The following is a 55,515-nucleotide window of genomic DNA, read 5'->3' on the forward strand; positions in this document are numbered from 1 at the left end:
ATGAGCCCGCAAGCGCAGCAACTCAACACGCGTCCTCGTCATCAAATCAATCTACGACTTGATCAGACGTTCCCTAGCTGCCCATCAGGCGATCGTTCTCCGCGAATATCCGGCATGACTGCCCCGTCTTCTGGCGACAGTAGGAAAGGGCGGAGTTTCGTGCCTTGTCCGGGGAGTGGGCGTCCTGAGCCCAGTAGACACGCCCGCCTTCTGCCGACATCGCCATGGCCTTTTCATTGGGGACACCGTGGAAATAGAGCATCGCCTGTTGGCGCGATTCCGGCGGCAAGCCATCGAGAAACGCCGTCAGGTCCACGCGATCTCCCGCGGGGAGACGGTTGCTTCGAAGAAACCTGTCTATTTCCGGCCGCGTCAGCGCGCTGGCTTGCCAGCGAAAGAGCGTGTGTCCGTCCTTCTCAAACGGCGGGAGCAGAACAGAGTCGGCAATGCCGCCGCCTGAGCGATAGGCGACAAGCATGCGTTCCATAAGCTTCGGGCCGAAGAACGGATCGTTTTCCGCGTATAGCCACAGCGTTGGTACCCGCGACGTTTTCCCGAACCCGTTCATGGTGCGGACGAGGTCCGCATCGAAGAGATCGCAGCCCGAGGCGCGCACACCGGGAGTGGCGTTGTGGTGGTAGACGCCGCCCGATATGTTCACCACGGCCGTCAACGGATGATCCGCGCGGGCCGCCAGGTCCAGCATGGAGGCGCCGCCGATCGAAAAGCCGACACCCAGCGTCGTCGCCGGGTCGACGTCCGGTCGGCTGTGCAGTGCATTCAGCACCTGGCCCAGGTCGTCGGCATGCGCATCGAAGTAATGCGCAACGTCAGGCGCCTTGCAAGTGCCGGCCTCGTCCTGAACGGCGCCGGTCGAGTTGCCATAGCCGCGCCAGACGACCGACGCTGCCAACCAGCCGCGGTGCGCAAAATCATGGGCAAGATGGGACAGCCAATCGGCATGCATGTCCGAAGGTTCGAGTTTTCCGTTGGAGCCGTTCACGATGAGCGCAACCGGAAATTTTCCGTCGCCGACAGGTCGAACCACGAACGCCTCGAGCAGCTCGACCTTGTCGGGCGCAACACGGACAGGCAGCATGAGCCGCTCTTCACGCACTTCGGTTTCAGCAAGGCATTGGGAAGCGAAGAGGGCGATCCCGCAGCCGATCGTCAGCAGACGCGCAGTTCTGTGCAGCAATTCAAGTAGTTTCATGAGAAGCGCGTGGCTTTTATTAAATCGAAGACATGGTCGTGCGGCCGCCAACCTTTGCAGGCCTGCAGTTCCCGCACGATGCCGCGTTTATGGCAGCGCTCCATGACCTTCGCCTGACCACACGTGCCTGCCAGCACATACGCGTGCGGAGGATGCGCAAGCGAAGTCTCGGGGCGCTATCTGAACCTTCTGCCCACTGCCTTGAAGAACATGCGGCGTTCCGCAGGCTGCGCAGGCTGATTCGATGGTTTCATGGAGGATGCTTTCGTCTTCTTCTCTTGCTTGACCCGTTACCGAAGGACGTGTTCTGGCACAGGCGGAGCACCCTCGACGATGTACACGCGCGACTTCGCCGATTTGAAGCGAATGGGCCGGATCGCCCGATACGCTGGCGAGTCGTACCAGGCCTGTGCCTGCTCGAGGCTGGGGAAGGCAATCATGACGATGCGTTTGCCAGGCTCGCCTTCGAGTGAGTTGACCTGCCCGCCCCGCACGAAGTAGTAGCCGCCGAAGGGCTTGAAGGTCGAGTCCACTTGCGCGCTGTAGGGCTTGATGCCCTCCGGATCCGTGACCTCGAATTCCGAGACGTAGTAGGCCGGTGCCTTGGTGGCAGAAGCCTGCGTGTGCACGGCATCCGCTGCGCAGCCGCTCAGGACGACGGCGGCAAGAGCGGCAATCTGCAGGCTCTTGATATGGGTGAACGAGATCATGGATGCAAGCGTGGTGTGGTGAATTCAGCGTGAGGGAAGGCCGAGGGCGATGGGCTGCGCCTCCATGAGCTTGCGCGAAACGATCATGGACTTGGTGGTCTCGACGTACTTCTTGAAGTGCGGCGAGTCGATATGCAATCGATACGCCGCGTCATCCGCGTAGATCTCGAAGAAGCGCAATTGAGCGGGCTGCGCCTTCAGTGCAACGGCATAGAGTGCCAGCACGCCCGGCTCGATGCGGATCGACGTGTCGATTTCTTCCGTCACGGCATCCTTGTAGGCCTGGAGCTGGGCTGGATCGATCGTGAGTTCCGCCACGCGCACGAGCGGCTGGCCGCTCAGGCTTGCCTTGGCTCCAAGACGCACGGGTACGACTTCATGCAGTTCACGGCGCAGCATCATGGCGTCGGTCACCGCGCGAAATTTCTGGAAGTGGGGCGTCTGCACGTGAGCCCTGTAGGCCTGCGCGTCGACGTACATCTCAAACACACGGACGCGACCGGGGTTGTCTTTCTCCGCCGCGGCGTGGAAGGCGAGGACTCCCGGCTCCAGCATGCTGGCCTCGGCGTTTTCGCGCGCGGCCTTGCGAAAGTCGTCGAGTCGGGTCTTGTCGACATCGAGTTCTGCAAATCGCACGAGCGGTGTCGAGGCCGGTTGGGCGAGCGCTGTCTCGCTCAGCGCCAGCGGCAACAGCGACGTGCCGAAGAGTGCGAGCTTCCAGAAATGCCTGGGCGCGCGAATGGTCGGAAATGGCATGCCTCATTCTTGGCGCAAACACGACAGCCTCGATAGACAGATCCGCGCGAGTTCTTGCCTGATCCGAGCGTCGCCGCAGGTAATGGACAAGCGACCGGCAAGTACGCCCTACCATGCGCCATTTCAGCCTTGGAGAAAGAGAAGTGAAGCAAGAGCGGCCCAGTTCCGGCGTACAGCCGGATACGTTCGAGGCCCTGCGAGCCGCGCTGGCACAGCGCATCGCCCGCTGGACGGACGGCACCGAGCAATTCGACACCGCCGTTCCGGGATTGACGCTCTATCGTCACGACGAGCCGACAGAGCCGATGAACTGCATGGTGGGCCCCAGCATTGCGCTGACCGTGCAGGGCGCCAAGCGCGCGTTGCTGGGCGAGCATGCCTACAGCTATCACAGTGGCCGCTTCCTCCTCGCCGCGCTCAACTTGCCGGTGGTGTTGCAGGCAGTGGAGGCGCACCCAGACCGGCCATACCTGAGCCTGGTGCTGACGCTGGATGCACGCAGCATCGCGGAGCTCGTCCTGCAGGCCGAACCGCCGGCGCTGGAGGGACAGGCGAGCTTGATGCCGGGCCTGGTTCTGGGCGAAACGACGGAGAAATTCCTCGAACTCTTCTTGCGGCTCGTCGACCTGCTGGACGATCCGGCGGCCCTTCCGGTGCTTGCGCCAATGGTGTGCAAGGAGATCTTCTATCGCTTGTTGATGAGCGAGCAGGGCGCGCGGTTGTGGCAGATGGCGTCGGCAGGAAGCCACAACCAGCGCATCGCGCGTGCCATCGAATGGTTGAAGCTGAATTTCGCGCAGCCGCTGCGCGTAGAGACGCTTGCGGCCGACGTGCAGATGAGTCCATCGCGTTTCCGTCGGCATTTCCGTGCCCTGACGGCCATGAGCCCGCTGCAGTTCCAGAAGTGGCTGCGCCTGAACGAAGCGCGCAGGCTGATGCTGTCCGAAGGCATCGATGCTTCGAGCGCATCGTTCCAGGTGGGGTATCAGAGCCCGTCGCAGTTCAGCCGCGAATACGGTCGTCTGTTCGGCGCGCCGCCGCGGCGCGATGTCCAGGATCTGCGGCAGAAAACCAGTGCCGACGCGGCTCGCTAGCTGCGCCCGGCCTGCTAGCCCCGTATCTTGGGCAGTCGTTCTGCCACTGCGTCGACCACATCGTCGAAGCATTCACTCCAGAAACGCGGTTTGAATCAGCGCATCAGCGGAAGTACTCGCAGAGGAAATTGACGAAGGCACTCACTTTGGGGCTCACCAGTCGCCGCGATGCGTGCAGCACCCAGCCTTCGATCGGAGGCGCCTGCGCCGCGCCCCACTCGACGAGGCGTCCGGCGGCGATGTCTTCGGCGATCACCGAGCGCGGCACCATGGCGGCGCCGGCGCCGGCAAGCACGGCGCTTCGTATCAGCAAGGGGGTCGAGAAGCACAGCACGGGTTGCGGGCGAAAGATATGCACGTGGCCCGCCGCGTCGACCACCGTCCACGGGCCCACCTCGGCGCGGCCGGTGCGCACGATTGCCCGGATTTCGGTATCGCCCGATGGCCCGGGCTGCGGCCGGTGCACATCGGGCGACGCCACGAGCACCAACTGGTCGCTTAGGAAGCGGCGGCCGACCAGCGCATCATCTGGCCGCGGGTTGAAGCGCAGCACGACGTCGTATCCGTCGCCCACGAGATCGACGAGGCGGTCGTCCGCGGTCAATTCCAGCCGCACCTCGGGATAGGCGTCGAGGAACGCCGCGCCGAACCGTCCCATTGCGGTATGCGCGAACATGAGTGGCGCACTGACGCGCAGCACGCCGCGCGGCCGGCCGATGCCGGCCTTCAGTTCGTCGATCACCTGCGCGATCTCGCCGAAGGGATCAGCGGTTCGCGCATGCAGGATGGCGCCCTCGGGCGTCAGCTTCAGCTTGCGCGCACCGCGCTCGACGAGGCGCACGCCCAGGCTTTCCTCCAGCGCCCGTACGCGGCGAGACAGCGTGGCCTTCGGCTGGCCGCTGGCACGGCTTGCGAGCCCAAACCCGCCGTGGGTGGCGACGAGGTTGAAGTCGGCGACTGTGGTGATATCCAAAGAGTGTTCCATGCGTGAGACATCGTGTCCAAGTTTTCTGGACTATGCACCATGCATGGGCCGTCAAACAATGGCGGCGTGGACAGGAACTGGCGGTTGGGCCGCACGCGTGCGGCGGCCATTGGCTCCTTCGATGCCCACTCCATTCACCAACGTCAAACAAGGAAACACCCAATGAGAGCAGTACGGTTTCACAGCTACGGCGGCCCGGAGGTTTTGAAGATCGAAGAAGTCGATATGCCCGAGCCAGGCCCAGGCCAGGTGCGGATCGCGGTCAAAGCGGCGGGGATCAACCCGATCGACTGGAAACTGCGGGCCGGATACATGCACGAGATGATGCCCCTCGCGCTGCCGGCGGGCAGCGGTTTCGATGCATCGGGCGTCATCGACGCGATCGGTGAAGGCGTCTCCAGCGCGTTGGTCGGCGATGCCGTGTTCGGCAAAGGGCACAACACGATGGCCGAGTACGCGATCCTGCACGAGTGGGCACCCAAGCCCGTTGGGCTTTCCTATGAAGAAGCCGCGGGCTTTGCCGTCGCGATCGAGACGGCCGCACGGATCATCGACCAGGTGGGTGTGAAGCCAGGGCAGACGCTGTTGGTCAGCGGTGCTGCCGGCGGGGTGGGGTCCGCGGTGATCCAGCTTGCCAAGGCCGCGGGCATCCGCACGATCGGCACCGCCAGCGAGCCGAAGCACACGTATCTGCGTTCTTTGGGCGCGCTCCCGACGACCTACGGTCCCGGCCTGTCCGAGCGGGTGGCGGCCCTTGCGCCGGAGGGTGTGCAGGCGGCACTCGACATTGCCGGTTCTGGCGTCATTCCGGAACTGGTGGCGATCACCGGCGACCCCTCGCAGGTTCTGTCGATCGCAGACCTGTCTGCCCCTCAATACGGCGCAAAGTCATCGTTCGAGCCGACGGAATCGACAAAGGCCCTGGCAGGCGCCGCAGCACTGTTCACCGCTGGATCGTTCACCTTGCCAGTAGAGAAGGCCTTTCCGTTGGACAGCATTGCCGCCGCGCATGAACTGAGCGCGCAAGGTCGTGTCACCGGGCGGCTCATCGTCACGATGGGTTGATTGCGAAGCAAGCAGGGCTGCGGGAAGTGGTCCTGCTTGCCTCACGGTGCCGCAGCGAGATTGCAGGAGCATCCTTCCATGCTCAAAGCCGATTGCGGTCGTAAAGCACACAAGGGTTTTCGTGCATGACACGTCTCAGCAGTTCAGGCCCGTCCAGCCAGTGCGGGATGGTCAGACCGATCTCAGAAGGGTCAGGCGGCGGAAACGGATGCTTTGAACTCGGCGGATGAGGCCAGTCACTTCCCCACACCAACCGCCGGGAGTTGGCGGCGACCATCGCATCGACCACCGGACGCAGCGAGCGCCACGGTCCCTCGGTCCGCTGCACCCTGTACGGACCCGACAGCTTGACCCAGGCCTGCCCCTCACGCATGAGCGCCAGCAGGTCCGCGAAGGCGGCGCTACGCAGCAGTTCATCGACCGGGTGGTGGCCGAAATGGTCGACCACGACAGGCATGCCGCTGGCAGCAATCTGCTTGACCAGGCCAAGGTCCTCCTCCAGATCGACCAGCACCTGGATATGCCATCCGAAGGGCTTTACCCGATCGATGACGCTTTCGATGTCGTCCGGTGCACCGGGAAAGAGCCGGTTGATGCGAGTCCCGCAGGCGCCGAGCTTGTGCCAGCGGGCAATCTGCGCATCGGAGGTGACGGCCGCGTCGGGGTACACGACGGCAACGCCCCGCAGCCAGTCGCCGTTCGTGGCCAGCGCATCCTCGAAGCTTGAATGGTCCGCGCCGTAAACGCTGGGGTGAACCAGGACGGCGCGCTGGATGCCTCTTGACTTGCACACCTGTCGAAACGCTTCGAGCGGTGCGTCCTCGGGAACGTAGGCCCCGCCAGGCGCAAGCGGGTAGCGGGCGTTGTCGAACACATGGAAATGGCAGTCCCACCATGGCTCTGCTGCCGCCTGACTGTCGTTACTCATTGACCAATCTTCCTTGTTTGACGAGCGAGACCGCCAAGGCCTCGTCCGCTTTGAGAATCTCGGCGAAGCGCTTCGGGTCCTCATAGTGGGCGCCGCTGCCGATCGCTTTCAATCCGAGGTCGAACGCCGGGTCGCTGGCGACCTTTTGTGCCGCGGCGGTGAGGGCCGCGACAACGGAGGCCGAGACACCCTTGGGCGCAAGAAGGCCAATGTACGTGCTGGCGTCGAATTCCGGGAGACCTGCTTCCTTCAGGATGCGTGTGTCGGGCACTGCCACGTCGCGCGTGAGGCCGAGCACCACCAGCGTGGTCAGGGTGCCTGCTTTCAGATGAGGAAGGGAGCTGCTGATCTGATCGAACATGACATCGATGGTGCCCCCGCGCAGATCGATCAACGCGGGACCGGAGCCCTTGTAGGCGACCGGTGTGAAGCGGCAGTTCGCAGCGTTCTCGAACTGCAGCATGGCCAGGTGGTTGGGCGATCCGGGACCGGCGTGGCCCACGTTCAGCTTTCCGGGGTTGGCGCGAGCGTAGGCGATGAACTCCTCGAGCGTCTTGAAACGCGGATCGCCGTTTCGAACCACGACGGCAATGGAGGTCTTGCTCAGAACGCCGATGGGAACGAAGTCTTCCGACTTGTACGAAGTCTTGAACATGTGAGGCAATGTGCCGAGCTGGCCGGGCGTGGCCGCCAGCAGCGTTGCCCCATCGGCAGGCGCCTTCGACACGAGGGCGGTCCCGATGGCGCCGCCGCCACCGCCCCTGTTGTCGACGATGACGCTCTGTCCCAACAGCTTGGCATACGGCACCGCAATCCAGCGCGCCACGATGTCGGCGTTGCCTCCGGGAGCGAAGGGAACGACCAGGGTGATGGGTTTGTTGGGCAGCGCTTGGCCCCAGGACGCGCCTGCCACGAGCGAGGCGCCGGCCACGAGGGCCGAACGACGGGTGATATTCATGTTGTGTCTCCGAGTTGATGCTTGCCAGTCCCCTGGAACAAGCGATGCAGGAGCGCTGGTGCCCTGCGCTTTTTCTTTTGACCTGACGTGATGTGACGTCACCTGACGAGGGCGCGCTTCAGGCGTCGACCTTGATACCGCGCGCCTGGATGAGCCTGGCCCACTTGGCGCGCTCGTCACGCATGAAGGCGTCGAAGCGTTGCGGCGTCCCGCCGCCATCTTCGGCGCCGAACTCTTCCAGCCTGCTCACGACATCCGGCATCCTCAGCACCTGGTTGACGTCGTTGTTGATGCGCGCCACCACATCCGCCGGCATCCTGGCGGGCCCGACGAGGCCGAACCAGATGCTGGCGTTGAACCCCGGATAGCCTTGCTCAGCGACCGTGGGGATATCGGCGAAGGCCTTCGCCCGCTTCAAGCCGGTCTGCGCTATGGCCTTGATTTTTCCGCCTTTGATGAACGGTGATGCGGTGGTCATGCCTTCGAACGCGTAGTCGATCTGGCTTCCGACCAGGTCCGTCATCACGTTGGCGGCCCCTCTGTAAGGAACGTGCAGCGCAGAGACATTCGCCGACTGCTCGAACAAGGCCAATGCCAGGTGCTGCGCCGAGCCCGTGCCCGACGAGCCGAAGCTCACCTCCCCGGGCTTCTTCTTGAGCTGCTCGAGCAAGGCAGGAAGGGTTGCGGCCGACTTGGGACTCGCGACCAACACCTGCGGCGTCTGCCCCACCAGCGCGATCGCCGCGAAGTCCTTGTCCGGCGAGAAACCGAGCTTGGGGTAGAGCGCAGGCGCAATTCCCAGAGCGTTGATGTGGCCCATCATGAGCGTGTTCCCGTCGGGAGCCGCCTTTGCCGCCTCGGCCGCTGCGATAAGACCCGCGGCGCCCGCCTTGTTCTCGACGATGACCGGGATGCCCCACAAGACGTTGAGCTTGTTCGCGATGATGCGCGCCAGGATGTCCGTGCCGCCTCCTGCGGAGAAGCCCACGAGAATTCGCACCGGCCCGGAAGGCAGCTTGCCTTGTGCGAATGCCGGATTCGCGCAAAGCGCGCCCGCGGCGGCGACCGTTGAAAGGAAGTGTCTTCGGTGCATTGGGTGTCTCCTTGTTGTGTTCGTCCCTTCCGAGGGCTCAGGTGCCGACCTTGGTCCAATGGCCGAATTTCGAGACTTGTGCCTCGTCGAAGTTGAAGCCCAGGCCGGGCGTCTGGTGCAGAACGACGCGACCCTTGGTCTGTTCCAGCTGGCGGTCCAACAGGCGGCGGAAATTGAGCACCTGGTCGTCCCAGAAGAACTCGACGTAGCGCGCGTTGGGTGTGGACGCCACCAAGGGTGCATGCACGTCGTGGAACCAATGGGGGCACATCTGGATGCCGTAGCCAGCAGCCATGGCAGCGATGCGCTTCCACTCCGTGATGCCCCCGCACACGGCGGCATCGGTTTGCAGAATTGCGGCGGCACCCATGTCCAAGAGGTGCTTGTGGTACCAGCGGCCGTAGCCGATTTCTGCGGTCGCCACGGGAATGCGGGTCAGCTTGGCGAGACGCGCGTGGCTTTCGACGTCGTCCGGACCGAACGGCTCCTCGATGAAGTACGGGTCGTATTGCTCGATGCGGCGCAGGTACTGCATTGCCTGCACCGTATCGATCCAGCCGTTGTTGCAGTCGAGCATTAGCTCGACATCCGGTCCAATGGCTTCGCGGGCAGCCTTGACGCGTGACTCTTCACCTTGAGGGCTCCAGCGGCCGGTCTTCATCTTGACCGCCTTGAAGCCCAGCTCGACGTAGCCGGCCATTTCTTCACCGACGTGCTCGGCCGTCTTGCCGTCCACGTAGTAGCCGCCGCTCGCGTAGGCCGCGACGGTCTCCAGCTCCACGGCTCCGAGATACTTGTGAAGCGGCAGCTTGGCAGTCCGCGCATTGAGGTCCCACAGCGCAATGTCCAGTGCGCTCAGCGCGCGCATGACGGTGCCCATGCGGCCCTGCAGGAGCGCCTCCTGGTACATGTCTTTCCACAGCCCTTCAACGGCCAGCGAATCGCGCCCGATCAGCACAGGCGCCAGCAATTGCTCGACCGCAACGCGAAAGATCTCGCCGGCAGCGTTGCCCACATAGCAGAAGCCGATGCCTTCGACGCCGTCGGTGCTGCGGATCTTGACCAAGCCGTAGTGGCGGTCGACCACCGTGCGGTTCGAGAGGTAAGTGACTTTCTCCAGCGGTACTCGCGCAACACAGACTTCAATAGATTGGATGATGGGCATTTGGGCTCCTTGGGAGGGCATCAGGATTTGATCGGCACAACTTTGCCAAGCAACGACTGCTCAAAAAAGCTGCTTTCCAATGGTTTAGATGACGCAAAATCCGTCGAATGGATACACGCTTTCTGCAGAGCTTCGTGACCGTGGTCGACTGCGGCTCCGTGGCCGATGCCTCTCGCCGACTGGATTTGCCGGCAACCACGGTGACGCAGCAGATGCGCTCGCTAGAGGCGGATATCGGCTGCCAGCTCTTGACCCGCGTAGGGCGAACGGTCAAACCCACGGTGGTCGGCGCGCGCCTCGTCGACCAGGCACGAGAAGTCTTGAGGGGCGTGCGAGAACTGCGTTCAGCCGCATCCGACACCGGGCTGCCGGCAGGTCCATTGCGATTGGGTGCGACGCCAACGGCGTTGATGGGCATGGTCCCTGCGCTGCTGCGGCGCTGGATGAGCGCGCACCCGACCGTGCAGATCTACATCGAGCCCGGGACGTCATCGAAATTGCTCGAGCGTGTCGTGGACGGCAATCTGGATGTGGCCATCTTGGTTCACCCCATCTTCGCCATGCCCAAGACCTGCGAGTGGCGCATGCTGAGGAGCGAGGCACTGATTCTTCTTGCGCCGCAAGAGATGATTGTTCGGGACCCATTGCTCACCGCGGCGCGCGAGCCGTTCATCCTCTACGACCGCAAGGTGGTTGCGGGCAAGATGGCCGACGAATACCTGCGAAGCCGCGGCATCAAACCCAAGGTGCGGTTCGAACTCGATGGCATCGAGCACATCGCGCAGTTGGTGGCCGAGGGCTTCGGCGTTTCGATCCTCCCGGACTGGCCGGCCGTTGGAAAGCCCGATGGCCGAACCAAGCGATGCCCGTTGCCCCCGCCGTGTCCGTCACGAGAAGTAGGCATGGTGTGGTTGCGCTCTTCTGTTCGGTCACCGCTCGCCAATGCGCTTTACGACCTCGTTGAGCGGAAGTAGCGAGCCGATCGTGCGAGGAGATCCTCCATGTCGGCCCGAACCGACGCGCCTCGCTAACCGCCTTCGGCCGGCACACCCAATGCCTTGGGCAGCTGTTCCACCAGCGCATCCACCGCCAGCCGCAGGCGCAGCGGCATGTGCGGCGCAGCGGGCCAGAGGGCATAGCAATCCATCGCGGCGCCGGGCTGGTCGTCCAGCACGCTGACCAGCGCCCCTGTGCGCAGGCGTTCCCTCACCAGCCATTCGGGCAACCACGCGAGACCGAGGCCGGCCGTCGCTGCGTCTGCGATGGCCTCCAGGTCATCGAGCTGCAGGCGTGAGCTGAGCGGCATCTCCGTGATGCGTCCCGTCGCATCGGGCAACTGCCACGTGTTGATGCGATCGGCACGCCGGTAAATGAGGATGCTGTGCGAGGCCAGTTCGCCCGTGTTCTGCGGTCGTCCGTGCGCAGCCAGGTAGTCGGGTGAGGCGCACACGCGCTTGCGCTGCACCACCAGCTTGCGTGCACGCAGGCCTTCGCTTTCGTGGCCGAGGAAGCCGCTGCGAACGGCGAGATCGAAGCCTTCGGCCAGCACATCGACAGGCCGGTCGCTGAAGCTCAGGAGCAATTCGAGCGATGGATGCTCGCGTGCGAGTTCGAGCAGGATCGGCGCGATGCAATGGCGGCCGAACAAGACCGGCATGGAGACGCGCAAACGGCCCGCCACCTGGTGCCGGCCGGACTCCATCTGCGCCTCGGCAGCCTGCAGCTCCGCGAGCGCGCGCAGGCAGTGTTCGTAATAGATCTGGCCGTCCTCGGTGAGGCTTTGCACGCGCGTCGTGCGATGAAACAAGCGCACGTCCAGGCGCGCCTCCAGGCGCGCGATCGCCTTGCCCACGGCCGAGCGGGTGAGGCTCAGATGCTCGGCTGCGCGGGTGAAGCCGCCGAGGCGCACGACGTCCACGAACAAGGTCACGCCGTCGAGCCGCTCCTGGCGTTCCGGCGGTGCCTTTGCCAAATACATTGGTGAATTCAGATCATCGGGCATGGGAATTCGTTTCTACATTGGATAGTATTTTTCTACTTAGTATGCCTGCCGAAAGCTCCTGTGGGAATGCAGGGCAACAAGGATCGGTTTGAGAGCGCGCGCCACGAAAAGACTGGTGCCAAAACCTGGCACCAGCGCTGCCTAGACTGAAATTTCTCAGGCAACACAAGGAAATATCGTGACTCAAGCCAATGGCGCCGCAGCGGAAATTGCGCGCGCGGTGATCCCGGACTGCACTGAATCGTTCGCGAGGAGCAGCCGGCCATGAAACGCATTCAGTACGGCATGTACGGTGGTCCGGAGTTGATGCGGCTCGACGAGTTCGAGTTGGCGACGCCCGGCCAGGGACAGGTGGCCGTGAAGGTCAAGTTTGCAGCCATCAACCCCATCGACTGGAAGCTGCGCAACGGCCAGATGAAGATCGTGACGGGCAGGGCGTTTCCCCGTGCCATGGGGTTCGACTTCTCCGGCACGGTCATCTCCGTCGGACCTGGCGTGACGCGCTTTGTGCCTGGCGATGCCGTCTTCGGGCTTGCGCGCTTCAAGGAAAGCGGCGCGTTGGGAGAAGCCGTGATCGCGAACGAGACCGCCTTGGCCGTAAAGCCCGGCAACGTCTCCTTCGAAGATGCAGCTTGCCTTGGAACCCCCGGCGTCACGGCGTGGAACGGGCTGGTCGACAAGGCGAAGCTGACAGCCGGCCAGCATGTATTCATCAACGGCTGCACCGGGGCGGTTGGCGAAGCGGCTGTCCAGATTGCGCGAATGCACGGGGCCATTGTCTCGGGCAGCTGCAGCGCCGGAGCAATGGAACGGGCGCGGGCCCTCGGTCTGCAGAACATCTTCGACTATCGGACCACCGACCTGTCCAAGCTGCACGAGCGTTTCGACGTCGTCTACGACACGGCCGCCACGATGACGACCGCCCAAGGCTTGGGCCTGCTGCGCGAGGACGGCGTGTTCCTGGACCTCGATCCCACGCCGGGCAAGTTCATCCGTTCGGTCTTCAACCGGCGGCTGAAACCGATCGTCTGCACGCCGCGGCCCGACATTCTCGACAGCCTCGCCCGTGCCGCGGGGGAGGGCAGGTTCCGGATGCCGATCGCCGAGATCGTTCCCCTGAACGAGGCGATCGGCCTCGTCACCGCGCTCGAAGCGGGCCGCAAGCTCGGCGGCAAGGGCCTCGTGGCGATGGCCTGACATGTCGCGAAGCCACCGCCTGTTCGACCTCATGCAGGTGCTTCGCCGGCATCGCGGCACCGTGTCCGGCGAGGTGCTGGCGCGCGAGACAGGCGTGTCGCTGCGGACCATCCGCCGCGACATCGCCACGCTGCAATCGATCGGGGCGCACATCGAGGGCGAGGCCGGCGTCGGCTACATCCTTCGGCCCGATTTCTTGCTGCCGCCGCTGTCTTTCACGGAAGAAGAGGTCCAGGCGCTCGTGGTCGGTGCGCAGTGGGTCAGCCGCCACGCCGACGAAGCGCTGGCGCTTGCCGTGCAGAACGCGCTCGCAAAAATCAATGGTGTGCTCCCGGCCGAGATGAGGGCGGAGTTGGACGACAACGCGCTCTACATCTTTCGCAAAAGGAAGGAAGCATCGGTCTTCGATCTGGCGCAGGTACGGCGGGCCATGCGCGAGCAGCGAAAGATGCACATCGGGTACGCGGACGACAGCGGGGCTATTTCGCAGCGGACCATCTGGCCGATCATGCTCGGCTTCGTCGAATCGCAGCGGCTGATTGCCGCGTGGTGCGAGTCGAGCGGCGACTTCTGCCGTATTCGCACAGACCGCATCGTGACGGTCGATTTTCTGGACGAACGCTACCCGCGTGCGCGCCGGCAGCTTGTCAAGGAATGGCGAGACGGGCTTCCTTGCAACCAGCCCGACAGCGCCTAGCGCGGTCCACGGCCGCGTTCGACGGGTCCATTGGTGAATTCGAACTTTCTCGCAGGGGAATGCTTTTCTACATTGGATAGTATTTTTCTACCTTAGCATCACATTTTCTCTAAAACAGAGAATTCTGGGCGACAAAGCGAGCTTTGCAACTCGATCGCCCTGGACCTTCCTCTCACCCTACAGCGTAGGAAATCTTGAAATGGAAAAGACCCCAATGCTGATTTCGATCGTCCATGACAGCGGCTGGGGCCACACAGCCAGGCAGGCCCAGAGCGTCGCCGAAGGCGCGCGAGAGGTGGCCGGCGCGCAGGTGCAGCTGATCGCCGTTTCCGAAGGCGCCATCCCCTGGGACGTGCTCGAGGCGAGCGACGCCATCGTCTTTGGTTCGCCCACCTACAACGGCTCGCCGAGCGCGCGCTTCAAGCAGTTTTGCGAGGCCTCGACCAAGCCCGTCTGGAACGACATGAAGTGGCGCAACAAGGTGGCCGCCGGCTTCACGAATTCGGGTGCGCAGAACGGCGACAAGCTGCACTCGCTGATCTCGATGGCGCTGTTTGCGGCGCAGCACGGCATGTTGTGGGTAGGCCTGGACTTGAAGCCGGGCAACGACAGCAGCCGCGGCAGCGTGCATGACCTCAATCGCCTGGGCAGTTGGCTCGGCGCCATGGCGCAGTCCAACGGCGACCAGGGACCGGACGACGCCCCCATCACGAGCGACCTGGAAACCGCCGCCCACCTGGGCAGGCGCGTGGCCGAGACCGTTCGCCGACTTCAACCCGCTTGATGCGTTTTCACCAAGGAGCCTCTTCATGAAATTTCTTTGCCTCGACATCCCCGCGCCCGGCGCCACCCTGGAAAAGTACCAGCCGCACATGCAGGACGAAGCCCGCCACGCCTGGCAGCTCTACAAGGGCGGCGTCGTGCGCGACATCTACTTCCGCCAGGACCGCCCCGGCGTGGCCATCATTGCCGAGTGCGAATCGGCCGATGCCGCGCTGAAAGCGCTGCGCGAATTTCCGCTCGCCAAGGCCGGTCTTCTCGATTGGGACGTCATCCCGCTGGGCCCCTTCCTGAACTGGGAATCGCTTTTTGCACCCGGCAACGCCTGAGGCGCGCCGAACACAGGAACCTACGACCATGACCAAGCAAGCTTCCGAACTCAAACCCATCCTCTTCGTCGTCAGCAGCAACGCCGTGAAGGGCGCAACGGGCATTCCCACCGGTTACAACCTGGCCGAAGTCACCCATCCGCTGGAAAAGCTGCAGGCAGCCGGCATCCAGGTGGAGTTCGCCTCCATCCTGGGTGGCGACGCGCCGCTGGATGGACTGGAGGACATGAAAGACCCGGTCATTGCCCGCTACTGGGCCGATGCTGATTTCCGCCATGCCATCTCCCACACGCTGTGCATCGACGACGTGGACCCCTCGCGTTACTCGGCCATCTTCTTTGCGGGCGGCCACGGCACGATGTGGGACTTCCCCGACAACGCGGCCGCGCAGAAGGCCATCCGCGAGATCGATGCCGCCGGCGGCATCGTGTCGGCCGTGTGCCACGGCCCGGCGGCCCTGATCAACGCGCGCCGTGCCGATGGCAGCCTGCTGGTGGCGGGCAAGCGGGTGGCGGCCTTTACCAACGGCGAGGAAGAGGAGGTGGAGTCCACGCACGTCGTGCCCTTCCTGCTCGCGTCCACGCTCAACGAACGCGGCGCGCAGCATCAGAACGCAGCCAACTGGGCCGACAACGTGGTCGTCGACGGACGGCTCATCACCGGCCAGAACCCGCAGTCCGCGGCGAGCCTGGGCATCGCGCTGCGCGACGCCCTGTTGGCATAAGCCCGCTGAAGCTTTCAAGGGGATAGCGTGAAACTGATCTGCGTCGAAGAGCACGTGCTCGACCGTGCCATCGGCGGGGCCACCCAGGCGCTGGTGCGCGCCGAGGCGCCTTACTTTGCCGACTGGGGCAGCCGCGTGGTGGATGGCCAGAACGTGGCCGATCCGAGCCGCCCGCATGTCATTGCGCCCAGCGAGTCCGCTCGCAAAGCGCTGGAGATGGGCGCTGCGCGCCTGGCCGACATGGATGCCGCCGGCATCGACATGCAGGTGCTCTCCTATGGCGGGTTCCCGCAATTGCTGCCCGCCGCAGAGGCCATCGAGCTGAACCGCGCGGCCAATGACAAGCTGGCCGAAACGGCGCAGGCGCATCCCGCGCGCTTCGCGGGTTTTGCCACGCTGCCCTGGCAAGCGCCCGAGGCGGCTGCGCGCGAACTGGAGCGGGCGGTGAAAGAGCTCGGACTCAAGGGCGCGCTCATCAACGGCCGCCCCGGAGACACGTTCCTGGATGATGTGCGTTACGAGCCGATCCTTGCGGCCTTCAGCGAATTGAGGGTGCCGCTGTACGTGCACCCCGGCCTGCCTCTGCCCGCCGTGCAGGCGCCGTACTACGGCGGCCTCGAGCGCGAGCTCAGCGCGCGCCTGGCCATGTTCGCCTGGGGCTGGCACAACGAATCGGGCATCCAGGTCGTGCGCATGCTGCTCGCGGGCGCCTTCGACCGGCACCCCGGGCTGCAGGTCATCAGCGGCCACTGGGGCGAGATGGTCCCGTTCTTCCTTCAACGGCTGGAAGACTCCATCCCGCAGGAAGCCTCGGGCCTCAGGCGTCCCATCGTGCAGACCTACCGCGAGCATGTGTACGTCTCGCCCAGCGGCATGCTCACGCTGCCGCACTTCCAGTTCATCCATGCGCTGATGGGCGCCGAGCGCATTCTTTATTCCATTGACTACCCGTATCAAAGCCTGGACGGCGCGCGAGCCTTCATCGAGCGCCTGCCCGTGAGCGACGCGGACAAGGCCCTCATTGCCCACGGCAATGCCGAGCGTCTCCTGGGCCTGTGACCCAACTTCAAGTGAGAAATACATGACCCAAGGAATCGAAAACAAGGTGGTCGTCATCACCGGCGGCAGCAGCGGCCTGGGCGCGGAAACGGCACGCCATCTCGTATGGGCCGGCGCCAAGGTTGTCTTGGGCGCACGGCGGCTCGATCGCCTGCAGGCCCTGGCAGAAGAACTCGGCCTCGGTGCCGAGAGCGTCGTGCAGACTGACGTCGCGCACCTCGATCAGGTCCAGGCGCTGGTCGCCCGTGCCATCGAATCCCACGGCCGGATCGACGTGATGCTCAACAACGCCGGGGTCATGCCGCTCTCGCCGCTGGAGATGCTGCGCGTGGACGAGTGGAGCCAGACCATCGACGTGAACATCAAGGGCGTGCTTCATGGCATCGCTGCAGCGCTGCCTCCCATGAAGGCGCAAAAGAGCGGGCAGATCATCAACGTCTCGTCGGTGGCTGGCCACATCGTGAGTGCGGGGGGCGTGGTCTACAGCGCGAGCAAGTTCGCCGTGCGCGCGATTTCCGAAGGGTTGCGCAAGGAGGTGAAGCCCTACAACATCCGCTCCACCATCCTCTCGCCGGGCGCGGTGGACACGGAACTGCCCGCCTCCACCAAGGAAGAAGGCATGACGCAGGCCATGCAGGCGTTCTACGAGCGCAATGCGATTCCCGCGAGCAGCTTTGCGCGCTGCGTGCTCTTCGCCATGAGCCAGCCTGAAGACGTCGACATCAACGAAATCCTGTTCCGACCGACACGGCAGGAGTTCTGAACTGGTGCCAGAAACTGGCACGAGCGCATGTCCAAATCAAGCTTCCTCATCGACACCAGGAGTTGGTGCCGAAGGGAAACATGTCGCCCCGCCGACCCGGCTGTCCGACAGAACTCTGATTTTTTCCAAGGAACTGAAAACATGCCCGATATCGAGCCGCTCGACCCGTCATTCCCGGTAAGTCGCCAGATGGACATCGATGCGGCCCCCATCGTGCTGGTCAATCTCTGCACCATGGCGCCTGAAGACGAAGCGGCGTTCCTTGAGGCATGGGCCGCCGATGCCGCCTTCATGAAGAGCCAGCCCGGCTTTATCTCGACACAGCTTCACCGCGCGTTGGGAGACAGCCCAACTTATCTCAACTATGCCGTCTTCGAATCTGCGGCGGCATGGCGCACGGCCTTCAAGCACCCCGGCTTCCGGGAGAAGGCCAAGGCACATCCGGCGTCGATGGTCGCCCGGCCTCATCTCTTTCAGAAGGTCGCTGTGCCGAACCTGTGCACCGCGTAACTGAAAAACGATGCCGTTCAAGCCGAGGCGTCCTCCACTTCAAAGAGAAATAAATGATCAATAAAAGATATGCGTTGTTGCTGTCGTTCCCGCTTGTCCTGCTCGGGACGGGTTGCTCGAACATCCCTAAAAGCGGCATGCCGGAATCGCAGTTTTCCTCGCTCGATTGCCGGGCCATCGCAGACCAGCTGGCGCAAGAGCAGGTGACGCAGGAGCGTGCGGCGCAAGCCAAGAGCAACTCCTGGAAGGTCGTCATACCTTTTGCCATTGCCGCTCGCTACATCGATGCATCGAGCCACATGAACGAATCGGAGCGCAGAGCCACCTTGCTGGCGCAAGAGCGGCAATCAAAGAGCTGCAACCAGGTTTCGGGCTGACGCTGTCGCGCTGAGCGATACAACGCACGTTAAGCGCCGCACCGCGGCAGCCATGGCCGCCGCTATGGCCTCGGGGCTGACGGCTTCCGTCGGCCATGCATCGCAAAACCAGGAGTCGACCCGCATGACAAATACATCCCCCTCCGAAACCTTGTCGGCCGCACAGCAGGCCATCGTGCCGATCGCGGCTTTCGCAGCCTCCGGCGACATTGCCAAATTGAACGCAGCACTGAACGAGGGGCTGGACGCCGGCCTCGCGGTCAGCGATGCCAGGGAAGTGCTGGTGCAGCTCTATGCCTATGCCGGCTTTCCGCGCAGCCTCAATGCGCTCACGGAACTGATGAAGGTCGTGGAGGCGCGCAAGCAGCGCGGCGTGAAGGATGCGCCGGGCCACGCGCCTGGCCGCCCGATTCCGAAGGGCGATGCCCTGCTGGCCGCGGGAACCGCGAACCAGACCAAGCTGTCGGGTGCGCCGGTGCAGGGGCCGCTGTTCGACTTCGCGCCCGTGGCGAACGAATACCTCCGCACCCATCTGTTCGGCGACATCTTCGAGCGCGACAACCTCGACTGGCAAAGCCGCGAGGTCGCCACGGTCAGCATGCTGGCCGCGCTCGCGGGCGTCGAGTCGCAGTTGCAGGCACACATCCGCATCAGCATGAACGTCGGCCTGTCGGCGCAGCAACTGCAGCAACTCGGGCAGCTGCTGGCCGATCGCGTGGATGCCGACAGCGCCCGGCGTGCGCGCGAGGCGCTGGCGCGGCACCTGGCGACGCAACCCGCGGGTTGAAGTGATTGGAAGGAGTCCACACATGGCCGAACCCCGCGATGTCCCGATCAATCCGCTGACCACAGTCAGCTTGGCTCGTCCTCCTCCGTGTCTTGCTCCAGCTTCTGTCGCAGCGACGCCATGATCGTTTGCATCGTCTTGAGGTCGCCCACGGCAATCCCGTCCGAGAGGCTGTTGATCCATGGAGCCTGCAATGCCATTGCGTCAGCGTAGACCTGCCTTCCCTTGTCGGTCAGGACCACGAGCTGCGCCCGCCGGTGGTGAGGATTGGCCTCGAATGCGACCAGCGCTTCCTTTTCGAGGTCGTTGACGATCCGCTGCACGTTTTGCCGATTGGCACCCAGGTTGCGGGCGAGCCATGCCACCGGCTGCGGGTGTTCGCCCTTGAAGATGGTGCCGAGGATCTGCCAGCGGGCGCTTGTCAGTCCGAGCGGCGCGACCAGCCGGTCGCCAGCTGTCAGCAGGCGGCTGTTGAGCCTGAACAGCTCGAGCATCAAGCTGCTCATCGCTTCGCCGGAGGGGGTTCGCTTTGCTTTTGCCATAGGTCTCTATAAATCCATATTGACAATATGATGTCATATTGGCATCATTTGATCGTATCAGAACGACAGTCAGGGAGCCATCGAGGGCGATGGACCCCGCGTTCTCGCTTCAAAGGACCAGAGCATGACATTGCGCGACAGCACGATCCTCGTTACCGGAGGCTCAAGCGGCATCGGATTGGCGCTTGCGCAACAACTTCTTCAGCGTGGCAATCGAGTCATCGTCTGCGGCCGGGGCGCAGAGGCGCTGGCTCGCGCGCAAGCGATCGAGCCAGCGTTGATCACGCGAATCTGTGACATCACGAACGCCGAAAGCCGAAGGGCGCTGGTCGATTGGATTGCTGCCGAGCACCCGGACCTCAGCGTCGTCTTCAACAATGCCGGCGTTCAATCGCGCCGCAGCTTCACCGGAGATCACGCGCTGGACGACCTGGAGCAGGAGGTTGCGATCAACTTCACCGCGCCGGTGCAACTCATCGGCGAGCTCCTGCCGCTGCTGCGCGGGCAAGAGCGGGCTGTCATCGTCAACGTCACGTCCGGACTGGCCTTTGCGCCGATGGCCGATGTTCCCGTGTACTGCGCCACCAAGGCTGCGCTTCACTCGTTCACTCTCAGTCTGCGGCATCAACTTCGCCACACCGCGGTCAAGGTGGTGGAGTTGGCGCCTCCCATCGTCGACACCGCGCTGGGTGGCGATACCCGCAGCGACGGCACGAAGAGCGCCGGAATGATGAGCCCGGAAGCGTTCGCATCCGAAGCGTTGATGCTCCTCGACGAGGGCCGCGACGAAGTACTGATCGGGCAGGCGATCGGTACGCGCCAGCACGGCGAGGCGCTGTTCCAGCGCATGAATGGCAGTTGAGCCTATCCGGCCGCTTTCTGACGCCGCGCCATCCCTTGCTCGTCGATGCGACATGAACGTTGACGAGCGCTCCCGAGCTTTCCGCATCGCTGCCGATGAATCGAATTCTCCTGGTCGAGGACCATGAACGGCTGGCCCGGCTCACATGCAGCGGGCTTGAAGCGGCAGGCATTGCGGTCGACGTCGTTCATCGCGGCGACGCCGCATGGGCGGCCCTCCAGCAAGTGCCCTACGGCGCGCTGGTGCTCGACCGGGGACTGCCCGATGGAGACGGGCTGGCCTTGCTGCAACGCCTGCGTGCGCGCGGATTCGGTGTGCCGTGCCTTGTCTTGACGGCGCGCGATGCCTTGCGCGATCGGGTGGAAGGGCTCGAGTCCGGCGCCGACGATTACCTTGCCAAGCCGTTCGCGATGGACGAGATGGTGGCCCGCGTGCGGGCACTGCTGCGCCGCCCAACGGCGTGCCGGCCGCTCGATCCCGCGCACGGCGATCTCCAGTTGAAGCCCGCCGATGGAAGCGTGTGTTGCGGCGATGAGCGCGCGGCATTGGCGCCTGCGGAGATGCAGATACTGCTCCTCCTGATGCACAACGGCGGCGAGACGGTGCGCCGAGCCGCGCTGGAGGCGGCAGCGTGGGGATTGGGGGAAGCCGTCACGCCGAACGCGTTGGATGTGGCGCTGCACCGGCTTCGCCGAAAACTGCTCGCCATCGGCTCGCGGCAGCGAGTCGTCAACGTGAGAGGGCTGGGCTATGCGCTTCGCGAAGCCGGCGTGGCTGCATAGCCTCAGCCTGAAAATCCTGCTGGCGTTCGTGGTCGGCGTAGTGCTGAGCATCGTGTTGATCGCGTCGATCGCCATCACCGTGCTGACGGTGCGCAGCGATCTCCTGTTCGTTGCCGATCTGGTGGGACGCGCCGAAGAACTCGCGGGCGCATTGCAGTTCGACGACTCGGGAACGCCCGTCGGGTTCGATGCGCGTGAACGCGGTGCGGACTGGATGTACGAGAGCCTCAGGCAAGAGGTGGCTTACCGCGTCCTCGATGCCTCCGGCAAGACCGTGATGTCGTCCGCGTCGGGCGAAGCGTTCTGGGCGGGGGCAGCCCCGCAGGGGGAACGCGGATATTTCAAGTTCGAACACAGCGGGATGCCGATACACGGCGCCACCGTGCCGGTGGAGCACGCCGGCCGGAAGTGGTTCCTGCAGTTCGCCGCGAGCACACGGTTTGGAGATCTCGTGCATCGGCATTTCGTGCTGCCGTTCGTGGCCGCCGGGATCGCCGTGTTCAGCCTCGTCCTGCTCATCGTGTTCGGTGCATGCGCGTACCTGGTCCTGGGCTACACGCTCAAGCCACTGCGAAATGTGGCGGCTTCCGCAGCGGCGATTGCCCCGAGGTCCATCCATGCCCGGCTACAGGTCGATGGCGTTCCATCCGAGATCGTGCCGCTCGTGGAAAGCTTCAATCGCGTGCTCGAACGGCTGGAGCACGGGTTTCGCATCCAGCAGGAATTTCTTGCGACGGCAGCGCATGAGCTGAAGACGCCGCTCGCGTTGATCCGCGCACAAATCGAATTGAGCGAATCAGGTGTGGGCCGCGAGTCATTGCTCAAAGACGTTGAACACATGGCGCGCCAGGTGCAACAGCTGCTGCACTTGGCCGAGGCCAGCGAGGTTCAGAACTACAGCTTCAAGGAAGTTGATGTGCAGGAGGTCGTGAAAGAGGGCGTCGCCTACCTGGAGCGCATGGCCAAGGCAGCAGGCGTACATCTTTTGGTGCAACTCCATGGCGAGGCGGTTCACTGGACCGCCGATCGGGGCGCACTTTTCACGGTGCTGAAGAACCTCATGGAGAACGCGATCCAGCACGCACCGCGAGGCACCAAGGTAGCCGTCGAGGTGGGCGCCGAGGCAATGGCGGTTCGGGATTGGGGACCGGGCGCAGATCCGGCGCAGCTTTCGATGATGTTCACGCGTTTCTGGCGTGGCCCACATCGGCGTGACCATGGCGCCGGCCTTGGCTTGGCCATTTGCCAGGAAATCGCGCAGGCGCATGGATGGAAGCTGTCCGCAGAAGACGCCGAACCGGGCATGAGATTTCTGCTGGCCCGTTCAGGTGCGCAAGGGCGGCCGTAGCTGCGCGAGGGGCGGGGCAGGGCCGGTAAGTCGCCGGAAAGTCTTCCAGGCAGAGGATGCGGAAATCCTGTTGTCCTGGTGCGATTTCAATGCTTCACTCTGTCGGCTCAAGTTCCCCTTATCGCGCGCGCTCCGATCGGTTCTATTCGCCTGGCCGCACTGTCGGTGGGCCGCCAACAAACGCCGTGTGGGGCCGGCCGGGGAGGGCGACTCCGCGTCCGGCTGCCGCCGTAACGCTCAGTGTTGTGGTTCCGGTTTTCAACGAAGAGGCGGTGCTGGTCAAATTCCAGCGTCGCCTGACCGCTGTGCTGGCAGACCTTGGCGTGGCGTACGAAATCATCTACATCGACGACGGAAGTACCGACCAGACCATTCATCTGCTGAAGCGCCTGCAGCGCAGCCACCCCGGAACCTCCTATGCACGTCTGACCCGGAACTTCGGCAAGGAAGCGGCGATGAGCGCAGGGCTGAAACTCGCAACCGGTGAGGCGGTGGTGGTCATCGACGCCGACTTGCAGGATCCTCCCGAGCTCCTTCCCGCGATGGTCGCGGCCTGGCGCGGCGGTGCCGACGTGGTGAACATGAGGCGGCGAGTGCGCCTGGGCGAATCCTGGTGGAAGCGGACCACCGCCAGCGCGTTCTATCACCTCATCGAGCGCGTGAGCGATGTGCCGATCGCGCGAGACGTGGGTGACTTCCGCTTGTTCAGCCGCCGGGCGGTCGACGCCCTCAACCAGTTGCCCGAACGCGGGCGCTTCATGAAGGGGCTGTTCGCCTGGGTTGGCTTTCCGCAGGCAACCATCGACTACGAGCGTTACGCTCGCGCGGCCGGCGAGACCAAATGGCCTTTCCTCAAGCTCATCGGTCTCGCCTTCGACGGCATCACCGCGTTCTCGGCCGCGCCGCTGAAGGTGGCCACGCTTCTCGGCCTCGCGAGCGCCGGCAGCGCCTTCGCATATGCAATCTTCTTTTTCCTCAAGGCGCTGATTCTTGGCGATGCGGTGCAGGGCTTCCCGACCTTGATTGTGAGCATGCTGTTCCTTGGCGGGCTGCAATTGCTGTGCATGGGAATGCTCGGCGAATACGTGGCGCGCATCTTCACCGAGACCAAAGGTCGCCCGATCTACCTGATCGACGTCTACGAGCCGGCGACGGTGCCGTCCAAGTCGAAATCGAACGCTGCTCGCTGATGTCGCGCCTTCTTACCGACACCCGGCAGGCGCTGGGCACGGCGACCACCTGCATCCTCGTTTTTCTCGTTGCACTGCGCCTGGTTTCTCTGGCGGGCTATCCGCTGATGGACACCACCGAGGGACGCTATGGCGAGATCGCGCGAAAAATGGCGGAGCGCGGGGACTGGATCACGCCTTGGTTCACCGATGGCACGCCGTTCTGGGGCAAGCCGCCGCTGGCCTTCTGGCTCTCCGCAGGGAGCATGCAGATCTTCGGAGCCAACGAGTTCGCCGCGCGTTTGCCTCACTTTCTGATGGCCGTTGCGATTGCCGTGCTCACGTACGACTGGGCGCGGTGCGCCGGGATGCGGCGGCCCGCCTATGTGCTGCCCTTGCTCGCCACCACGGTCCTGTTCTGGACGGTCTCCGGCGCCGTGACGACCGACATGGCGCTGTGCCTGGGCACGGTGCTGTCGATGCGCAGCTTCTGGTTGGCGCTGCAAGGGCCGGCCGAGCACCGCGAGCGCGAGGCGTGGCTGTTCATCGCCGGGCTCTGGATCGCTCTCCTGGCGAAGGGCCCTGTGGGATGCGCGCTGATCCTGTTGCCTGCCGGAGCCTGGTCCTTGTGGACGCGTCAGGCGCGAAGGGTGTGGCAGGCCGCGCCGTGGATGCGAAACGGTGTACTGCTCCTGGCCCTTGCTGCCCCCTGGTATGTGCTCGCCGAAACACGCACGCCCGGTTTCCTCGACTACTTTTTCATCGGGGAGCACTGGAACCGATTCGTCGTTTCGGGTTGGCAGGGTGACCGCTACGGTTCGGCGCATGCCTTTCCCCGCGGCACCATCTGGCTCTTCCTGGCAGGTGCATTTCTTCCGTGGAGCATCGTGGTGCCGCTTGCCGCCTGGCGCACGCGGCGCAGGAGCACAGGTTCGCCGGCAGATGGCGCGGACGCGCGGCGGTCGTTCGTTCTCTATCTGCTGGCCTGCGGTCTCGCGCCGTGCGTGATCTTCACGGCTGCCGGCAATATCCTCTGGACCTATGTGCTTCCAGGCCTGCCGCCGCTGGCGTTGTTGGCCGCGCTCTGGTTGAATGATCGCGACGACGGCGTTGCGCGCCGGCTGCTGTTTGCCGGAACGCTCGTCGCTACCGTCTTGTTTGCGGGATGGTTGCTCAATCTCACCGCAGGCGGCCGTGCTGAAGCCAAATCGGCCAAGGCAGTGGTGCAGTTGTACCGCGCCCAACTGCGATCGGAAACGCCACTGGCGTTCGTGCAGGAGCGCATGTTCTCCGCTGCGTTCTATTCAGGCGGGCGAGCACTGCACATTGCCGACCCGCTGCGGCTTGCGGATAAGCGATCACAGGAGTCCCTGTTCGTCGCAGTACCGCATTCGGTACTGGGGCAACTGCCCCAGGCCGTCTTGCCATGCCTGCAAGTCGCAGGCGACGCCGGGAGCTACCGCCTTTTTCTGCGCACGCCGTGCACTGAGCCGCGCCTTGCCATGAAGTCGAGCGGCGACGCCATTGAAGAGGGCGGGGACAGCGAATGGAGGAACTGAATCTTTTCCTGTTCCTGTGGATCGCCTCCACCAGCGCACGGACGGCTTGGGTTGAGCACGGCGGGTGGCGCTCGACTTTCTGGTGATGACGAGCAGGAGTAGGGCGCAGTCGCGCACGCTGCACAAAGCTCATGCCGGTGGCAAGGAACTTTGCCTTCGGGCACGATGACGCCATCTTCTGTGCCCACGGTTTGTTCCAACGCTGTAGCAACTTCCAGCCTGTCTGGCAACCGTCCGATCTTAGGACGCCCCAGCGTTTGCGCTCTTTAGATGATCTCCGGGGAAAGGATTTGCCGGGCCAGTGGCTGGGTCACGTCGCCATTTCATTCCCTGGCCCTCAACCCAAAAACGCAGTTGGTCCGCAGAGAGGCCCTTGCTGCGTAAGCGTACGGCCCAGAGTGGACTGGCCCGACGGTGGAACGGGCATGACCAATGGCAAACGCATCTCACCCTAGCCACGAAGGACTCGACGCGTGTGGCATTTAACATAATGCACATTGTGTACAGAATAAAGAACTCAACAAGCGACCACCAACCGCTGTCTTAGCGCTTCGGCGCCCCCCCAGAGCCTCTGCCTTCGTAATTCACACCCTTCGTCTGTTTGATCTCGATCTTCTTTGCATCCGGACAAGGCTCATTCGAGTAAACGACCTTGCCACCCTGAACGCACTTGTAGATCGCGTGCTGTGCCATCGCGCCGGATGCAAGGCCCATCATCGTCAAGCCGACCGCCAACTTGGCGCCTGCCTGTCTCACCATTTGCCGTCCTTGGGTATTGCCTTGGGCGCATTGGCCCGTGCCGCCGCAGCCGCGGTGATCATCGCCGCGGTGTCCGATCGGTTCACCTTGTTCGCGAAGTCGACGGCTGTCATGCCCAGCTGGTTCTTCATCGTCGTATCGGCGCCCTCGGCCAGCAGCAGCTTCACCGCTTCGCTCGAACCGTACATCGCCGCCATCATCAGCGGCGTGGTGCCATTGGGCGATTGCGCGTCTATGAAAGCGTAGTTGTCGAGCAGCACCTTCATGATGGTCAACTGGCCGCTGGTGGCTGCGTAATGCAGCGGCGTCCAGCCCGTCTTGTTGACTGCCGCGTCGCGCTTCAGCAGTTGCGTGACCAGGTCCTGCTGGCCCTTGATCGCGGCCAGCATCAACGGGGTTTCATCCTTGGCGTTGGCCAGATCCACGTTGGTCTGCGGCGACTCGATCAGCACCTGGATGACCTTCGGCGACGGCTCGCGCAGTGCGATCAGCAAGCCGGTCTGGCCGTGTTCGTCACGCGTGTTCGGGTCGAACCCGCGCTGCAGCAGGCTGCGCACGCTGCTGGCGTTGTCGCCACGCACGGCCCGGAAGAAATCCTCGAACGAGCCTGCGTGTGCTGCAAAAGATGCAGTAATGACAACGAGATAAATCGACTTCTTAATGTAGTTTTTCATGATTTGACGTCCCTGAACAATGTTTCGAAGTTGTCGCTCGTCGCCTTGGCGATGGCCTCTACGGGCACTTTTCGCAGCTCGGCGATCTGTTGCGCCACGAATGGCACATACGACGGATTGTTGGTCTTGCCGCGGTACGGCACGGGCGCGAGATAAGGGCTGTCCGTCTCGATCAGCATGCGATCCAGCGGTACGAAAGCGGCCACGTCGCGCAAGTCCTGGGCCTTCTTGAAGGTCAGGATGCCGGAGAACGAGATGTAGAAACCGAGGTCGAGCGCCGCGCGCGCCACCTCAGCGGTTTCGGTGAAGCAATGGAACACGCCGCCGGCCGCGTTGCCGCCGCCGTCCTCGCCCTCCTCCTTCAGGATCGCCACCGTGTCGGCCGAGGCCTCGCGGGTGTGGATCACCAAGGGCTTGCGGGTCTGCTGCGCGGCGCGGATGTGCACGCGAAAACGGTCGCGCTGCCATTCCATGTCGGCAATGCTGCGGCCTCCCTTGCGTTCTTCCATCTGGTAGTAGTCGAGGCCGGTCTCGCCGATGGCAACCACGCGCGGCCGGGCTGAAAGCCGCACCAGGTCTTCGACGCTGGGTTCGGCGATGTCCTCGTTGTCGGGGTGCACGCCCACGCTGGCCCAGAAGTTGTCGTAGCTGGCAGCAAGGGCCTGCACTTCATCGAACTCTTCGAGCTTGGTGCAGATGCAAAGCGCCCGGTCGACCTGCGCGGCGGCCATGGCGGCGCGGATCTGCGGCATCTGGTCCGCGAATTCGGGAAACGTGAGGTGGCAGTGAGAGTCTGTAAACATGGCGCTGATTGTCGGGCCCATGCCAGAAATACCGCGAACACCGGCTTTGCCGGGTCGCAGCGAGGAGAAGCCGATCAGATAGTTTGCGTGGGGCGGTCGGACGCCATCGAGCCACCCAATGCTGCCTCGATGCGCGCCTTCAACTGGCGCGACTTTTCGTCGGACGGAAAACGGATGCCCACGCCAGGCGCCCGGTTGCCAGCCGCGCGCGATGGCGTGATCCAGGCGACCTTGCCGGCCACCGGATAGCGCTGCGGGTCTTCCGGCAGTGTCAAAAGCACGTAGACGTCGTCGCCGAGCCGGTATTCGCGGGTGGTCGGAATGAAGATGCCGCCCTCCGCGAACAGCGGAATGTAGGCCGCGTACAGCGCACCCTTTTCCTTGATGGCGAGCTGGATGACGCTCGGCCGGGCGGGCGTGGCGTTGGCGGCGGGGGCTGTGGGTTGATTCATGGGCGACGAGCGGCAGAGTTTAGGGTGGTTCGCGCTTCGCTCACAAGCGCTTCCAGCATGAGGCCCGCATTGAACGGGTGTTCCGCGGTTCTTGCGGCGCTTGCAAGCGACTTCGACCAGCGCGCCAGCGCCAGCCGGGACGGGGCCGCAGGCAAATCGGCAGCATCGAAAAACCGGGGTTCGGCACCGTTGCCGACAGCCATCAGGTCGTGGCAAAGCTTCTGCAGCGCACCGACGGCCTGCGCCGGCGCGTGATCGGCCAGAGCACCCACGTCGCCGCGCGTCATCGCCTTGGGAAGCAAGGCCCATGCCTTGGGTGACTGGCCCGAGCGCGCAAGCCGCAAGGCGTCGCTTGGCCGGCCGCCGGCAGCGCGCAGCAGGGCGGCCGCATCGGCGGCGGGCACGTCTTGCGCGGCCAGCCAGGCTTCGGCCTCGGCTGTTTCGGGCCACGGCAGCGTGAAACCCAGGCAGCGGCTGCGAATGGTCGGCAGCAGTTGCCACGCAGCCTCGCTGGCGAGCACGAAGCGCACGTCGCCGACCGGCTCCTCGAGCGTCTTCAGCAGCGCATTCGCGGTGATCGTGTTCATGCGCTCGGCCGGATACACCAGCACCACCTTGCCGCGGCCGCGCGCGCTGGTGCGCTGAGCGAAGCCGACCGCATCACGCATCGCCTCGACGCGGATTTCGCGGCTGGCCTTGCGCTTCTTGTCGTCGATGTCGGCCTGCGCCTTCTCGTCGAGCGGCCAGTTCAGCTCCTGCATGGCGACTTCGGGCATCAGCACGCACAGGTCGGCGTGGGTGCGGACCTCGATGGCATGGCAGCTGGCACAGTGGCCGCAGGCGGTGCCCTCCTCGGTCGGCTGCTCGCACAGCCACGCGGACGCGAGCGCCAGCGCCAGTTCGTACTGGCCGATGCCGGAGGGGCCTTGCAGCAGCCAGGCATGGCCGCGCTGGCGCAGCAGTTCCGCGAGCGGCCGGCGCAGCCAGGGAGTCAGTGCCGGAGCGCTCATCGGATGACACCACCATTCAGCACGCCACGCGCCACCAACGCCGTTTCAACCTGCTGCCAGACCTGGTCGCGAGACTGGCTGGCGTCGATGCGCACGAAGCGCTTCGCATCGGCAGCCGCACGGGCCGCGTAGCCCTGGGCGACGCGGCTGAAAAACTCGACAGGCTGAGCTTCGAACTTGTCGGGCACGCGGGCCCCGGCCAATCGTTGTGCAGCAATCTCGGGCGCAAGGTCGAACCACAGCGTGATGTGCGGCTGCAGCAGCGTCGCCCTGCCCGCCTCCGCCTGCACCCACCGCTCGAGCGTCGACAGCACGGCTTCATCGAAGCCACGTCCTGCGCCCTGATAGGCAAAGGTCGCATCGGTGAACCGGTCGCACAGCACCACATCGCCACGCGCCAGTGCCGGCTCGATGACCTGCACGATGTGATCGCGCCGCGCCGCGAACACCAGCAGCGATTCGGTCAGCGGGTCCATCGGCTTTTCGAGGATCAGCCCACGCAGCGTCTCGGCCAGAGGCGTGCCGCCGGGCTCGCGCGTACGCACGACTTCACGGCCCTGCGCCCTGAACAGCGCTTCCAGCGCATCGAGATGGCTCGACTTGCCGGCGCCATCGATGCCTTCCAGCGTCAGAAACAGACCGTTGTCACTCATTGGGTCGCCTTCGGTTTGTTGGGACTGCCGCCGCCGCGCTGATATTGGTTGACCGCGCGGTTGTGGTCGTCGAGCGAACTGCTGAACTGGCTGGTGCCGTCGCCGCGCGACACGAAGTACAGCGACTTGCTCTGCGCCGGCTGCACCGCCGCCAGCAGCGCGGCCTTGCCAGGCATGGCAATCGGCGTGGGCGGCAGCCCGCCGCGGGTGTAGGTGTTCCAGGGCGTATCGGTCTGCAGGTCTTTCTTGCGCAGGTTGCCTTCAAAGGCCGTGCCCATGCCGTAGATCACCGTCGGGTCGGTCTGCAGCGGCATGCCGATGCGCAAACGGTTGGTGAAGACGGCCGCGATTTCCGCGCGGTCATTGGCCTTGCCTGTCTCCTTTTCGACAATACTGGCCAAAATAAGCGCCTCATCGGCCGATTTCAGCGGCAGATCGGAGGCGCGGGCGGCCCAGGCGGCTTCGAGCTTCTTGTCCATGGCCCGCATCGCGCGCTGCAGCAGGGCGACGTCGGTCGAGCCCTTCGAGTAGGTGTACGTGTCCGGGAAGAAGCGCCCTTCCGGGTGCATGCCCGGCTTACCGAGCTTGGCCATCAGCGCTTCGTCGGTCAGGCCCACGCTGTCGGGCTTGAGCTGGTCGGCCTTGGCGAGCGCAGCGCGCACCTGCCGGATGTTCCAGCCCTCGACCAGCACCAGGCTGCGCGTGGCCTCCTCGCCGCGCACCAGGATATTGAGCAGCAGCTTGGGCGTAATGCCGCGCTCCAGCTCGTAGCTGCCGGCGCGCATCTGGCGGTCTTGCCCCGAAACGCGGAACCACAGGTAGAGCAGTTGCGGCTGCACGTCGACGCCCGTGTCGGCAACGGCCTGCGCAATGCCGCGCGGCGTGGTGCCGGGCTCGACCGACAGATCGACGGTGGGCGCGGGCAGTTTGAGCGGCTGGTGCACCCACCAGAGGCCAGCGCCGCCGAGCGCAAGCGCAATCAGGGCGGCGAGCAGGAAAAGCGTGAGGAAGAAGCTGCGCACGGATCCGATGTGGGGATGACGGGGAAAAGCCGGAGGAGGAGATGAAAAAACCGGTGGCCTTGCAGGTTGCAGGGTGGGAGCCCCTGCCGACCCGAAGGAACAGGCACGGCCATGATAATTCAGCGATGACCACTGTCGTTCTCAATGGCGTGACCGCCCTCTCCCACCTTGGTGTGATCCGTGCAGAGGGCCCCGATGCCGCCAGCTTCCTGCACGGCCAGCTGACACAAGACTTCTCGCTGCAAGGCGCCTCCGACGCCCGCCTGGCCGCGCTGTGCACTGCCAAGGGCCGTGTGATCGCAAGTTTCATCGGCATCAAGCCGCAACCCGAACTGATCTTGCTGGTGTGCAGCCGCGACATCCTGGCCGCCACGCTCAAGCGCCTGTCGATGTTCGTACTGCGCGCCAAGGTCAAGCTGACGGACGCCACGGAACAGTTCGCGCTGTACGGCCTGGCCGGCACGGCATTGACCGGCAACGGCCTCGACGCCGCCGCGCTGCCCGGCAAGCGCACGGCAGTCGGCGACGAGGTCAGCGCCGTGTCGCTGTACCCCGCCGACGGCGTTCCGCGCGCGCTCTGGATCGCGCCGGCCGGCCATGCTGCCCCCGTGGGTCCGGCAGTCGACGCCAGCCTGTGGCAATGGAGCGAAGTCCGCAGCGGCATCGTGACGCTGACCACGCCGGTCATCGAAGCCTTCGTGCCGCAGATGATCAACTACGAATCGGTCGGCGGCGTGAACTTCAAGAAGGGCTGCTACCCCGGCCAGGAAGTGGTCGCGCGCAGCCAGTTCCGCGGCACGCTGAAGCGCCGCACCTACCTCGTGCAGGCCGATGCCCCCGTGTCCGCCGGGCAGGAAGTGTTCGCCGCCGGCGACGCCGATCAGCCCGTGGGAACCGTAGCGCAAGCTGCGCCGGCTCCCGATGGCGGCTGGTCCGCGCTGATCTCCATGCAGATCGCCGCGCTCGAAGCCGGTGGCTTGCGCGTCGGATCGGCCGACGGCGCAGCCCTCACCGTCGAGCCGCTGCCCTACCCCTTGCTCGAAGACATCTGAGCCCCTTACCCCCAACGCCCTTGAAGAAAAGGGGCGCTCGGCGCTATCGAACAGATAGCGCCATTTTTTTGCGCGTCGTTTAACCCTGCCGCCGATGCTGCGCCGTAGAAGCCTGCACCGATCAACTCCTGGCAAGGAAGACACACCATGAAGCGCAGATTCTTCTCCACCGCCCTGGCCCTGAGCGCCGTGGCTTCGTTCTCGGCCTGCGCGCAGAGCCCAGAGCGGTCTTACGCTCCGCCCACGCCGTCCAGCCGCATCGGCTCGCTGATGCAGATCAGCGTGGTCGACCGCGGTACCGGCGCGGAACTGCCGATCTACCGCCACCGCGGCGAATACTGGGTGGCCGGCCGTCCCGGCGCGCGCTATGCCATCCGGGCGCGCAACGCGATGGGCGAACGCATCATGGCCGTGATGTCGGTGGACGGCGTCAACGTCGTCACCGGCGAAACCGCGGGCGTCGGGCAGAACGGCTATGTGTTCAGCGCAAGCGAGCGCAGCGACATCACAGGCTGGCGCAAGAGCGACTCGCAGATCGCGGCCTTCGAATTCGCAGCGGCCGGCAACTCCTACGCAAGCCGCACCGGCCGGCCCGACGACGTCGGCGTGATCGGCGTCGCAATGTTCCGCGAGCGCATGCCCGAGCCGCTTCCGCCCCCCATCACGCCATACCCGCGCCGCGACGAATACGGCAAACGCGAGCGCCGCAGCGAGTCATCGTCGTCGTACCAAGGTGATGCGCGTGCGAAGGCCGGCTCGGCAGACAGCGCACCCGCTGCGGAGGCGTCCGCCTCGGGCAGCATGGCTCGCCAGGCAGCCCCAAGCCCGAGCCTGGGCACCGCCCACGGCCGCCGCGAGACCTCGTACGTTGGCAAGACCACCTTCGAGCGCGCGCAGTCCTCGCCCGACGAGGTGGTGCGCATCCGCTACGACAGCCGCGAGAACCTCGTCGTCGCGGGCGTGATTCCGGTGCCGCCTCCGCCGCGCTGGCCGCGTCCCGCGGGCCCATCGCCGTTCCCGGGTTCGGACCCGGGCTACGTGCCGGACCCACCCAGCCGCTATTGAAGCTATTGAGAAGAAGAAAGAAGAGACCGACGCATCTCGATATGCGGGATGCCGGCCTCTTCGAAGCCATCGCCATGCGGCACATAGCCCAGCCGCGCATAGAAGCGCTCGGCGCTGCGCTGCGCGTTCAGCGCCACCACGCTGTCGCCGCGGGCCCTGGCGGCCTCTTCGAGCACCTGCATCACGGCAGCGCCGTGCCCGCCGCTGCGCAGGTTGCGATGTACCGCCATGCGCCCGATGTGCGAGACGCCGTTCTCGGCCGGCAGCAACCGGCCCGTGGCAATGACCTGCCCGATGCGGTTGCGCGCCACCGCGTGCAGCACCACGGCATCGTGCTCGTCCCACTCCATCGCTTCGGGAATGTTCTGCTCCTCGATGAACACCGCGCGCCGCAAAGCGCTCGCGCCTTCGCCCAGCGTGGCCCAGTCGCCCGTCTCGACGGTGCTCATGCGCTCGCCGGCCTCATAACCGGTCAGCACCTCGCGCAGCGGCGCCGGCACCGGCTTAGAGGTCTGCGTGGCCGGGTCGGCGAACACATAGACCAGCTCGCAGCCCACCAGGAACTGGTCCTGCCGGAACAGCCCGCCCTCGAACACCATCGACGAATTGCCGATGCGCGTGCAGCGCATGCCCACGTCGAGCACGTCGTCCATGCGGGCCGAGGCCCGAAAGTCGATCGTGGCTTTGCGTACGTAGAGATCGCCCCCGAGCGCGTGCATCGCCTCTTCGTACGGCAGCGCCAGCGCGCGCCAGTAGTCCGCGATGGCGGTGTCGAAGTACATCAGGTAGTGCGCGTTGAAGACGATCTTCTGCATGTCGACTTCGGCCCAGCGCACGCGCAGGCGGTGGAAGAAACGGAAATCCTTGCGTTGGGTAGCTGTTGTGTCGCTCATGGTGTCAGTGCTTCTTTGAGTGCCCGGGCCGCATCGTCCTGCGCCTGCAGCGCCTCGGGTATCGCCCGGCCCATCTTGATGAATTCGTGGATCACGCCCCGGTAGATTTCCAGGTCGACCGCCACGCCGGCAGCGCGCAGCTTGTCGGCATAGGCAATGCCGTCATCAACCACCGGGTCGCATTCGGCCAGACCGATCCAGGCCGGCGCCACGCCGTCGACGTCGTCGGCCAGCAGCGGTGCAAAGCGCCAGTCGTCGCGGTCGGCCGGCGTGCGCACGTATTCCGCGAAGAAGAAATCGATCATCGCCTTGGTCAACAGCGGGCCGTTGACGTGGCGAAGGTGCGAGGCCGTGTCCTGATGGGCTGTCATGCCGGGGTAGATCAGCATCTGCAGCGCGAGCGGCAGGCCGGCATCTCGCGCAAGGATCGCGCAGACGGCCGCGAGCGTGCCGCCGGCGCTGTCGCCGCCTACCGCCAGGCGCCGCGTGTCGACACCGACGCGTCTACCCTCGTGGGCCAGGAAGGCGAAGGCGTCCCATGCATCATTCGACGCCGTCGGAAACTTGTGCACGGGCGCGAGGCGGTAGTCCACCGACACCACCGCGCATCCGCTCTTGGCGCTCAGCACGCGGCACAGCGTGTCGTGCGTGCGGATATTGCCGACGGTGAAGCCGCCGCCATGAAAGTACATCAGCGCGGGCAGCACATCGGTGGACGGCGCATACAACCGTGCCGGGATCGCGAAGTCGTCGCGCGCGGGAATGGTGAAGTCTTCCACCCGCGCCAGTTCGGGCTTGGGCACTTCGAGCACGCCCGCGCCCTTTTCGTAGGAGGCCTTGGCCTCCTCGGGCGTGAGCTGGTCGAGCGTGGGGTGGCCGGCGCGCGCCATGCGCTCGACAACGCTGGCCATCTTCGGGGTAAGTCGTATGGCGGGAGGTGTTCCCGGCGCGACAGCGGCAAGGGTTTCTTTCGTGTGCAAGACTGATCGCTCTTGTTAGATTTGGCTGGTCGGCAATCGTACTGCCCCGGACTCCCGGAGGCCTTCATCCCCATGGCACTCATCCAATACCTCACCCAGATCCAGTTCGAGTTCGGCGCGATCAAGCTGTTGTCCAGCGAATGCGCGCGCATCGGCATCAACCGCCCGCTGATCGTGACCGATGCAGGCGTACGCGCAGCCGGCGTGCTGCAGAAGGCGCTCGACGCCATCGCTGATCTCGAGGTTTCGGTTTTCGACCAGACGCCTTCCAACCCCACCGAAGCCGCGGTGCGTGCGGCCGTCGAGTTGTATCGCAGCGGCCGCTGCGACGGCCTGATCGCCGTGGGCGGCGGCTCCGCCATCGACTGTGCCAAGGGCGTCGCCATTGCGGCCACGCATGAGGGCCCGCTCAAGACCTACGCGACCATCGAGGGCGGCTCACCGAAGATCACCGATCGCGCGGTGCCGCTGATTGCGGTGCCCACCACCAGCGGCACCGGCAGCGAGGTGGCTCGCGGTGCCATCGTCATCGTCGACGACCATCGCAAGCTCGGCTTTCACAGCTGGTTCCTGATGCCCAAGGCCGCGATCTGCGACCCCGAGCTCACGCTGGGCCTGCCGCCCAGGCTCACGGCCGCCACCGGCATGGATGCCATTGCGCACTGCATGGAGACCTTCATGTCGGCCGCGTTCAATCCGCCGGCCGACGGCATCGGCCTCGACGGGCTCGAGCGCGCCTGGGGCCACATCGAGCGCGCAACAAAAGACGGCAGCGACCGCGAGGCTCGCCTGAATCTCATGAGCGCCTCGATGCAAGGCGCCATGGCCTTCCAGAAGGGCCTGGGCTGCGTGCATTCGCTGAGCCATAGCCTGGGCGGCGTCGATCCACGCCTGCACCATGGCACGCTCAACGCCCTCTTCCTGCCTGCCGTGATCCACTTCAATTCGGGCGCGGAATCGGTGCAGAAGGAACAGCGCCTGCAGCGCATGGCGCAGGCCATGCACCTCGATTCGGCCGGTGATCTCGGCGACGCGATCCGCGACATGAACGCACGCCTCGGCCTGCCCAAGGGCCTGGCTGAAGTGGGCGTAACGCCCGCGCTGTTCGAGAAGATCATCGACGGCGCAATGGCCGACCACTGCCACAAGACCAACCCGCGCCTGGCCACGCGCGACGACTACAAGGCCATGCTCGAAGCCTCGATGTAAGGGCTTCTTCTACGCGTTGTTTCAGAGGAGAAAGGCGCCCTTCTGCGCCCCTCGCGTCATTTATGTGACATAAGGAATTTCTAGACTGTCACCGAAGGTTTCTCAGCCGCAGAAGCCCAAGGGTCAGGGAAGTTCCGAATGCCGCGTACCGTCCAAGTCCACACCGTCCTGAGCGCCGAGCAGCTCAAGTTCCGCTCCATGCGGGGACAGGAAGGCCTCTCGCAACTCTTCGAGTTCGAAGTGGACATGGTCAGCACCAGCTTCAGCCTCGACCTGAAGCAACTGCTCGGCACTTCGCTCACGCTGGAACTCGCCGACGAAGGCGCGCCGCGTTTTCTCAACGGCACCGTGGTGCGCTTCGAGCTGGTGGGCCGCGCCAACGAAACCGGCCGCCACTACATCTACCGCGCGCTCGTGCAGCCCTGGCTGTGGTACCTCACGCGCACCACCGACTGCCGCATCTTCCAGAACAAGAGCGTGCCCGAGGTGCTCGACGAGGTGCTGGGCAAGTACGGCTTCCAGTTCGAGAAGCGCCTCACAGGCAGCTACTCCGCCCAGGAGTACTGCGTGCAGTACCAGGAAAGCGACTTCGCCTTCGTGAGCCGCCTCATGGAGCACGAAGGCATCGCCTACCACTTCGAGCACAGCAACGGATCGCACCTGCTGGTGCTGGCCGACGATGCAGGCAGCTACAAGCCGCTGCCCGGCCACGCCAGCATTACCTACCGCCCGCGCGACCGCGTGCTCAATGCGATGGAGCCCTGCATCGACCAGTGGCGCGTGTCCGAGCAGATCACCTCCGGCCGCGTAATGCTCGACGACTTCGACTTCAAGAAGTCGCGCGCCTCGCTGCAAAGCGTGCAACAAGACCCGAAGGCCCACGAGCATTCGACCTACGAGGTCTACGAATGGCTCGGCGGCTACAGCGAGCACCAGCAGGGCGATGCCTACGCAAAGATTCGCCTGCAGGAGCTGCAGTGCGCGCACGAGCTGGCATCGGGTCACACCAACGTGGTCGGCATGGCGCCGGGCTACCTGTTCGAGATGACGCACTGCCCGCGCGAATCGGACAATCGCGAATACCTCGTCACCGAAACCCGCTACGACCTGCAGGAGCCCGAATACTCCACGGGCGGCAGCACCGAATCGGTGTGCGAATTCGACTTCACCGTGCTGCCCTCGACCGTGGCCTATCGCCCCGCGCGCAACACGCCGCGCCCGCGCACCAACGGCCCGCAGACCGCCACCGTGGTCGGCCCCGAAGAAATCTGGACCGACCGCTTCGGCCGCGTGAAGTTGCAGTTCCGCTGGGACCGCTATGGCCAGTCCGACGAAAACAGCTCCTGCTGGGTGCGGGTGTCGAGCAACTGGGCCGGCGCCAACTACGGCACCATGCACATGCCGCGCGTGGGCCAGGAAGTGATCGTCGATTTCATCGGTGGCGAGCCCGACCGCCCCATCATCACTGGCCGCGTCTACAACAGCGACCAGATGCCGCCATGGGAGTTGCCCGCCAACGCCACGGCCAGCGGCATCCTCACGCGCTCCAGCACCGGCGGCGCGGCCAACCAGGCCAACATGCTGCGCTTCGAAGACCGCACGGGCGCCGAGCAGATCCTGCTGCACGCCGAGCGCAATCTCGATGTGGAAGTGGAAGCCGACGAGACGCGCGACGTGGGCGGCAACCGCACCTCCGTCATCCACGTCAACGAAAAGCTCGACGTCATCGGCACGCGCACCACCACCATCACCGACAAGGAAACCGCCACCTACAACGGCGGCGAAGAACGGCTCGTGAACAGCGGCGGCGTCGAGACCATCAACGGCGGGCAGACCCGCACGGTCAACGGCGGCGAAAACGAGACCATTCACAGCGGCGAGACGCGCACCGTGACGGGTGGCCGCACCGAGACGATTTCCGGCGGAGAAACCCGCAGCATCACCGGCGGCCAGAGCGAAACCATTGCGGGCGGCGAGACCCGCACCACCACCGGTGGCGCAACGTGGACCATCACCGGCGGCCTCACGGCCACGGTGGACGGCGCGGAGATGCTCACCACCAAGGGGCCACGCACGGAGAACATCACAGCAGGCGAGACCCGCAACATCACCGGCACGGTGACCGAGAACGTCAGCGTCGAGATCATCGTGAACGCGCCGAAGGTCACCTTCAACGTGCCCCAACACACCATCAGCTCCTCCCAGGAGAACAACTGGCGGATCGCGCGCGCCAGCGGCTGCGTCTTCCGCTTCGGCGCGGTGGCGACCTCCTTCGACGTCTGGGGCGCAAGAGCGCAGATCTACGCCGCCCTCAACCTGCAGCTGGCAACCGTGAAGATCGACATCTCGGCCTTCAAGAACAAGGACAACGGGCTCAGCCTCGAAGCCTCGGGCGCCAACGTGAAGGCCGCGGGCGCCAAGATCCGCAGCGGCGGGCTGGCGATCCAGGCCAAGGTCATGAGCATCTTCAGCTAGCGCCCATGCAATTCTGGTTGCCCCTGATTTCTGGTGTTCTGATCGTTGTCTTCCTGGTGTTCGTGGTCGTGCACACCGTGCGCAACAACAGGCCGTACCGCGAGGAAGCGCAGCGCTATGAGCGCCTGGTGAAGCAAGGCCAGCCCGCCAGCGCCCAGGTGCTTGCCCTGCGGGAGCTTGCACAGGGCACCTACGACAACGACGTCGAACTGCGCGTGCGCACCGCCGAGCTGGCTGGCCGCCCACCGCTCGAGCAGATGTTCAAGACCCGCATCGCGCGCGAGCTGGTGGTCAATTTCATGCCCGGCCAGACGATTCATGTGCTGATCGATCCGGCCGATTCGACGGCCGTGGCCATCGACCGCCGCCAGTCGACCACGACCATTCCCCGCTGATCCCGAGCGCATTCCCTGATTCATGAAAGTCATCAAGCCTCTCCGGCTCAGCGTATTGAGCCGCCCGTTTCCATGGCAGCGACGCCAGCGCCTGGGGCTGACAGTGGTCGCCATGACAGGCATGGATGGCGTGCCCATGCTCTATCCGGACGCCGAGCTCTGGCCCCTGGTGGCCGAGGAAATCGGCGAGCAGGGTGTGCTCGATCTCGGCATGCCCAAGCGCAGCGCAGAGTTTTTGGCCACCGGCCACGCCTACACCGCGCACCAGCAGATCCGCAACCAGTGCCTGGTGAAGATGCGCGTCGGCACGCTCGAAAAAACCCTGCGCATCTCGGGCGACCGCTACTGGCTCGACAAGCGCGCCACGCCGCCGCAAGACTTCGAGCGCATGCCGCTCGACTGGCAGCACGCCTACGGCGGCGCCTCGTTTGCAGACAACCCACTCGGCATCGGCGCCGAGGAAGAGATGATCAACGGCGTGCGCACGCGCCGGCTGCCGAACGTCGAGTCTGCAGATGCACCTATCCAGCGCGTCGACCAGCAGCCCTCCCCCGCTGGCTTCGGCGCCATCGACGTGATGTGGCCCCGGCGCTTTGCCCGCATCGGCAAGGAATACGACGCCCAATGGGCCAAGGAAGACTTTCCGGCCTTCTCCGGCGACATGGACTGGCACCTCTTCAATGCGGCGCCCGAAGACCAGTGGTGGCGCGATGCCGATCGCATTCCCGATGCCGCGCCCTACGAAATCTGGAACATGCACCCGCACAAGCCCTATCAGGCAGGCCGCCTGCCGGACTGGCGCGCGCGCTGCTTCCTGACGCTGGCTTCCGAGGCCGGCGAGACCACCTTCACCGACGTGCCGATGCGGATGACGACCGCCTGGTTCTTCCCGCACCGCGAGCGCATCGTGCTGATCTACCACGGTGTGGCGGACGTCCGCGAAGACGACGTAGCTGACGTCGTCCACCTGATGCCAGCGCTTGAAGAGGCCGGCGCCGAGGCCCTTCCGGCCAGCTATTACCAGGGCATCCTGCATCGGCGGCTGGATCCGGAAAGCGGCGCGCTCTACAGCTTTCGCGATCGGGAACTGGTTCCCGCCGCGGCCATTGCCCCCTGGCTCGACACCGTGTCGCTGAAAGACCGGCCACTCGGCCCATTGGCCCGTAATGCGCACAAGCACGGCGAGTGGATGCGCGAGCAAATGCGCCAGCAGATGATCGGCGACGGCCAGGACCCCGCGCGCTACTTTCCGCCCCAGGACCCGGCCGACGACCTGCCCACGCTGGACGCCCTGCCCGAGTTCGTCGCGCGCACCAAGCGCATGCAGGAAGAAGCCAAGCAGAAGCTGCATACGCAGCAGCAGGAGCTGAGCGAGACACTTCGCACGCGCGCCGCCGAAGCCGGCCCGACGGAGCCGGACCTGAGCCCATTGCTGGCGCTGACCGAAGGCCGCGAGCGCTCCGGGCTCAAGGGGCCTCCCGCCGCAGCGATGGCGCCGCATCTCCAGAGCATGGCCGCGGCCATGTCGGAAATGCCGGGCTCGCGTGCAGCGGACATGGCCCCCGTCGCCGACCTCCTGGGCCGCGGCGAATTGATTGCCGCGGCGCAACGCAAGATGTACCTGAGCAGCGCCCACCACCAGGACGCCGCCGACCCGATGACACCGGCACGCGCCGCCGAGGTGCGCGAGCAGGTAACGACGCTGCTCGCCGGCAGCCAGGATTTTTCGGACATGGACCTGACCGGCGCCGACCTCTCGGGCATGGACCTGCGTGGCGCCCGCTTCTGCGGGGCACAGCTTGAGAGCGCCAACCTGCGCGGCGCACAACTCGACAACGCCGACTTTTCCCGTGCCGTGCTCGCCCGTGCCTGCCTCGACGGTGCTTCGCTGCGCGGCACGCGGCTGGACAACGCCAACCTGGGTTTCGCTCAATGCAGGCAGACCGTGTTCACGGGCGCCCATCTACGTAACACGGTGCTGGAAAACATCCTCTGCGAAGACTGCGACTTCAGCGCTTCGCAATGGGAAGACAACACGGTCATCGAGGCCGCGTTCGTGCGCTGCCGCTTTCACGGAGCCAGCCTCAAGGTGGTCATGTTTCTCGAGAAGGTGCGGCTGGAGCAGCTCGACTTCGAAGAGGCCGTGTTGTTCAAGCTGCATCTCGTGAGCTGCAAGCCCGGCGCAATCGGCTTCGTGGCCGCCCGACTCGAGAGCAGCGTGTTCGTCGACGTGCAGGCCGATGGGCAGATGGATTTCACGCGTGCGAGCCTGCGCACCACCTGCGTCGTCGGCACCAGCAGTTTTCGCGAGGCGAAGTTCCAGGGCGCGCACCTGCGCGAATGCAGCCTGCGCGAGGTCGCCTTGTCGCAAGCCGATTTCAGCGACGCGCGGCTCGAGAACAGCGACTTCTCCGCATGCGACTTGTCTCGGACCGATCTCTCTCGCGCCAATGCACGCGACTCACGCTTCGTGCGCACCGACCTGCGGCATGCCAGCCTGCTGAACGCCGACCTGATCGACGCGAGCTTCCAGAAGGCCGACCTGCGCGGCAGCGACCTGCGCGGCGCCAACCTCTTTCGCGCCGACGTGTCCCAGAGCCTCATGGACAACACCACGCTGCTCGATGGCGCCTACACGCACCTGGCCAAGGTCTACCCTGTGCGCCAGGAAGCCGCGGCCGCATGACGCCGCACCGAATGCAATCCATGGTGCAGCGCGGCGAACCGATCAGGGAGCGAAGCTGCAGAGGCTGGCGCCTTGACGGAATGGATTTCTCCGGCGGTGTGTTCCTGGAAGTCGACTTCGACGGCGTGAGCTGCATCGGCACGCACTTCGAAGAAGCCCAGTTCGATCGTTGCACGCTCAACGGCGTGCAGCTGAATGATGCACAGCTCAAGAAAGCCGCCTTCTCGCAATGCACGCTTCCGTCGGCGAACCTGACGGGCGCCGTGCTGGACGATGCGGTGTTCCATCGTTGCCAGTTGCCGGGCAGCGACTTTTCGCAGGCCAGCGTGGCAGACACCAAGTTCATGGAAAGTGCCCTTTCACGCAGCCGCTTTGCGGCCGGCCTGCTGGACCGGACCTTGTTCTTCAAGTCGCCGCTGGATGGCGCCGACCTGTCGCAGGCACAGCTCGACCGGGCCGTGTTCTATCAGGTCGACCTGCGCGAGACCGCGCTGGCGGGGGCAAGCTTCGAGCGCGTCGTCTTCGTCGAGTCGCGCCTTGCCGGGCACGACTTTTCGAACCACCACTTCCAGCTGTGCCAGTTCACCGACGCTGATCTCGAAGGCTGCAACTTCGAGGGCGCGCACATGGCGCAGTGCAACTTCAAGGGCGCAGTGCTGCGCGATGCGGTGCTGCGCAACGTTCATGCACCGCAGGCGCTGTTTCCCGAAGCCGACCTGAGCCGGGTCGTTGCACGCGGCGCGCATTTCGACCAGAGCCTGTGGATCGACGCGAAGCTCGCGGCCGCCGATTTCGGAGAGGCCAGCATGCAGCAGTGCATCTTCCATCGTGCCGATTGCACCGCCACCAGCTTTGCCGGCGCGGACCTCACCTACGCGGATTTTTCCGGAGCTGCACTGGAAGGCGCGAACTTCGATGCCCGGCTCTTCCGCACCCAGTTGCATGGCGCACGCGATGTTCCCGCAACCCTGCGCGGTCATGCCGGCGTGCTGCCCAACGACCCCGACCTGTTCGAGGCGGAACGCTGGTCCGCGCAGCGGAATGCATCTTCCATCCCATTCACGAAAGGCGAAACCCCATGAACATCGCAGCATTGCGCAGTCCCCAGGCCGGCACGGACGACGCGCCCGTGCAGCGCCTGGGCAAGGTGGTCGAGCACCTGCCAGAAGGATCGCTGTACCGCGTGGAATGCGACGACGGTGCCTGGCAATGCCGCCGCGCCGCCAGCTGCCTCCTGCGCCCCGAACTCGGCGACACGGTGCTGATTGCCGGGCCCGACCGCTACCACGTGTACCTGATCGCCGTGATCGACCAGGCCGACGACACCACCGCGCACATCGAGACGAAGGGCCGCCTCACGCTGGCCACGCCCGCGGGCGGCGTGCACATCGAGAGCAGCGAAGCCATAAGGCTGCAATCCGCCAAGGCGGTGGAAGTCAGCAGCGAGCGTTTCGCCCTGACCGCGACCGAAGCCGACTGCAAGGTAGACCGGCTGAACTACGTCGGCAACGCCGTCAAGGCCATGGCCGCAAGTATTCATGTCGTCGGCCGACTGTGCGAGACCGTGATGGACCGCCTGGTGCACATCAGCCGCACGGCCTTCCGCATGACCGAGCAGACGGAGCAGGTGCGTTGCGGCCAGCTCGACTACGAAGCCACCGACCTCGCCCGCATTCACGCAACGCAGACGGTGGTCACGGCGCAGGCGGTCGTGAAGGTCGACGCCAAGCAAATCCACATGGGCTGAGCCCGGAAACACAAGGAGCCGACAGCATGTTTGCCAACTGCCAGATGATGGGCATGGACCTGGCCTTTCCCGACGTGTGCAAGACGCCGCCGGCCATTCCCATCCCCTACCCCAATTTCGCGCTCGGCCCGACCGCGATTCCCAATGCGTGGAACATCCTCTTCATGTTCGCGCCGGCGCACAACCTGGCGACCGTCACGCCGCTCACCAACGGCGACAACCCCGGCGTGACGCTGGGTGTGATCTCGCCTTCGGTGATGGGGCCTTCGCGCCACATCACCGGCTCGTTCACCGTGCTGCTGAAGGGCAGTCCGGCCACGCGCATGACGAGCCTCTCGGTACAGAACCGCAGCAACGCGCTGGGCATGCGCATCGTGCCGAGCCAGTGCAAGGTGCTGATGCTCGCGGCCTGAGGCCGTTCGTTACTCCGCCTTCACCCCCGCAGTGCGGATGACCTTGCCCCACTTGGCGGTTTCCGCGGTGATGAAGGCATCGAATTCCTCGGGCGTGCTGCCCGCCGGAATGGTGCCCATCGCGTCGAGCTTCGCGCGCGTCTCGTCGCTCCTGATGATGCGCGCCACCTCCTCCGACATGCGTTTGACGACATCGCGGGGCGTAGCCGCTGGCGCCAACATGCCGGCCCAGGTGCTGCCGGTGAAGCCCGCGAAGCCCTGCTCGATGAAGGTCGGTACCTCGGGCGCCGCCGCCAGTCGCCTGTCGCCCGCCACACCAATCAGCCGCACCTTGCCTGCCTTGGCCTGGTTGATGAGCCCCGTGGGCGCGTCGAAGAAAAGCTGGATCTGCCCGCCCATCAGGTCGGTCAGCGCCGGCACCGCGCCCCGGTACGGGATGTGGATCATGAAAGTCTGCGTCAGCGACTTCCACAGCTCGGTGGTGAGGTGCGCGGCCGAGCCGTTGCCCGATGAGCCGAAGCTCACCTTGCCCGGGTTGGCGCGCGCATAGTCGATGAGCTCGCGCGCGGTCTTGAAAGGCGCGTCGACATTCACCGCGGCCAGCAGCGGCGACACCCCCATCAGCGACACGCCCGTCAAATCCTTTCGCGGGTCGTAGGGCAGCTTGGGGTACAGCGTGGTGTTGGCTGCGTAGGCGGCGATGACGACGCCGAAGGTCGTGCCGTCGGGCGCCGCCTTGGCGATGGCATCGACGCCGATCAGGCTGTTGGCGCCGGGCTTGTTGTCGATCAGCACCGGCTGACCGAGCTTCGTCTGCAGCCCGATCTGCACCAGCCGCGCCATCTGGTCGGTGAACCCACCGGGCGTGTAGGGCACGACGATGCGGATCGGCTTGGTCGGCCATGCGCTCTGTGCGAACGATGGCAAGGCGAGGCTTGCGGCGGCGGTAGCGAGCGTGAACTGGCGGCGAGACAGCGTAGCGTGGGGCATGGTGGCGGCGTTGCTTTGGAATGAATGGACCGGGCCATTCTCGAAGCGCCGCACGCTGCCACGGTCAGGGTTTGCCCGGCGAGCGGGTCAGCGCCCTTCGACGTACGCGAGGATCGCGGACAGCCACGACGCAATCAGCACCAGCCAGACCCACACGAAAACCGCCGTGAGCTTGCGCTGCCACGCAGGCGTCTCGCGCAGGTCGCGCGTCACCAGCGTGAGCAGCGCCTGGCCGCCGTTCAGCGCCGGTAACGGCAGCAGGTTCACCGCCGCCATCTTCGCGGCGAGCATTCCGAGCAGAGGCAGGAACGCGTGTCGCTCGGCAAAGGCATCGGCGCCTTCCACCAGTTGCCGCCCCGTGGACAGCGGATCAAGCGCACCCTCCAGGAACTGCGCGAAGCCATGGACCAGACTGGGTACTGCGGCTCCCTGGCGCAGCAGCAGCGCGACAACGACGAGCGCAGCCACACCCGCCAGCGGAATCAGCACCTGCACCGCGCGCGGCTTGTGATTGAAGGCGTCATCGAAGTAGCCGGGCGGTTTGTCGAGCGGCACACCCTCCTCTCGCGTGTCCTTGAACTGGACGCTGCCGCCCAGCGGCACCGCGTGCAGATGAAAGATGCCGAGCGACAACAGCCGCGGGCCGAAGCCCAGCGACACCTTGCGCACGGCGATGCCCCACCAGCGCCCCAACGCCGCCATCGCGAAGAGATGAATGCAGACCAGCAGCGCAATGGCGGCGATGAACTTCAGGAAGATGAGCATTTTTTCCAGGTGCCTGCCGTCGCGATCCGACAGCGTGAGGAATCAATTCGTATCCGATTGTTAAACTATTTCGAGCCGTTGCCCGGGAGCCCGTGTCTGCATCCGAAATGCAGGTACAGCCCGGGGCGGCTCATCAAAAAGCAGCAAAACAGTTCACGGGAGCGAGGACATGATCGTTGGCATTGATCTGGGCACCACCAACAGCCTGGTCGCGGCATGGCGGGACGGGCAATCGGTGCTGATCCCCAACGGGTTGGGCGACACGCTGACGCCTTCGTGCGTGAGCCTCGACGAAGACGGCACCGTGCTGGTCGGGCGCGCCGCACGCGACCGGTTGCAGACCCACCCCGACCGCACGGCCGCAGTATTCAAGCGCTACATGGGCAGCGACAAGACCCTGCGGCTCGGCAACCGCGATTTCCGCCCCGAGGAACTGTCGGCGCTGGTGCTCAAGGCGCTGAAGGCCGACGCCGAAGCGGCATTGGGCGAGACAGTCACCGAAGCCGTCGTCACCGTGCCGGCCTATTTCTCCGACGCCCAGCGCAAGGCCACGCGCACTGCGGGCCAGATGGCCGGCCTGCGCGTCGATCGCCTGCTGAACGAGCCCACCGCTGCTGCGCTTGCCTACGGCATGCATCACATGGGCGCGGAAACCCGCTTCCTGGTGTTCGACCTCGGGGGTGGCACCTTCGACGTGTCGATCCTTGAAATGTTCGAGGGCGTGATGGAGGTGCGCGCATCAGCCGGCGACAACTTCCTGGGTGGTGAAGACTTCGTCCTGGTGCTGATCGACCTGTTCTTCGAACGGCGCAAGCTCTCGTCCTCGCTGCGCAAGGACGCGCATTTCATGCAACAGCTGACAAGCGCGGCCGAAGCCGCCAAGCGTGCGCTGAGCACGCAGCCCAAGGCCACCCTGTCGGTCTGGCAAGGCGGTACGCAGCACACGCTCGAACTCGACGAAAGCACGCTCGAACAAGCCTGCGCCACGCTGCTCAAGCGGTTGCGCACTCCGGTCGAACGCGCGCTGCGCGATGCCAACCTGCGCAGCGGGCAACTCGACAACATCGTGCTCGCGGGCGGCGCCACGCGCATGCCGATCGTGCGCCGGCTTGTCACCACGATGTTCGGCCGCTTTCCTTCGATCGACTTCAACCCCGACGAAGTGGTGGCGCTCGGCGCCGCCGTGCAGGCCGGGCTGAAGGCCAAGGACGCGGCGCTGAAGGAAGTGGTGATGACCGACGTGTCGCCCTACTCGCTCGGCGTCGAGGTCAGCATGCGAATCTCCGAGACCACCTCTTCGCCGGGGCACTTCGATCCGATCATCGAGCGCAACAGCCCGGTGCCCATCAGCCGCGTCAAGACCTACTTTCCGACCAGCAAGGGCCAGATGCTGGTCGACCTGAACATCTTCCAGGGCGAGGCGCGCATGGTGCGCGACAACATCCACCTGGGGCAGCTGCGCGTCGAGCTGCCGGGCATCGCCGCCGAAGAGTCGGGCGTGGACGTGCGCTTCACCTACGACGTCAACGGCCTGCTGCAGGTCGAGGCGACGGTGCAGAAGACGCAGCACAAGTCGAGCGTGCTCATCGAGGGCAACCCGGGCCTGCTGTCGGAAAGCGAAATTGCCGAACGCCTGTTAGCGCTCGACGAGCTGAAGATCCACCCGCGCGACACGCTCGAAAACCGCACGCTGCTGGCGCGTGCCGAACGGCTCTACCAGCAGTTGCGCGGCGACGTGCGTGCCTGGCTTGGCGCGCAGATCCGCGAGTTCGAACGCGTGCTGGCTTCGCAGGACAAGCGCGTCATCGCACCGGCCCAGCGCCAGTTGGAGACACAGCTCAATCACATCGAGCGCGAGGGCTTCATCCTCGGCGACGACTGACGCACGCCTGCTGGCCGAGGCCCCATGACCAGTTCCGTGCCGTTTCTCCGGTACCTGGATCTCGACGAAGACGCGGACGAGCGCGCCGTTCGCCGCGCCTATGCGCAGCGCCTGAAGACCGTCGACCAGGAAGCCGACCCCGCGGATTTCCAGGCCCTGCGCGAGGCCTACGAGACCTCGATGCGGTGGCTGCAATGGCGCTTGCAACAGCAGGCGGAAGACCACGAGCAGCCTGAACCCGCCCCCGCACCCTTGCCCGCACCGGAGGTCGCGACAACCGCGCCCATCGCGACGCCACACGACCCGCGCGCGATGGCCGAGGTCTTGCGCGCAGAACTGGCGCAGGCCCTGCACGAGCGGCACTTCACCAAGCCCGCACAAGTGCGCGAGTGCCTGCAGCAGGCGCTCGACGATCCGCGCCTCATCGACATGGACGCGCGCTTTTTCTTCGAGTGGGGCGTCACGGCCATCCTCGCGTCGGGCTGGCAGCCGGGGCACGAACTGCTGTTCGAAGTGGCCGTCGAAACCTTCGACTGGCGCCACGACAGGGCGCGGCTGCTGTCGCTGGGCCGCGAGGGGCAGGTCGTGGACAGCGCGATCGTCGAACTCGAAGCCTTTGGCAGCCGCCAGGCGCCGATCTACAACGGTGCGTCGCGCGAGCAACTGATCCAGCGGCTGCGCGAGAGCGAGCGGCCGGACGACCAGGTGCTGGCCGTGTGCCTGCCCGCAGTCGAGCACATGGTGTCGTTGTATCCGCACTGGCTGCACATCGTGACCAACACACGCAACCTCGAGCGCTGGCGCGAATGGGCGCGGGAGGCTGCCAGTCCGGCACGACGACGGCCGGCTGCACCTTCGAAGCCCGAACCGCTGGGCCGCAAGATCGCCTTGGCCATGTTGTTCATCGTCGGGCTATGCGTTCTGTTGTGGTGGACCGCACCGGACGACAAACCTGCCGCCACAGTTGCACAGGCGCATGCCCGAGGGGCGTCCGAAATACCAAGAGAGCCGCCACCAAAGTTCGCCGATGAAGGCACGGTCGGCTCACCAGCCATCTACCTCACGCCCCCCCGGATCCTCTACCCCGCCCAGGCCAAGCGCGAAGGGCAGCAGGGACAAGTGATCGTCGGCGTGCTCGTTCGCAAGAACGGCGATATCGGCGAAGTGCGCGTCGTACAGGGGTCTGGGCATGCGCTGCTCGACGAGGCCGCAGTGCGCGGCATGCGCACGGCCAGCTTCCAGCCGGCCCGGATCGAGGGCCAGAACGTGGATGCCTGGTTCAAGGCACCAGTCAATTTCCGGCTTGGCTCATGAGCACTCAATCGTTTCCCTTCCTGCAGCACCTCGGGCTCGATGACGAGGCGGACGAGCGCGCCATACGCCGGGCCTACGCCCAGCGCCTGAAGCAGATCGACCAGGAGGCCGACCCCGAGGCCTTCCAGGCACTGCGCGAAGCCTACGAGACCGCGATGGGCTGGGCGAACTACATGCAGCAGCGTGCGCAGGCCGCCGCGCAGGAGGCACCGGAGGCGGAGGCGCCGCAGCCGCAGCAAGGCCCCGCGCCAGAGGCGTCACCCGACCGCAAGGACGACGAAGCAGCCTCCCGCGCCCGGCTGGCCGACTCCGAAACGCTCGCCCGCGCTGTGCTGGGCGAACTGCAGGAGCGCCTGGAAGTCCGCCCGCCCACCGACCTCGCCGAAGGCCGCCAGCTTCTCGAACGCATGCTCGACGACCCGCGCTTGCTCGATCTCGACGCGCAGTTCCTCTTCGAATGGGGCCTGGCAACGATCCTCGCGCGAGGCTGGAAACCCGGCCACGAGTTTCTGTTTGGCCCGGCCATGACGTGCTTCAAGTGGCGCGAGGACGGCAGCCGACTGCTGCGGCTGGGGCCCGCGGGGCAGTTCATCGACGTGGCCATCCGCGAACTGGAGATGTACGACCGCCAGCTCGACACGCAGCGCACGCCGCAGCGCGACCTGATCCGCCGCCTGCGCCACGCCCGCCGCCCGAGCGACCGCGTGCTGATCCAGGACCTGCCGCTGGTCGAGCAGCTGGCCGCCACCTGGCCGAACTGGCTGCACGTGGTCACCAACACGCAGAACCTCTTGAAATGGCGGGAGTGGGATGCCGAGGTGCCCAAGTGGCGCCGGGCCGTTACCGGCAAGCCGCATGGCACGGTAGCAAAAGCCCGGTCCAAACCCTCCGGCGACAAGGGCTCCAACAATGTCGCCGGCTTCCTGTTTCTCGCGTTCCTTGTGCTCGGGAGCCTGGGCAGGATGCTGTCGTCGAGCAACGATCCCTACATACCGCCCGCTGCGAGCTTTCCGCGCCTGGCCGGCTCTGGCTACAGCCAGCCGGCTCCCTTGCATGTGCCTTCGATCACCCCGGCGGCGCCGCTCACCGCGCAAAGGCCGCCTCCTCCAGCGGTGCCTGCACCCGCCGTAGCGCAGTTCGACGTGGCGAAGAAGACCGTGGCCAGCTTGACCAAGGGCAAAGTCGACGCGAAGAAATGCGCGGACACGGCGGAAATCCTCGGCTATCACGGCCGGGAACACGACAAAGGCAGCTTCGGCCCGGCCTTCGATCGGCTGGTGCTGGACTGCCTCGTCAAGCAGCTGTGGCGGCCACCGGTGCCGCTTGCGGCTGTGGACGTTTCGCTCAAGCGCAATCAGCAACGGACCAAGGCGCTCATGGACAAGGAGCTTGCGACCGTCAGGGGTAGCGCCTGGGTCTCGCCGGCGATTACATGGCGGGCGGACGCACCACCACCTCAGCCTCCCCCGCCGCAGCCCAAGCCCACGCCACCGCCTGTATCGTCGGCTCCGCGCGTGGTGGACGACACCAGCGTCTGGCTGACACCGGGCTCGCCGCTGTCGAACGGTTCGCCGTCCAGGCAGCCTTAGGCGGCATCGGAAAGCCGCAGCCTCACCGCGCCAGCGGCAACCGCATATCGAAGCGCGCCCCCCCGCCCGCTTCGTTCGCCGCCTCGATCCGCCCGCCATGCGCATGCACCACGGCCTGCGACAGCGCCAGCCCCAATCCAAGCCCAGGCGTCTTCTCGTCCGACCGCGCCGTGGCACCGCGATAGAAGCGCTCGAACAGATGCGGCAGTTCGTCTCCGCGAATGCCCGGCCCACTGTCCGCCACACTCAGGACGGCTTCATTCGCCTCCACGTCCGCACGCAGGCTCACGCGCACCGTCGTGCCGGCCGGCGAAAACTTGAGCGCGTTGTCGAGCAGATTGGCCAGCGCGAGGCTCGCCGCGCCGCGCGCCACCCGTGCAGCCACGGGCGGCGCAGGCTCCAATGAAATCTCCAGCCGTCGCTCGCGCGCCATCGGCTCCAGCCGGCGCACGGCCTCTTCCGCCAGCACGTTCAGCGACACCGTCTCGGCCGCGTCGCGTTCCTGCCCTGCGTCGAGCCGGGCCAGCACCAGCAGCTCTTCGACCAGCAGCGTGAGCGATTCGACTTCTTCGAGCGAGGAATGCAGCGTCTCCACATAGGCCACCGGTTCGCGCGGCCTGCGCAAGGCCAGTTCTAGCTCGGTGCGCAACCGCGACAGCGGCGAGCGCAGCTCGTGCGACGCGTCGGCCGTGAACCGCCGTTGCGCCTCCATGCCCTGCTCGATGCGCGCCAGCATGGCGTTGAGCGTGTCGACCAGCCGGCCGATCTCGTCGTTCGTTCCGGGGTGCGGCAGGCGCTCGCCCAGGTTCGCGTCACCGATGCGATGCGCCTGCTGCACCACGTCGTCGATGGCACCGAAGGCGCGCCGGGTGATCAATGCGCCCGCCGCCCCCAGCGCCAGCAGCAGCGCGCCGCCGAGGATCAGGAACAGCACGCTGGCCATCGCCACCGTGCGGTTCACGTCGTCCAGCGAGCCGGCCACCTGCACTGCCAACAAGGAAGAGCCGCGCCCCGGCACGGGCACCGAGACCATGCGCGTCGGTTCCTCGCCGAATCCGTCGAGTGTTTCGAACACGGTCTCGCCCGCCGCGAGCCGCTCGCGCAGTGCGGGCGGAATGGGCAGTTGCGCCTCGCCGAGGTTGCTGCTGCGCGCCAGCACGCGGCCCTCGGCGTCGACGATCTGCACCAGCCGGTCGAGTCGCACGAACGAAGGCGCGCCGGGGCCGGGCGGGGCCTCGTGCACGATCACGGTGTCGCCCTCGCCGGCGGACAGCAGCATGCCCATTTCGGTCTCGGCCAGCGCGAGCAGCGCGGCATCGAGCTCGCGGTGCACGTTGCGCGCGAACACAAGGTAGGAGCCGAAGGCGGCGATCGCCATCACCACCACGATCACGCTGACATGTGCCAGCGCCAGCCGCTTGCGGAAACTAAGCATGTCCAACCACGCCGTCATCGGCCAGCGCCAGCCTGAAGCCACGCCCGCGCACGGTCTGTATCAACGGCGCGGCCGGCGGCGCGTCGACCTTGCGCCGCAGGTTGCTGATGTGCACGTCGATCAGGTTGTCGATGGCGATCAGGTCGTCCTTCCACACCTGCTCGGCCAGGCGCGAGCGGCTCACCACCTCGCCGGCATGGCGCAGCAATATCTGAAGGATCGCGAATTCCTTGTGCGTCAGGTCCAGCACCATGCCGCCGCGCAGCACGCGCTGGCTTTGCGGGTCGAGGCTCAGGTCGGCCAGCGAAAGCACCACGGGCCGCATGATCTCGGAGCGACGCAGCAGCGCGCGCACGCGGGCCAGCAGTTCGTCGAAGGCAAAGGGCTTGGTCAGGTAGTCGTCGGCGCCGGTGTTGAGGCCGGCCACGCGGTCGCTGAGCGCATCGCGGGCGGTGAGCATGAGCACGGGTGTCTTGCAGCCGCGCTGGCGCAGATCGCGGCACAGCGTGAGGCCGTCCTTACCGGGCAGCATCCAGTCGAGCACGATCAGGTCGTAGGCGACGACGAAGGCTTCCTCGTCACCCTCCTCCGCCGTGTGCACGACGTCGACGACAAAGCCCTCTTCCTGCAGGCCCCGGGCCAACAGCCGGGCAGCCTTGCGGTCGTCTTCGATCAACAGAATTCTCATGGCGCGAATCATGCCCCGGCTTCCTGACTGCAGGCCGCAGGGGTGCGCAAGGGCCAATCCTTAAGACATCTTCAGGATTTCTTGAGAACTTCTTAAGTCGCCCTTTCGTACCCTCGCCGAGAGGAGACGGGAGCGGATCGAGGGCATGGGGAAGGCACCCCGTGCGCAGCGCGCCCGTCCTCGCAACGGACGCATTGCGACGATGAAGATGAAAAAGAAATCCCTGTACCAGATGACGCCGGCACGCATCGTGTTCGGCGTACTGACCTGCGCGGCGCTGTGCGTCGACTCCTTCGACAACACCGCCCATGCCGCCACCGCCGTGGCAGCCGCACCCGCGCCGATGCTCGTGCGCCAGGGCAACCGCCTGAGCGTGCCCGCCGGCTCGCCGCTGCGCGAGCGCCTGCTGGTCGCCACGGTGGGCCAGGACGCCCTGCCGCACGAAGTAAGCCTGCCCGCCACGGTGGAGGCCAACCCGGCCGGCACCGTCAACATTCTTCCCCCGCTGACCGGCAAGCTGCTCGAACTGAAGGTGCGCCTGGGCGACACGGTCAAGCGCGGCCAGGTGCTCGCCACGATGGCCTCGCCCGATCTCGCGCAGGCGGTGGCCGACGCGCAGAAGGCACGCGACGCGCTCGACCTGGCGCAGCGCGCGCTGGTGCGGGCGCGCGGCGTGAACGAGGCCGGTTCCAACGCCGCGAAAGACGTGGAGGCGGCCCAGAGCAGCGTCGCGCAGCAGACAGCGGAGCTGCACCGCAGCGAAACGCGCCTGCGCAGCCTGGGCGCTGAAGGCAGCGGCGGGCAAGCCGGCCAGGTGCTGAAGATCGTCGCGCCCATGGCCGGCACGGTCACGGCGCTGAACGCGGCCGCGGGCGCCAACCTGAACGACGCCAATGCGGCGCTGATGACGGTGTCGAACCTCGACTCGGTCTGGGTCACGGTCAACGTGCCCGAGAACGTCGTGGGTGCGGTCACCCCGGGGCAGAACGCGGTCATCACGCTGGCGGCCTATCCGGGCCGCAGCTTCAGCGGCAAGGTCGACTTCGTAAGCGCGGTGCTCGACGCCGACACGCGCCGCGCCCGCGCGCGCATCGTGTTCGCCAACCCCGAGGGCATCTTCAAGCCCAACATGTACGCGACGGCCGTGCTGGGCGTGCCGCAGGGCGCGCAGCCGCAGGTGCCGGCCTCGGCGCTCTTGATGAACAACGACAGCGTGAGCGTGTTCGTCGAGGCCGAGCCCTGGACCTTCGTGCGGCGCATGGTCGAGCTGGGCCGCGAGGACGGCGACAAGGTCCGCATCCGCAGCGGCCTGTCCGCGGGCGAGCGCGTGGTGGTGCGTGGTGGTGTGTTGCTGAATGATTAATCTCGTCATCACCCAGTTCTTTCGCCGCAGGCACCTGGCCTGGGCGATGTCGGTGGCGCTGGTTCTGTTCGGCGCCTGGTCGTGGACGCAGATGACGGTCGAGGCCTACCCCGATCTCGGCGACGTGACCGTGCAGGTAACGACGCAGGTCAACGGCCTGGCCGCCGAGGAAATCGAGCAGCAGATCACCACGCCGCTGGAGCGCGCGCTGAGCAACACGCCGGGGCTGGCCTCGATCCGCTCGAGCAGCACCTTCGGGCTGTCGCTCATCAACCTGAGCTTCAAGGATGGCACCGACGACTACTTCGCGCGCCAGCGCGTGACCGAGCGCATCGGGCAGGTCAGCCTGCCTTCGGGCGCGCAGCCGGGCCTGGGCCCCGTTGCGGGGCCGGCCGGCGAGATCTACCGCTACACGCTCGAATCGGACACGAAGAACCTGATGGAGCTGTCGGAGCTGCAGCGCTGGAAGGTGATTCCCGCGCTCAAGCAGGTGGCGGGCGTGGTGGACATCAACAACTTCGGCGGCTTCACGCGCGAATTTCAGCTCGAGCTCGACCCGGCGCGCCTGCAGAAGTACGGGCTGGTGCTGAACGACGTGGTCACAGCTATCAACAACAACAGCGCCAACGCGGGCGGCGGACGCATCGCGCGGGGCGACCAGAGCTACGTGGTGCGCGGCATCGGCCAGATCCACACGCTGGACGACCTGGGCACGGTGGTGGTTGCGCAGAACGGCGGCTCGCCGGTGCTGGTACGCGACCTGGGGCGGCTGCAGTTCGGCCACCAGGAGCGCGGCGGCATCCTCGGCAAGGACACCAACCCGGACACCATCGAGGGCATCGTGCTGATGCTCAAGTACGAGAACCCGTCTCGCGTGCTCGAAGGCGTGCACGCCAAGATCGACGAACTGCAGGCCGAACTCGCGCCCATGGGCGTGAAGATCGTGCCCTACATCGACCGCGACGACCTGGTGAAGCTCACCGTCGACAAGGTGACGCACACGGTGCTCGAAGGCATGGCGCTGGTGTGCTTCGTGCTCATTCTTTTCCTGGGCAGCCCGCGCAGTGCGGTGGTTGCTGCGGTGGCCATTCCGATGTCGCTGGTCACGGTGTTCATCGTGATGCACTTCACCCGCATGCCGGCCAACCTGTTTTCGCTGGGCGCGATCGACTTCGGCATCATCGTGGACGGGGCCATCGTGGTGATGGAAGCGATATTGCGGCGGCGCGAGGAAGAACCCGAAGCCACGCTCACCGAGGGAAACATCCTCGAAACCGTAAGTCACGTGTCGGGGCCGATCTTCTTCGCCACGCTGATCATCATCACCGCGTACTTTCCGCTGTTCGCCTTCGAGCGGGCCGAGGGCAAGCTGTTCAAGCCGATGGCCTTCACGGTCGGCTACGCGCTGGTGGGCGCCCTGCTCTGCGCGCTCACGCTCATTCCCAGCCTGGCCTACGTGGCGCTGCGCAAGCCGAGCAAGCCCTTCGTCAACAAGCCGCTGGAGTGGCTCATGCGCGCATACCGCCGCGTGCTGGCGAAGCTGCTGGACGTGCCCGCCATCGCCTACGGCCTGAGCGCGCTGGCGCTGGCCGCGGTGATAGTGCTGGGCGCCACGGCCGGACGCGAGTTCTTGCCAGACATCGACGAAGGCGCGCTGTGGCTGCAGGTGCAGCTGCCATCGGGCCTGTCGCTCGACAAGGCCAGCGAGATGGCCACCGAACTGCGGCATGTGCTGCTCGAATACCCG

At 65.4% G+C, this 55,515-nt stretch carries 55 protein-coding genes (1 of these 55 only partly in view); 32 read left to right on the forward strand and 23 right to left on the reverse strand.

The window, feature by feature from the left end; all coding sequences use genetic code 11:
- Positions 1-73: 73 nt before the first annotated feature.
- The 3 genes from AC07O3_RS07900 to AC07O3_RS07910 form a co-directional block, all read right to left on the reverse strand.
- Positions 74-1,213: a hypothetical protein gene (locus tag AC07O3_RS07900; RefSeq protein WP_489012934.1), complete on the reverse strand. Its 1,140-nt coding sequence runs from the start codon at positions 1,211-1,213 to the stop codon at positions 74-76.
- Positions 1,214-1,503: 290 nt separating this feature from the next.
- Positions 1,504-1,923 carry a DUF1330 domain-containing protein gene (locus AC07O3_RS07905; protein ID WP_093074218.1) on the reverse strand — a complete coding sequence of 140 codons (420 nt, stop codon included), beginning with the start codon at positions 1,921-1,923 and terminating at the stop codon, positions 1,504-1,506.
- Between the two features lie 24 nt (positions 1,924-1,947).
- A complete protein-coding gene (locus AC07O3_RS07910) occupies positions 1,948-2,679 on the reverse strand; it encodes a putative quinol monooxygenase (protein WP_495339013.1) in 732 nt (243 codons plus the stop codon).
- A 113-nt stretch (positions 2,680-2,792) separates the two neighbouring features.
- On the opposite strand from AC07O3_RS07910, the gene AC07O3_RS07915 reads away from it, so the two are divergent.
- Positions 2,793-3,773 (forward strand): AraC family transcriptional regulator, encoded by a 981-nt coding sequence (locus AC07O3_RS07915; RefSeq protein WP_495339014.1) that lies wholly within the window; start codon positions 2,793-2,795, stop codon positions 3,771-3,773.
- 103 nt (positions 3,774-3,876) lie between these two features.
- On the opposite strand, the gene AC07O3_RS07920 is transcribed toward AC07O3_RS07915, so the two are convergent.
- A complete protein-coding gene (locus tag AC07O3_RS07920) occupies positions 3,877-4,758 on the reverse strand; it encodes a LysR family transcriptional regulator (RefSeq protein WP_495339015.1) in 882 nt (293 codons plus the stop codon).
- A gap of 162 nt (positions 4,759-4,920) precedes the next feature.
- On the opposite strand from AC07O3_RS07920, the gene AC07O3_RS07925 reads away from it, so the two are divergent.
- A complete protein-coding gene (locus AC07O3_RS07925; RefSeq protein WP_495339016.1) occupies positions 4,921-5,823 on the forward strand; it encodes an NADP-dependent oxidoreductase in 903 nt (300 codons plus the stop codon).
- Positions 5,824-5,905: 82 nt separating this feature from the next.
- Here the strand turns inward: AC07O3_RS07925 and AC07O3_RS07930 are convergent, their stop codons facing one another.
- The 4 genes from AC07O3_RS07930 to AC07O3_RS07945 all read right to left on the reverse strand — a co-directional run bounded on the left by AC07O3_RS07930 (position 5,906) and on the right by AC07O3_RS07945 (position 9,967).
- Positions 5,906-6,751: an amidohydrolase family protein gene (locus AC07O3_RS07930; RefSeq protein WP_495339017.1), complete on the reverse strand. Its 846-nt coding sequence runs from the start codon at positions 6,749-6,751 to the stop codon at positions 5,906-5,908.
- On the reverse strand, positions 6,744-7,709 hold the full coding sequence (locus AC07O3_RS07935; protein WP_495339018.1) for a Bug family tripartite tricarboxylate transporter substrate binding protein: 966 nt from the start codon (positions 7,707-7,709) through the stop codon (positions 6,744-6,746). The genes AC07O3_RS07930 and AC07O3_RS07935 overlap by 8 nt, the downstream gene beginning before the upstream one ends.
- A gap of 118 nt (positions 7,710-7,827) precedes the next feature.
- Positions 7,828-8,802 (reverse strand): Bug family tripartite tricarboxylate transporter substrate binding protein, encoded by a 975-nt coding sequence (locus AC07O3_RS07940; RefSeq protein ID WP_495339019.1) that lies wholly within the window; start codon positions 8,800-8,802, stop codon positions 7,828-7,830.
- Positions 8,803-8,839: 37 nt separating this feature from the next.
- A complete protein-coding gene (locus tag AC07O3_RS07945) occupies positions 8,840-9,967 on the reverse strand; it encodes a mandelate racemase/muconate lactonizing enzyme family protein (protein ID WP_495339020.1) in 1,128 nt (375 codons plus the stop codon).
- A 107-nt stretch (positions 9,968-10,074) separates the two neighbouring features.
- Between AC07O3_RS07945 and AC07O3_RS07950 the strand changes: the two genes are divergently transcribed.
- A complete protein-coding gene (locus AC07O3_RS07950; protein WP_495339021.1) occupies positions 10,075-10,941 on the forward strand; it encodes a LysR family transcriptional regulator in 867 nt (288 codons plus the stop codon).
- A 53-nt stretch (positions 10,942-10,994) separates the two neighbouring features.
- Here AC07O3_RS07950 and AC07O3_RS07955 read toward each other — a convergent pair whose 3' ends face one another.
- Positions 10,995-11,945 (reverse strand): LysR family transcriptional regulator, encoded by a 951-nt coding sequence (locus tag AC07O3_RS07955; RefSeq protein ID WP_495339022.1) that lies wholly within the window; start codon positions 11,943-11,945, stop codon positions 10,995-10,997.
- A gap of 288 nt (positions 11,946-12,233) precedes the next feature.
- Here AC07O3_RS07955 and AC07O3_RS07960 point away from each other — a divergent pair, with 288 nt between their 5' ends.
- From AC07O3_RS07960 to AC07O3_RS08005, 10 genes are all read left to right on the forward strand, one after another.
- Positions 12,234-13,166 (forward strand): NAD(P)-dependent alcohol dehydrogenase, encoded by a 933-nt coding sequence (locus AC07O3_RS07960; RefSeq protein WP_495339023.1) that lies wholly within the window; start codon positions 12,234-12,236, stop codon positions 13,164-13,166.
- A 1-nt stretch (position 13,167) separates the two neighbouring features.
- Complete coding sequence (locus AC07O3_RS07965) at positions 13,168-13,863, forward strand: helix-turn-helix transcriptional regulator (protein WP_093074206.1); 696 nt, start codon at positions 13,168-13,170, stop codon at positions 13,861-13,863.
- Between the two features lie 214 nt (positions 13,864-14,077).
- Entirely contained in the window at positions 14,078-14,647 is a 570-nt protein-coding gene (locus AC07O3_RS07970) for a flavodoxin family protein (protein WP_426393177.1), read from the forward strand.
- Between the two features lie 25 nt (positions 14,648-14,672).
- Positions 14,673-14,972: a superoxide dismutase gene (locus tag AC07O3_RS07975; protein WP_093074202.1), complete on the forward strand. Its 300-nt coding sequence runs from the start codon at positions 14,673-14,675 to the stop codon at positions 14,970-14,972.
- A gap of 28 nt (positions 14,973-15,000) precedes the next feature.
- Positions 15,001-15,696: a type 1 glutamine amidotransferase domain-containing protein gene (locus AC07O3_RS07980; RefSeq protein WP_093074200.1), complete on the forward strand. Its 696-nt coding sequence runs from the start codon at positions 15,001-15,003 to the stop codon at positions 15,694-15,696.
- Between the two features lie 27 nt (positions 15,697-15,723).
- On the forward strand, positions 15,724-16,755 hold the full coding sequence (locus AC07O3_RS07985; protein WP_495339024.1) for an amidohydrolase family protein: 1,032 nt from the start codon (positions 15,724-15,726) through the stop codon (positions 16,753-16,755).
- A 22-nt stretch (positions 16,756-16,777) separates the two neighbouring features.
- Positions 16,778-17,518 carry an SDR family oxidoreductase gene (locus tag AC07O3_RS07990; RefSeq protein WP_495339025.1) on the forward strand — a complete coding sequence of 247 codons (741 nt, stop codon included), beginning with the start codon at positions 16,778-16,780 and terminating at the stop codon, positions 17,516-17,518.
- A gap of 141 nt (positions 17,519-17,659) precedes the next feature.
- On the forward strand, positions 17,660-18,028 hold the full coding sequence (locus AC07O3_RS07995; RefSeq protein ID WP_495339026.1) for an antibiotic biosynthesis monooxygenase family protein: 369 nt from the start codon (positions 17,660-17,662) through the stop codon (positions 18,026-18,028).
- A gap of 74 nt (positions 18,029-18,102) precedes the next feature.
- Positions 18,103-18,405, forward strand: a complete 303-nt coding sequence (locus AC07O3_RS08000; RefSeq protein ID WP_495339027.1) for a hypothetical protein — start codon at positions 18,103-18,105, stop codon at positions 18,403-18,405.
- A 124-nt stretch (positions 18,406-18,529) separates the two neighbouring features.
- Positions 18,530-19,192, forward strand: coding sequence for a carboxymuconolactone decarboxylase family protein (locus AC07O3_RS08005; RefSeq protein ID WP_495339028.1), 663 nt, complete (start codon positions 18,530-18,532; stop codon positions 19,190-19,192).
- A 65-nt stretch (positions 19,193-19,257) separates the two neighbouring features.
- On the opposite strand, the gene AC07O3_RS08010 is transcribed toward AC07O3_RS08005, so the two are convergent.
- Positions 19,258-19,734, reverse strand: a complete 477-nt coding sequence (locus AC07O3_RS08010) for a MarR family winged helix-turn-helix transcriptional regulator (protein ID WP_495339029.1) — start codon at positions 19,732-19,734, stop codon at positions 19,258-19,260.
- A gap of 124 nt (positions 19,735-19,858) precedes the next feature.
- Here AC07O3_RS08010 and AC07O3_RS08015 point away from each other — a divergent pair, with 124 nt between their 5' ends.
- The 5 genes from AC07O3_RS08015 (at position 19,859) to AC07O3_RS08035 (ending at position 25,454) form a co-directional block, all read left to right on the forward strand.
- Entirely contained in the window at positions 19,859-20,596 is a 738-nt protein-coding gene (locus AC07O3_RS08015; RefSeq protein ID WP_495339030.1) for an SDR family oxidoreductase, read from the forward strand.
- Between the two features lie 95 nt (positions 20,597-20,691).
- A complete protein-coding gene (locus tag AC07O3_RS08020; RefSeq protein ID WP_426388673.1) occupies positions 20,692-21,378 on the forward strand; it encodes a response regulator transcription factor in 687 nt (228 codons plus the stop codon).
- Entirely contained in the window at positions 21,347-22,726 is a 1,380-nt protein-coding gene (locus AC07O3_RS08025; protein WP_495339031.1) for a sensor histidine kinase, read from the forward strand. The genes AC07O3_RS08020 and AC07O3_RS08025 overlap by 32 nt, the downstream gene beginning before the upstream one ends.
- Before the next feature lie 185 nt (positions 22,727-22,911).
- Entirely contained in the window at positions 22,912-23,916 is a 1,005-nt protein-coding gene (locus AC07O3_RS08030; protein ID WP_495339032.1) for a glycosyltransferase family 2 protein, read from the forward strand.
- Positions 23,916-25,454, forward strand: a complete 1,539-nt coding sequence (locus tag AC07O3_RS08035; RefSeq protein WP_495339033.1) for an ArnT family glycosyltransferase — start codon at positions 23,916-23,918, stop codon at positions 25,452-25,454. The genes AC07O3_RS08030 and AC07O3_RS08035 overlap by 1 nt, the downstream gene beginning before the upstream one ends.
- Before the next feature lie 543 nt (positions 25,455-25,997).
- Here the strand turns inward: AC07O3_RS08035 and AC07O3_RS08040 are convergent.
- From AC07O3_RS08040 to mltG, 7 genes are all read right to left on the reverse strand, one after another.
- Positions 25,998-26,213: a DUF4124 domain-containing protein gene (locus AC07O3_RS08040; RefSeq protein WP_256329306.1), complete on the reverse strand. Its 216-nt coding sequence runs from the start codon at positions 26,211-26,213 to the stop codon at positions 25,998-26,000.
- Entirely contained in the window at positions 26,207-26,887 is a 681-nt protein-coding gene (locus AC07O3_RS08045) for an ankyrin repeat domain-containing protein (RefSeq protein WP_495339034.1), read from the reverse strand. Before AC07O3_RS08045 ends, AC07O3_RS08040 begins: the two co-directional genes overlap by 7 nt.
- Entirely contained in the window at positions 26,884-27,690 is an 807-nt protein-coding gene (locus AC07O3_RS08050; RefSeq protein ID WP_495339035.1) for a TatD family hydrolase, read from the reverse strand. The genes AC07O3_RS08045 and AC07O3_RS08050 overlap by 4 nt, the downstream gene beginning before the upstream one ends.
- A 74-nt stretch (positions 27,691-27,764) precedes the next feature.
- Positions 27,765-28,142 carry a PilZ domain-containing protein gene (locus AC07O3_RS08055; RefSeq protein WP_093056792.1) on the reverse strand — a complete coding sequence of 126 codons (378 nt, stop codon included), beginning with the start codon at positions 28,140-28,142 and terminating at the stop codon, positions 27,765-27,767.
- On the reverse strand, positions 28,139-29,152 hold the full coding sequence (locus AC07O3_RS08060) for a DNA polymerase III delta subunit-related protein (protein WP_093056793.1): 1,014 nt from the start codon (positions 29,150-29,152) through the stop codon (positions 28,139-28,141). Before AC07O3_RS08060 ends, AC07O3_RS08055 begins: the two co-directional genes overlap by 4 nt.
- Complete coding sequence (gene tmk / locus AC07O3_RS08065) at positions 29,149-29,805, reverse strand: dTMP kinase (protein ID WP_495339036.1); 657 nt, start codon at positions 29,803-29,805, stop codon at positions 29,149-29,151. Before tmk ends, AC07O3_RS08060 begins: the two co-directional genes overlap by 4 nt.
- A complete protein-coding gene (gene mltG, locus AC07O3_RS08070) occupies positions 29,802-30,827 on the reverse strand; it encodes an endolytic transglycosylase MltG (protein ID WP_495339037.1) in 1,026 nt (341 codons plus the stop codon). Before mltG ends, tmk begins: the two co-directional genes overlap by 4 nt.
- A 125-nt stretch (positions 30,828-30,952) precedes the next feature.
- Here mltG and ygfZ point away from each other — a divergent pair, with 125 nt between their 5' ends.
- Positions 30,953-31,879, forward strand: a complete 927-nt coding sequence (ygfZ, locus tag AC07O3_RS08075) for a CAF17-like 4Fe-4S cluster assembly/insertion protein YgfZ (protein ID WP_373423591.1) — start codon at positions 30,953-30,955, stop codon at positions 31,877-31,879.
- A gap of 147 nt (positions 31,880-32,026) precedes the next feature.
- On the forward strand, positions 32,027-32,944 hold the full coding sequence (locus AC07O3_RS08080; protein ID WP_495339038.1) for a hypothetical protein: 918 nt from the start codon (positions 32,027-32,029) through the stop codon (positions 32,942-32,944).
- Between the two features lie 2 nt (positions 32,945-32,946).
- Here the strand turns inward: AC07O3_RS08080 and AC07O3_RS08085 are convergent, their stop codons facing one another.
- Together AC07O3_RS08085 and AC07O3_RS08090 are read right to left on the reverse strand one after the other, a co-directional pair.
- The gene (locus AC07O3_RS08085) at positions 32,947-33,837 is read right to left on the reverse strand and encodes a YbgC/FadM family acyl-CoA thioesterase (RefSeq protein ID WP_093173503.1); all 891 of its coding nucleotides are present in this window, start codon (positions 33,835-33,837) and stop codon (positions 32,947-32,949) included.
- Positions 33,834-34,748, reverse strand: a complete 915-nt coding sequence (locus tag AC07O3_RS08090; protein ID WP_495339039.1) for an alpha/beta hydrolase — start codon at positions 34,746-34,748, stop codon at positions 33,834-33,836. Before AC07O3_RS08090 ends, AC07O3_RS08085 begins: the two co-directional genes overlap by 4 nt.
- Positions 34,749-34,889: 141 nt before the next feature.
- Between AC07O3_RS08090 and gbd the strand changes: the two genes are divergently transcribed.
- The 7 genes from gbd to AC07O3_RS08125 all read left to right on the forward strand — a co-directional run bounded on the left by gbd (position 34,890) and on the right by AC07O3_RS08125 (position 43,742).
- A complete protein-coding gene (gene gbd / locus AC07O3_RS08095) occupies positions 34,890-36,026 on the forward strand; it encodes a 4-hydroxybutyrate dehydrogenase (RefSeq protein WP_093074169.1) in 1,137 nt (378 codons plus the stop codon).
- Between the two features lie 138 nt (positions 36,027-36,164).
- The gene (locus tag AC07O3_RS08100) at positions 36,165-38,501 is read left to right on the forward strand and encodes a type VI secretion system Vgr family protein (RefSeq protein ID WP_440531569.1); all 2,337 of its coding nucleotides are present in this window, start codon (positions 36,165-36,167) and stop codon (positions 38,499-38,501) included.
- Between the two features lie 5 nt (positions 38,502-38,506).
- Positions 38,507-38,896 (forward strand): hypothetical protein, encoded by a 390-nt coding sequence (locus AC07O3_RS08105; protein ID WP_093173497.1) that lies wholly within the window; start codon positions 38,507-38,509, stop codon positions 38,894-38,896.
- Positions 38,897-38,918: 22 nt separating this feature from the next.
- Positions 38,919-41,582, forward strand: coding sequence for a DUF2169 family type VI secretion system accessory protein (locus AC07O3_RS08110; protein ID WP_495339040.1), 2,664 nt, complete (start codon positions 38,919-38,921; stop codon positions 41,580-41,582).
- 80 nt (positions 41,583-41,662) lie between these two features.
- Entirely contained in the window at positions 41,663-42,664 is a 1,002-nt protein-coding gene (locus AC07O3_RS08115; protein ID WP_495339041.1) for a pentapeptide repeat-containing protein, read from the forward strand.
- Positions 42,661-43,329, forward strand: a complete 669-nt coding sequence (locus AC07O3_RS08120; RefSeq protein ID WP_097199230.1) for a DUF3540 domain-containing protein — start codon at positions 42,661-42,663, stop codon at positions 43,327-43,329. The genes AC07O3_RS08115 and AC07O3_RS08120 overlap by 4 nt, the downstream gene beginning before the upstream one ends.
- Positions 43,330-43,355: 26 nt before the next feature.
- Entirely contained in the window at positions 43,356-43,742 is a 387-nt protein-coding gene (locus AC07O3_RS08125; protein WP_093056806.1) for a DUF4150 domain-containing protein, read from the forward strand.
- Positions 43,743-43,751: 9 nt separating this feature from the next.
- On the opposite strand, the gene AC07O3_RS08130 is transcribed toward AC07O3_RS08125, so the two are convergent.
- Positions 43,752-44,732 (reverse strand): tripartite tricarboxylate transporter substrate binding protein, encoded by a 981-nt coding sequence (locus tag AC07O3_RS08130; protein WP_495339042.1) that lies wholly within the window; start codon positions 44,730-44,732, stop codon positions 43,752-43,754.
- A gap of 87 nt (positions 44,733-44,819) precedes the next feature.
- Positions 44,820-45,497, reverse strand: coding sequence for a site-2 protease family protein (locus AC07O3_RS08135; RefSeq protein ID WP_495339043.1), 678 nt, complete (start codon positions 45,495-45,497; stop codon positions 44,820-44,822).
- Positions 45,498-45,666: 169 nt separating this feature from the next.
- Here AC07O3_RS08135 and AC07O3_RS08140 point away from each other — a divergent pair, with 169 nt between their 5' ends.
- Genes AC07O3_RS08140 through AC07O3_RS08150 form a run of 3 tightly spaced genes read left to right on the forward strand, consistent with a single transcriptional unit; the run spans position 45,667 to position 50,282 of the window.
- Positions 45,667-47,379 (forward strand): Hsp70 family protein, encoded by a 1,713-nt coding sequence (locus AC07O3_RS08140; RefSeq protein ID WP_495339044.1) that lies wholly within the window; start codon positions 45,667-45,669, stop codon positions 47,377-47,379.
- A gap of 24 nt (positions 47,380-47,403) precedes the next feature.
- A complete protein-coding gene (locus AC07O3_RS08145) occupies positions 47,404-48,693 on the forward strand; it encodes an energy transducer TonB (RefSeq protein ID WP_495339045.1) in 1,290 nt (429 codons plus the stop codon).
- The gene (locus AC07O3_RS08150) at positions 48,690-50,282 is read left to right on the forward strand and encodes a hypothetical protein (RefSeq protein WP_495339046.1); all 1,593 of its coding nucleotides are present in this window, start codon (positions 48,690-48,692) and stop codon (positions 50,280-50,282) included. Before AC07O3_RS08145 ends, AC07O3_RS08150 begins: the two co-directional genes overlap by 4 nt.
- A 22-nt stretch (positions 50,283-50,304) precedes the next feature.
- Here the strand turns inward: AC07O3_RS08150 and AC07O3_RS08155 are convergent, their stop codons facing one another.
- Positions 50,305-51,717 carry a sensor histidine kinase gene (locus AC07O3_RS08155; RefSeq protein WP_495339047.1) on the reverse strand — a complete coding sequence of 471 codons (1,413 nt, stop codon included), beginning with the start codon at positions 51,715-51,717 and terminating at the stop codon, positions 50,305-50,307.
- Entirely contained in the window at positions 51,710-52,405 is a 696-nt protein-coding gene (locus AC07O3_RS08160; RefSeq protein WP_093056809.1) for a response regulator transcription factor, read from the reverse strand. The genes AC07O3_RS08155 and AC07O3_RS08160 overlap by 8 nt, the downstream gene beginning before the upstream one ends.
- 208 nt (positions 52,406-52,613) lie before the next feature.
- Between AC07O3_RS08160 and AC07O3_RS08165 the strand changes: the two genes are divergently transcribed.
- Positions 52,614-53,768, forward strand: coding sequence for an efflux RND transporter periplasmic adaptor subunit (locus AC07O3_RS08165; protein ID WP_495339048.1), 1,155 nt, complete (start codon positions 52,614-52,616; stop codon positions 53,766-53,768).
- Positions 53,761-55,515, forward strand: partial view of an efflux RND transporter permease subunit gene (locus tag AC07O3_RS08170; RefSeq protein ID WP_495339049.1) — the 5' portion only. 1,341 nt of this gene lie beyond the right edge of the window; only the first 1,755 of its 3,096 coding nucleotides appear in the window; the start codon lies at positions 53,761-53,763; its stop codon lies beyond the right edge, outside the window. The genes AC07O3_RS08165 and AC07O3_RS08170 overlap by 8 nt, the downstream gene beginning before the upstream one ends.

This window comes from Variovorax sp. GW821-FHT09D05 (assembly GCF_059416325.1).

Bases quoted from the DNA above. Each gene is read 5' to 3' on its own strand.
- AC07O3_RS08025 (WP_495339031.1), top strand. From the start codon at position 21,347: ATGCGCTTCGCGAAGCCGGCGTGGCTGCATAGCCTCAGCCTGAAAATC.
- AC07O3_RS07900 (WP_489012934.1), bottom strand. From the start codon at position 1,213: ATGAAACTACTTGAATTGCTGCACAGAACTGCGCGTCTGCTGACGATC.
- AC07O3_RS08160 (WP_093056809.1), bottom strand. From the start codon at position 52,405: ATGAGAATTCTGTTGATCGAAGACGACCGCAAGGCTGCCCGGCTGTTG.
- AC07O3_RS07910 (WP_495339013.1), bottom strand. From the start codon at position 2,679: ATGCCATTTCCGACCATTCGCGCGCCCAGGCATTTCTGGAAGCTCGCA.
- AC07O3_RS08020 (WP_426388673.1), top strand. From the start codon at position 20,692: ATGAATCGAATTCTCCTGGTCGAGGACCATGAACGGCTGGCCCGGCTC.
- AC07O3_RS08115 (WP_495339041.1), top strand. From the start codon at position 41,663: ATGGATTTCTCCGGCGGTGTGTTCCTGGAAGTCGACTTCGACGGCGTG.
- AC07O3_RS07945 (WP_495339020.1), bottom strand. From the start codon at position 9,967: ATGCCCATCATCCAATCTATTGAAGTCTGTGTTGCGCGAGTACCGCTG.
- AC07O3_RS07955 (WP_495339022.1), bottom strand. From the start codon at position 11,945: ATGTATTTGGCAAAGGCACCGCCGGAACGCCAGGAGCGGCTCGACGGC.
- AC07O3_RS07990 (WP_495339025.1), top strand. From the start codon at position 16,778: ATGACCCAAGGAATCGAAAACAAGGTGGTCGTCATCACCGGCGGCAGC.
- AC07O3_RS07925 (WP_495339016.1), top strand. From the start codon at position 4,921: ATGAGAGCAGTACGGTTTCACAGCTACGGCGGCCCGGAGGTTTTGAAG.
- AC07O3_RS07975 (WP_093074202.1), top strand. From the start codon at position 14,673: ATGAAATTTCTTTGCCTCGACATCCCCGCGCCCGGCGCCACCCTGGAA.
- AC07O3_RS08090 (WP_495339039.1), bottom strand. From the start codon at position 34,748: ATGGCCAGCGTTGTCGAGCGCATGGCGCGCGCCGGCCACCCCACGCTC.
- tmk (WP_495339036.1), bottom strand. From the start codon at position 29,805: ATGAGTGACAACGGTCTGTTTCTGACGCTGGAAGGCATCGATGGCGCC.
- AC07O3_RS07920 (WP_495339015.1), bottom strand. From the start codon at position 4,758: ATGGAACACTCTTTGGATATCACCACAGTCGCCGACTTCAACCTCGTC.
- AC07O3_RS08010 (WP_495339029.1), bottom strand. From the start codon at position 19,734: ATGGCAAAAGCAAAGCGAACCCCCTCCGGCGAAGCGATGAGCAGCTTG.
- AC07O3_RS08150 (WP_495339046.1), top strand. From the start codon at position 48,690: ATGAGCACTCAATCGTTTCCCTTCCTGCAGCACCTCGGGCTCGATGAC.
- AC07O3_RS08035 (WP_495339033.1), top strand. From the start codon at position 23,916: ATGTCGCGCCTTCTTACCGACACCCGGCAGGCGCTGGGCACGGCGACC.
- AC07O3_RS07950 (WP_495339021.1), top strand. From the start codon at position 10,075: ATGGATACACGCTTTCTGCAGAGCTTCGTGACCGTGGTCGACTGCGGC.
- AC07O3_RS07940 (WP_495339019.1), bottom strand. From the start codon at position 8,802: ATGCACCGAAGACACTTCCTTTCAACGGTCGCCGCCGCGGGCGCGCTT.
- AC07O3_RS08105 (WP_093173497.1), top strand. From the start codon at position 38,507: ATGCAATTCTGGTTGCCCCTGATTTCTGGTGTTCTGATCGTTGTCTTC.
- AC07O3_RS08040 (WP_256329306.1), bottom strand. From the start codon at position 26,213: ATGGTGAGACAGGCAGGCGCCAAGTTGGCGGTCGGCTTGACGATGATG.
- AC07O3_RS07995 (WP_495339026.1), top strand. From the start codon at position 17,660: ATGCCCGATATCGAGCCGCTCGACCCGTCATTCCCGGTAAGTCGCCAG.
- AC07O3_RS07915 (WP_495339014.1), top strand. From the start codon at position 2,793: ATGCGCCATTTCAGCCTTGGAGAAAGAGAAGTGAAGCAAGAGCGGCCC.
- AC07O3_RS08050 (WP_495339035.1), bottom strand. From the start codon at position 27,690: ATGTTTACAGACTCTCACTGCCACCTCACGTTTCCCGAATTCGCGGAC.
- AC07O3_RS08155 (WP_495339047.1), bottom strand. From the start codon at position 51,717: ATGCTTAGTTTCCGCAAGCGGCTGGCGCTGGCACATGTCAGCGTGATC.
- AC07O3_RS07960 (WP_495339023.1), top strand. From the start codon at position 12,234: ATGAAACGCATTCAGTACGGCATGTACGGTGGTCCGGAGTTGATGCGG.
- AC07O3_RS08005 (WP_495339028.1), top strand. From the start codon at position 18,530: ATGACAAATACATCCCCCTCCGAAACCTTGTCGGCCGCACAGCAGGCC.
- AC07O3_RS07930 (WP_495339017.1), bottom strand. From the start codon at position 6,751: ATGAGTAACGACAGTCAGGCGGCAGCAGAGCCATGGTGGGACTGCCAT.
- AC07O3_RS08110 (WP_495339040.1), top strand. From the start codon at position 38,919: ATGAAAGTCATCAAGCCTCTCCGGCTCAGCGTATTGAGCCGCCCGTTT.
- AC07O3_RS08145 (WP_495339045.1), top strand. From the start codon at position 47,404: ATGACCAGTTCCGTGCCGTTTCTCCGGTACCTGGATCTCGACGAAGAC.
- AC07O3_RS08015 (WP_495339030.1), top strand. From the start codon at position 19,859: ATGACATTGCGCGACAGCACGATCCTCGTTACCGGAGGCTCAAGCGGC.
- AC07O3_RS08120 (WP_097199230.1), top strand. From the start codon at position 42,661: ATGAACATCGCAGCATTGCGCAGTCCCCAGGCCGGCACGGACGACGCG.
- AC07O3_RS07935 (WP_495339018.1), bottom strand. From the start codon at position 7,709: ATGAATATCACCCGTCGTTCGGCCCTCGTGGCCGGCGCCTCGCTCGTG.
- AC07O3_RS08140 (WP_495339044.1), top strand. From the start codon at position 45,667: ATGATCGTTGGCATTGATCTGGGCACCACCAACAGCCTGGTCGCGGCA.
- AC07O3_RS07980 (WP_093074200.1), top strand. From the start codon at position 15,001: ATGACCAAGCAAGCTTCCGAACTCAAACCCATCCTCTTCGTCGTCAGC.
- AC07O3_RS08130 (WP_495339042.1), bottom strand. From the start codon at position 44,732: ATGCCCCACGCTACGCTGTCTCGCCGCCAGTTCACGCTCGCTACCGCC.
- AC07O3_RS07970 (WP_426393177.1), top strand. From the start codon at position 14,078: ATGCTGATTTCGATCGTCCATGACAGCGGCTGGGGCCACACAGCCAGG.
- AC07O3_RS07965 (WP_093074206.1), top strand. From the start codon at position 13,168: ATGTCGCGAAGCCACCGCCTGTTCGACCTCATGCAGGTGCTTCGCCGG.
- AC07O3_RS07905 (WP_093074218.1), bottom strand. From the start codon at position 1,923: ATGATCTCGTTCACCCATATCAAGAGCCTGCAGATTGCCGCTCTTGCC.
- AC07O3_RS08125 (WP_093056806.1), top strand. From the start codon at position 43,356: ATGTTTGCCAACTGCCAGATGATGGGCATGGACCTGGCCTTTCCCGAC.
- ygfZ (WP_373423591.1), top strand. From the start codon at position 30,953: ATGACCACTGTCGTTCTCAATGGCGTGACCGCCCTCTCCCACCTTGGT.
- AC07O3_RS08060 (WP_093056793.1), bottom strand. From the start codon at position 29,152: ATGAGCGCTCCGGCACTGACTCCCTGGCTGCGCCGGCCGCTCGCGGAA.
- AC07O3_RS08165 (WP_495339048.1), top strand. From the start codon at position 52,614: ATGAAAAAGAAATCCCTGTACCAGATGACGCCGGCACGCATCGTGTTC.
- AC07O3_RS08045 (WP_495339034.1), bottom strand. From the start codon at position 26,887: ATGAAAAACTACATTAAGAAGTCGATTTATCTCGTTGTCATTACTGCA.
- AC07O3_RS08085 (WP_093173503.1), bottom strand. From the start codon at position 33,837: ATGAGCGACACAACAGCTACCCAACGCAAGGATTTCCGTTTCTTCCAC.
- AC07O3_RS08080 (WP_495339038.1), top strand. From the start codon at position 32,027: ATGAAGCGCAGATTCTTCTCCACCGCCCTGGCCCTGAGCGCCGTGGCT.
- AC07O3_RS08135 (WP_495339043.1), bottom strand. From the start codon at position 45,497: ATGCTCATCTTCCTGAAGTTCATCGCCGCCATTGCGCTGCTGGTCTGC.
- AC07O3_RS08055 (WP_093056792.1), bottom strand. From the start codon at position 28,142: ATGAATCAACCCACAGCCCCCGCCGCCAACGCCACGCCCGCCCGGCCG.
- AC07O3_RS08100 (WP_440531569.1), top strand. From the start codon at position 36,165: ATGCCGCGTACCGTCCAAGTCCACACCGTCCTGAGCGCCGAGCAGCTC.
- gbd (WP_093074169.1), top strand. From the start codon at position 34,890: ATGGCACTCATCCAATACCTCACCCAGATCCAGTTCGAGTTCGGCGCG.